The 57,461-nt window shown below is 64.3% G+C and carries 56 protein-coding genes (1 of these 56 only partly in view); 23 read left to right on the top strand and 33 right to left on the bottom strand.

The genetic code is table 11. The annotated features are described in order from the left end of the window. Positions 1-250 precede the first annotated feature (250 nt). Positions 251-1,444: an acyl-CoA dehydrogenase family protein gene (locus tag CHB96_RS16300; RefSeq protein ID WP_176444325.1), complete on the top strand. Its 1,194-nt coding sequence runs from the start codon at positions 251-253 to the stop codon at positions 1,442-1,444. A 13-nt stretch (positions 1,445-1,457) separates the two neighbouring features. Here the strand turns inward: CHB96_RS16300 and CHB96_RS16295 are convergent, their stop codons facing one another. Beyond that, complete coding sequence (locus tag CHB96_RS16295) at positions 1,458-2,006, bottom strand: OsmC family protein (RefSeq protein ID WP_089248035.1); 549 nt, start codon at positions 2,004-2,006, stop codon at positions 1,458-1,460. Between the two features lie 66 nt (positions 2,007-2,072). Here CHB96_RS16295 and CHB96_RS16290 point away from each other — a divergent pair, with 66 nt between their 5' ends. Next, the gene (locus tag CHB96_RS16290) at positions 2,073-3,071 is read left to right on the top strand and encodes a helix-turn-helix domain-containing protein (protein ID WP_141136497.1); all 999 of its coding nucleotides are present in this window, start codon (positions 2,073-2,075) and stop codon (positions 3,069-3,071) included. Position 3,072: 1 nt separating this feature from the next. Here the strand turns inward: CHB96_RS16290 and CHB96_RS16285 are convergent, their stop codons facing one another. Beyond that, a complete protein-coding gene (locus tag CHB96_RS16285) occupies positions 3,073-3,942 on the bottom strand; it encodes a sugar phosphate isomerase/epimerase family protein (RefSeq protein WP_089248031.1) in 870 nt (289 codons plus the stop codon). A 241-nt stretch (positions 3,943-4,183) separates the two neighbouring features. Here CHB96_RS16285 and CHB96_RS16280 point away from each other — a divergent pair, with 241 nt between their 5' ends. Beyond that, entirely contained in the window at positions 4,184-5,365 is a 1,182-nt protein-coding gene (locus CHB96_RS16280) for a phytanoyl-CoA dioxygenase family protein (protein ID WP_089248327.1), read from the top strand. 42 nt (positions 5,366-5,407) lie between these two features. Here CHB96_RS16280 and CHB96_RS16275 read toward each other — a convergent pair whose 3' ends face one another. Continuing rightward, positions 5,408-6,049, bottom strand: a complete 642-nt coding sequence (locus CHB96_RS16275) for a DedA family protein (RefSeq protein ID WP_089248029.1) — start codon at positions 6,047-6,049, stop codon at positions 5,408-5,410. A gap of 84 nt (positions 6,050-6,133) precedes the next feature. Here CHB96_RS16275 and CHB96_RS16270 point away from each other — a divergent pair, with 84 nt between their 5' ends. Beyond that, the gene (locus CHB96_RS16270) at positions 6,134-6,742 is read left to right on the top strand and encodes a GyrI-like domain-containing protein (RefSeq protein ID WP_089248027.1); all 609 of its coding nucleotides are present in this window, start codon (positions 6,134-6,136) and stop codon (positions 6,740-6,742) included. Between the two features lie 122 nt (positions 6,743-6,864). After that, positions 6,865-7,938 (top strand): LLM class flavin-dependent oxidoreductase, encoded by a 1,074-nt coding sequence (locus CHB96_RS16265; protein ID WP_089248025.1) that lies wholly within the window; start codon positions 6,865-6,867, stop codon positions 7,936-7,938. A 3-nt stretch (positions 7,939-7,941) separates the two neighbouring features. Here CHB96_RS16265 and CHB96_RS16260 read toward each other — a convergent pair whose 3' ends face one another. Then, complete coding sequence (locus CHB96_RS16260; protein WP_089248023.1) at positions 7,942-8,838, bottom strand: SDR family oxidoreductase; 897 nt, start codon at positions 8,836-8,838, stop codon at positions 7,942-7,944. Positions 8,839-8,875: 37 nt separating this feature from the next. Next, positions 8,876-10,243, bottom strand: coding sequence for a mycothione reductase (locus tag CHB96_RS16255; RefSeq protein ID WP_245865770.1), 1,368 nt, complete (start codon positions 10,241-10,243; stop codon positions 8,876-8,878). 197 nt (positions 10,244-10,440) lie between these two features. Between CHB96_RS16255 and CHB96_RS16250 the strand changes: the two genes are divergently transcribed. The 3 genes from CHB96_RS16250 to CHB96_RS16240 all read left to right on the top strand — a co-directional run bounded on the left by CHB96_RS16250 (position 10,441) and on the right by CHB96_RS16240 (position 14,024). Then, positions 10,441-11,334, top strand: coding sequence for a 1-phosphofructokinase family hexose kinase (locus tag CHB96_RS16250; protein ID WP_342746272.1), 894 nt, complete (start codon positions 10,441-10,443; stop codon positions 11,332-11,334). Further along, on the top strand, positions 11,331-12,089 hold the full coding sequence (surE, locus tag CHB96_RS16245; protein ID WP_089248021.1) for a 5'/3'-nucleotidase SurE: 759 nt from the start codon (positions 11,331-11,333) through the stop codon (positions 12,087-12,089). Before CHB96_RS16250 ends, surE begins: the two co-directional genes overlap by 4 nt. Before the next feature lie 90 nt (positions 12,090-12,179). Next, positions 12,180-14,024 (top strand): alkyl/aryl-sulfatase, encoded by a 1,845-nt coding sequence (locus CHB96_RS16240; RefSeq protein ID WP_089248019.1) that lies wholly within the window; start codon positions 12,180-12,182, stop codon positions 14,022-14,024. Positions 14,025-14,036: 12 nt separating this feature from the next. On the opposite strand, the gene CHB96_RS16235 is transcribed toward CHB96_RS16240, so the two are convergent. The 8 genes from CHB96_RS16235 to CHB96_RS16200 all read right to left on the bottom strand — a co-directional run bounded on the left by CHB96_RS16235 (position 14,037) and on the right by CHB96_RS16200 (position 21,731). Next, positions 14,037-14,708, bottom strand: a complete 672-nt coding sequence (locus CHB96_RS16235; protein WP_089248017.1) for a 4-carboxy-4-hydroxy-2-oxoadipate aldolase/oxaloacetate decarboxylase — start codon at positions 14,706-14,708, stop codon at positions 14,037-14,039. Positions 14,709-14,732: 24 nt separating this feature from the next. After that, complete coding sequence (locus tag CHB96_RS16230) at positions 14,733-15,944, bottom strand: aspartate transaminase (RefSeq protein WP_089248015.1); 1,212 nt, start codon at positions 15,942-15,944, stop codon at positions 14,733-14,735. 123 nt (positions 15,945-16,067) lie between these two features. Further along, positions 16,068-17,099, bottom strand: coding sequence for an L-idonate 5-dehydrogenase (locus CHB96_RS16225; protein ID WP_089248013.1), 1,032 nt, complete (start codon positions 17,097-17,099; stop codon positions 16,068-16,070). Beyond that, on the bottom strand, positions 17,092-17,847 hold the full coding sequence (locus CHB96_RS16220) for an SDR family oxidoreductase (protein ID WP_089248011.1): 756 nt from the start codon (positions 17,845-17,847) through the stop codon (positions 17,092-17,094). The genes CHB96_RS16225 and CHB96_RS16220 overlap by 8 nt, the downstream gene beginning before the upstream one ends. A gap of 12 nt (positions 17,848-17,859) precedes the next feature. Next, on the bottom strand, positions 17,860-19,206 hold the full coding sequence (locus CHB96_RS16215; protein WP_089248009.1) for an MFS transporter: 1,347 nt from the start codon (positions 19,204-19,206) through the stop codon (positions 17,860-17,862). Beyond that, positions 19,203-20,258, bottom strand: coding sequence for a 5-oxoprolinase subunit C family protein (locus tag CHB96_RS16210; RefSeq protein ID WP_089248007.1), 1,056 nt, complete (start codon positions 20,256-20,258; stop codon positions 19,203-19,205). The genes CHB96_RS16215 and CHB96_RS16210 overlap by 4 nt, the downstream gene beginning before the upstream one ends. Further along, complete coding sequence (locus CHB96_RS16205; protein ID WP_089248005.1) at positions 20,251-20,943, bottom strand: 5-oxoprolinase subunit B family protein; 693 nt, start codon at positions 20,941-20,943, stop codon at positions 20,251-20,253. The genes CHB96_RS16210 and CHB96_RS16205 overlap by 8 nt, the downstream gene beginning before the upstream one ends. Beyond that, the gene (locus tag CHB96_RS16200) at positions 20,940-21,731 is read right to left on the bottom strand and encodes a LamB/YcsF family protein (RefSeq protein ID WP_089248003.1); all 792 of its coding nucleotides are present in this window, start codon (positions 21,729-21,731) and stop codon (positions 20,940-20,942) included. The genes CHB96_RS16205 and CHB96_RS16200 overlap by 4 nt, the downstream gene beginning before the upstream one ends. Before the next feature lie 265 nt (positions 21,732-21,996). Here CHB96_RS16200 and nac point away from each other — a divergent pair, with 265 nt between their 5' ends. Continuing rightward, on the top strand, positions 21,997-22,929 hold the full coding sequence (nac, locus tag CHB96_RS16195; protein ID WP_176444324.1) for a nitrogen assimilation transcriptional regulator NAC: 933 nt from the start codon (positions 21,997-21,999) through the stop codon (positions 22,927-22,929). Here the strand turns inward: nac and CHB96_RS16190 are convergent. The 7 genes from CHB96_RS16190 to CHB96_RS16160 form a co-directional block, all read right to left on the bottom strand. Continuing rightward, a complete protein-coding gene (locus CHB96_RS16190; RefSeq protein ID WP_371829024.1) occupies positions 22,923-23,852 on the bottom strand; it encodes a D-isomer specific 2-hydroxyacid dehydrogenase family protein in 930 nt (309 codons plus the stop codon). The genes nac and CHB96_RS16190 overlap by 7 nt on opposite strands. A 21-nt stretch (positions 23,853-23,873) precedes the next feature. Beyond that, the gene (locus CHB96_RS16185; RefSeq protein WP_089247999.1) at positions 23,874-24,647 is read right to left on the bottom strand and encodes a glucose 1-dehydrogenase; all 774 of its coding nucleotides are present in this window, start codon (positions 24,645-24,647) and stop codon (positions 23,874-23,876) included. A 356-nt stretch (positions 24,648-25,003) separates the two neighbouring features. Next, on the bottom strand, positions 25,004-25,672 hold the full coding sequence (locus CHB96_RS16180; protein ID WP_089247997.1) for a TetR/AcrR family transcriptional regulator: 669 nt from the start codon (positions 25,670-25,672) through the stop codon (positions 25,004-25,006). A gap of 32 nt (positions 25,673-25,704) precedes the next feature. Next, positions 25,705-26,820: an acyl-CoA dehydrogenase family protein gene (locus CHB96_RS16175; RefSeq protein ID WP_089247995.1), complete on the bottom strand. Its 1,116-nt coding sequence runs from the start codon at positions 26,818-26,820 to the stop codon at positions 25,705-25,707. Continuing rightward, positions 26,817-27,809, bottom strand: coding sequence for an acyl-CoA dehydrogenase family protein (locus CHB96_RS16170; RefSeq protein ID WP_089247993.1), 993 nt, complete (start codon positions 27,807-27,809; stop codon positions 26,817-26,819). Before CHB96_RS16170 ends, CHB96_RS16175 begins: the two co-directional genes overlap by 4 nt. After that, positions 27,806-28,945, bottom strand: a complete 1,140-nt coding sequence (locus CHB96_RS16165; RefSeq protein WP_089248319.1) for an acyl-CoA dehydrogenase family protein — start codon at positions 28,943-28,945, stop codon at positions 27,806-27,808. Before CHB96_RS16165 ends, CHB96_RS16170 begins: the two co-directional genes overlap by 4 nt. A 9-nt stretch (positions 28,946-28,954) precedes the next feature. Further along, positions 28,955-29,827 carry an enoyl-CoA hydratase gene (locus tag CHB96_RS16160; RefSeq protein WP_089247991.1) on the bottom strand — a complete coding sequence of 291 codons (873 nt, stop codon included), beginning with the start codon at positions 29,825-29,827 and terminating at the stop codon, positions 28,955-28,957. 45 nt (positions 29,828-29,872) lie between these two features. Between CHB96_RS16160 and CHB96_RS16155 the strand changes: the two genes are divergently transcribed. After that, entirely contained in the window at positions 29,873-31,060 is a 1,188-nt protein-coding gene (locus CHB96_RS16155; protein ID WP_089247989.1) for an acyl-CoA dehydrogenase family protein, read from the top strand. Beyond that, positions 31,057-31,863 carry an SDR family oxidoreductase gene (locus tag CHB96_RS16150; RefSeq protein WP_371829023.1) on the top strand — a complete coding sequence of 269 codons (807 nt, stop codon included), beginning with the start codon at positions 31,057-31,059 and terminating at the stop codon, positions 31,861-31,863. Before CHB96_RS16155 ends, CHB96_RS16150 begins: the two co-directional genes overlap by 4 nt. A gap of 4 nt (positions 31,864-31,867) precedes the next feature. On the opposite strand, the gene CHB96_RS16145 is transcribed toward CHB96_RS16150, so the two are convergent. Together CHB96_RS16145 and CHB96_RS16140 are read right to left on the bottom strand one after the other, a co-directional pair. Then, positions 31,868-32,776: an SDR family oxidoreductase gene (locus CHB96_RS16145; RefSeq protein ID WP_089247987.1), complete on the bottom strand. Its 909-nt coding sequence runs from the start codon at positions 32,774-32,776 to the stop codon at positions 31,868-31,870. After that, the gene (locus tag CHB96_RS16140) at positions 32,773-33,570 is read right to left on the bottom strand and encodes an SDR family oxidoreductase (RefSeq protein WP_089248315.1); all 798 of its coding nucleotides are present in this window, start codon (positions 33,568-33,570) and stop codon (positions 32,773-32,775) included. The genes CHB96_RS16145 and CHB96_RS16140 overlap by 4 nt, the downstream gene beginning before the upstream one ends. A gap of 101 nt (positions 33,571-33,671) precedes the next feature. Here CHB96_RS16140 and CHB96_RS16135 point away from each other — a divergent pair, with 101 nt between their 5' ends. From CHB96_RS16135 to CHB96_RS16120, 4 genes are read left to right on the top strand one after another with little or no spacing between them, the layout of a single operon-like run. Continuing rightward, complete coding sequence (locus tag CHB96_RS16135) at positions 33,672-34,442, top strand: enoyl-CoA hydratase family protein (RefSeq protein WP_176444323.1); 771 nt, start codon at positions 33,672-33,674, stop codon at positions 34,440-34,442. Further along, positions 34,439-35,308, top strand: coding sequence for a CoA transferase subunit A (locus tag CHB96_RS16130; RefSeq protein WP_281254424.1), 870 nt, complete (start codon positions 34,439-34,441; stop codon positions 35,306-35,308). Before CHB96_RS16135 ends, CHB96_RS16130 begins: the two co-directional genes overlap by 4 nt. Further along, positions 35,305-36,063 (top strand): CoA-transferase subunit beta, encoded by a 759-nt coding sequence (locus tag CHB96_RS16125; RefSeq protein ID WP_089247985.1) that lies wholly within the window; start codon positions 35,305-35,307, stop codon positions 36,061-36,063. Before CHB96_RS16130 ends, CHB96_RS16125 begins: the two co-directional genes overlap by 4 nt. Next, a complete protein-coding gene (locus CHB96_RS16120; RefSeq protein ID WP_089247983.1) occupies positions 36,060-37,157 on the top strand; it encodes an NAD(P)H-dependent flavin oxidoreductase in 1,098 nt (365 codons plus the stop codon). Before CHB96_RS16125 ends, CHB96_RS16120 begins: the two co-directional genes overlap by 4 nt. Here CHB96_RS16120 and CHB96_RS16115 read toward each other — a convergent pair. Next, a complete protein-coding gene (locus tag CHB96_RS16115) occupies positions 37,132-38,283 on the bottom strand; it encodes an acetyl-CoA C-acetyltransferase (RefSeq protein WP_089247981.1) in 1,152 nt (383 codons plus the stop codon). The two genes, CHB96_RS16120 and CHB96_RS16115, sit on opposite strands and share 26 nt — an antisense overlap. Before the next feature lie 151 nt (positions 38,284-38,434). Between CHB96_RS16115 and CHB96_RS16110 the strand changes: the two genes are divergently transcribed. Next, positions 38,435-39,202, top strand: coding sequence for an acyl-[acyl-carrier-protein] thioesterase (locus CHB96_RS16110; RefSeq protein ID WP_245865767.1), 768 nt, complete (start codon positions 38,435-38,437; stop codon positions 39,200-39,202). Positions 39,203-39,227: 25 nt separating this feature from the next. On the opposite strand, the gene CHB96_RS16105 is transcribed toward CHB96_RS16110, so the two are convergent. Continuing rightward, positions 39,228-40,211 carry a LacI family DNA-binding transcriptional regulator gene (locus CHB96_RS16105; RefSeq protein ID WP_089248307.1) on the bottom strand — a complete coding sequence of 328 codons (984 nt, stop codon included), beginning with the start codon at positions 40,209-40,211 and terminating at the stop codon, positions 39,228-39,230. Positions 40,212-40,425: 214 nt separating this feature from the next. On the opposite strand from CHB96_RS16105, the gene CHB96_RS16100 reads away from it, so the two are divergent. Together CHB96_RS16100 and CHB96_RS16095 are read left to right on the top strand one after the other, a co-directional pair. Then, positions 40,426-41,349, top strand: coding sequence for a sugar phosphate isomerase/epimerase family protein (locus CHB96_RS16100; RefSeq protein ID WP_089247979.1), 924 nt, complete (start codon positions 40,426-40,428; stop codon positions 41,347-41,349). Positions 41,350-41,382: 33 nt separating this feature from the next. Then, positions 41,383-42,408 carry a Gfo/Idh/MocA family protein gene (locus tag CHB96_RS16095; protein ID WP_089247977.1) on the top strand — a complete coding sequence of 342 codons (1,026 nt, stop codon included), beginning with the start codon at positions 41,383-41,385 and terminating at the stop codon, positions 42,406-42,408. A gap of 72 nt (positions 42,409-42,480) precedes the next feature. Here the strand turns inward: CHB96_RS16095 and CHB96_RS16090 are convergent, their stop codons facing one another. The 5 genes from CHB96_RS16090 to CHB96_RS16070 form a co-directional block, all read right to left on the bottom strand. After that, positions 42,481-42,777, bottom strand: a complete 297-nt coding sequence (locus CHB96_RS16090) for a DUF503 domain-containing protein (RefSeq protein WP_089247976.1) — start codon at positions 42,775-42,777, stop codon at positions 42,481-42,483. Positions 42,778-42,841: 64 nt separating this feature from the next. Beyond that, positions 42,842-43,666 (bottom strand): SDR family oxidoreductase, encoded by an 825-nt coding sequence (locus CHB96_RS16085; RefSeq protein WP_089248305.1) that lies wholly within the window; start codon positions 43,664-43,666, stop codon positions 42,842-42,844. A 99-nt stretch (positions 43,667-43,765) separates the two neighbouring features. Continuing rightward, a complete protein-coding gene (locus tag CHB96_RS16080) occupies positions 43,766-44,956 on the bottom strand; it encodes an acetyl-CoA C-acetyltransferase (protein ID WP_089247974.1) in 1,191 nt (396 codons plus the stop codon). Between the two features lie 158 nt (positions 44,957-45,114). Beyond that, a complete protein-coding gene (locus CHB96_RS16075) occupies positions 45,115-47,415 on the bottom strand; it encodes a thiamine pyrophosphate-binding protein (protein ID WP_089247972.1) in 2,301 nt (766 codons plus the stop codon). A gap of 77 nt (positions 47,416-47,492) precedes the next feature. Further along, a complete protein-coding gene (locus tag CHB96_RS16070) occupies positions 47,493-48,335 on the bottom strand; it encodes a DUF8686 domain-containing protein (protein WP_089247970.1) in 843 nt (280 codons plus the stop codon). A gap of 240 nt (positions 48,336-48,575) precedes the next feature. Here CHB96_RS16070 and CHB96_RS16065 point away from each other — a divergent pair, with 240 nt between their 5' ends. Then, entirely contained in the window at positions 48,576-49,301 is a 726-nt protein-coding gene (locus tag CHB96_RS16065; RefSeq protein ID WP_176444322.1) for a hypothetical protein, read from the top strand. On the opposite strand, the gene CHB96_RS16060 is transcribed toward CHB96_RS16065, so the two are convergent. The 3 genes from CHB96_RS16060 to CHB96_RS16050 form a co-directional block, all read right to left on the bottom strand. Continuing rightward, entirely contained in the window at positions 49,285-50,400 is a 1,116-nt protein-coding gene (locus CHB96_RS16060) for a GGDEF domain-containing protein (RefSeq protein ID WP_245865763.1), read from the bottom strand. The genes CHB96_RS16065 and CHB96_RS16060 overlap by 17 nt on opposite strands. A 213-nt stretch (positions 50,401-50,613) precedes the next feature. Further along, positions 50,614-51,633, bottom strand: coding sequence for an Rv1355c family protein (locus CHB96_RS16055; RefSeq protein WP_089247966.1), 1,020 nt, complete (start codon positions 51,631-51,633; stop codon positions 50,614-50,616). Between the two features lie 111 nt (positions 51,634-51,744). Then, positions 51,745-52,077, bottom strand: a complete 333-nt coding sequence (locus CHB96_RS16050; protein WP_089248300.1) for a winged helix-turn-helix transcriptional regulator — start codon at positions 52,075-52,077, stop codon at positions 51,745-51,747. Between the two features lie 160 nt (positions 52,078-52,237). On the opposite strand from CHB96_RS16050, the gene CHB96_RS16045 reads away from it, so the two are divergent. The 4 genes from CHB96_RS16045 (at position 52,238) to CHB96_RS16030 (ending at position 57,002) form a co-directional block, all read left to right on the top strand. Next, positions 52,238-53,071 (top strand): class I SAM-dependent methyltransferase, encoded by an 834-nt coding sequence (locus CHB96_RS16045; protein WP_089247964.1) that lies wholly within the window; start codon positions 52,238-52,240, stop codon positions 53,069-53,071. Positions 53,072-53,230: 159 nt separating this feature from the next. After that, on the top strand, positions 53,231-54,559 hold the full coding sequence (locus tag CHB96_RS16040; RefSeq protein WP_089247962.1) for an MCE family protein: 1,329 nt from the start codon (positions 53,231-53,233) through the stop codon (positions 54,557-54,559). A 65-nt stretch (positions 54,560-54,624) separates the two neighbouring features. Beyond that, positions 54,625-55,986, top strand: a complete 1,362-nt coding sequence (locus tag CHB96_RS16035; RefSeq protein WP_089247960.1) for a DUF3533 domain-containing protein — start codon at positions 54,625-54,627, stop codon at positions 55,984-55,986. An 86-nt stretch (positions 55,987-56,072) separates the two neighbouring features. Continuing rightward, the gene (locus tag CHB96_RS16030) at positions 56,073-57,002 is read left to right on the top strand and encodes an aldo/keto reductase (RefSeq protein WP_089247958.1); all 930 of its coding nucleotides are present in this window, start codon (positions 56,073-56,075) and stop codon (positions 57,000-57,002) included. A 50-nt stretch (positions 57,003-57,052) separates the two neighbouring features. Here the strand turns inward: CHB96_RS16030 and CHB96_RS16025 are convergent, their stop codons facing one another. Further along, on the bottom strand, positions 57,053-57,461 hold the final stretch of the coding sequence (locus CHB96_RS16025; RefSeq protein WP_089247956.1) for a LacI family DNA-binding transcriptional regulator. 614 nt of this gene lie beyond the right edge of the window; 409 of the gene's 1,023 nt are visible here — the last part of the coding sequence; its start codon lies beyond the right edge, outside the window; the stop codon is at positions 57,053-57,055.

The raw sequence follows: 57,461 nt of genomic DNA, 5'->3' as shown, positions 1-57,461 counted from the left end.
GAATTGAAGTCAAACTTTCGACGGTCCCGAGATTCGTTGTCGAAATAACAGCTGTGGGTTAAATTCACGCTGGTTTTAATGTCGGCCAGATCATCGGCCACCCGCGTGTCGAAAACGTATTTCGATGCGTGATGCACTTCACAGGCAGCGGATGACAGCAGGTTGACAGCTTTCCGCGCACGGTGATTAAGTCTGATCGCGCGCGGCCGACGTGCGAGCACTTCATTTCCCCTTCATGTCAGGAGAATTCATGACCGTGGACACCTCCCTGCCGATCGGACAGGTAGCTGTACTGCGCGACGCCGAGGGGGCTCTCGCGGTTGCCGAGGAACTCGCCGGCACGTTCCGTGCGGCTGCCGACCGGCTCGATCGCTCGCGCGAGGTGCCGGTCGAGGAATTGACTGCCCTTGCAGAAAGCGGGCTGCTCGGTATCCGGGTACCCCGAGAATTCGGCGGCGCGGGAGTCAGTTACGAGACGGTCGTGCGCGTGTTCGTGATTCTTTCTCGCGCGAGTGGATCGCTGGGGCAGGTACCGCAGAATCACTTCCATCTGATCGAGCCGGTGTTCACCGATGGAACGGACGAACAGAAACGTCATTTCGCTGCAGAGATTCTCGCCGGACATCGGTTCGGAAATGCGCAAGCCGAACGCGGATCCCGACCTGTTCTGTCTCTTCCGGCGACGACGCTGAGGGAGACCGGCAACGGCACCGTCGTGCTCGACGGCGACAAGTACTACTCGAGCGGCGCGTTGACCGCGCACTGGATACCGGTGCAGGCGGCTACCGAATCCGGCGAGTTCTCGTTGACTTACGTACCTCGCGACGCACCAGGTCTTTCCGTCGTCGACGACTGGGATGCGATGGGGCAGCGAAGCACTCACAGTGGCACCGTGCGACTACGCGGCGTGGAAGTGCCGGAACTGTTCTCCCTCCGGCCGTTCGACGGACACCATCGCAAGAACACGTTTCCCCCGTACGCCACGGTCATCCACGCGGCGATCGATGTCGGAATCGGACTCGGTGTACTCGAGCGCGGAGTGGACTTGCTGCACGACATCGCACGTCCCTGGCGTACGTCGCAGGTGGAGCGTGCCGTGGACGATCCCTTGACCGCCTACCGTCTCGGCAAGCTCGGCACGCACGTGCATGCCTCGGAGCAACTGCTGTACGAGGCGGCCAGGCGTCTCGATCACGCCGACGACGTGCGCACCGAAGCCGAATACGAACGTGCTGCGGTCACGGTCGCGGAGGCGAGTGCCTTTGCGAGCGAGAGCGCAGAGCGTCTCGCGAGCGAGTTGTTCGAGTTCGTCGGCGCGAGGTCCACCTCCGATTCACTCAACTTTCATCGCTACTGGCGCGACGTCCGCACGCACAGTACGCACGATCCAGCTCGCTGGAAATATCACCGTGCCGGGCAGTACTTTCTCGGCAGCTCGTCCTAGCGGAGTGACATCATCACTCGGCGCGTGTGCCGACGACGTCCACCGAGCTGACCAGTGGCGTCGGGCGGCTGATGGTACTCGCGACGGGGGAGCCCGCCAGTGTCCGGTCCCACAGAGCCCGCAGCGTGACGTCGTCTGCGTCGCCGGCGATGACAACATGAACTTCCATGGATCTGTAACCGGCATACCCGTTTTCGTCGATCCCTGCCCACCTCAGGATGTTGTCGAACGTTCCGGACAGGGTGATCTCGAGGCGATCGATTCGGATTGCTTGCACCGTCGCATGCATGATCGCGCCTGCGATGAGGCACCCACCGAGCGCGGACAGCAAGTACTCGTGGGGCGTCGGGGCACTGTCTCGGCCGGCCAGATCTGCGGGCTCGTCGAACGAAATGGTATGTCCGCGAACGGTGCTGGTGCTTTCGAAGCCCTTCGACCATGTGGAGCGAGCCGTCCACGGTCCGCTGAACGCCTCCACGCGCCGCGCGTCGAACAGCAGTTCTCGCAAGGCCTCGGCGTGGTGCGGGTCGATTCCGTTGAGTGGCTCCGATCCAGAGTTCATAGCCAGACTGTACGGTTAGGCGCTGCTCGTGCAAAACGCCTGTGAGGTCAAAGGGCTGGTGGAGGGGTGACCGGGAGGATTCGAATAGGGGTCGGTCCACTCGACGCGCGGGTGCCTCGGTACGGCCTCGACAGCCTCGATGCCGCCCTCGACGGACTATGGTGGGGTGACAACGTCGTCTGGATCGTCGATGACGACTCCTCCGCAGTGGACGTGCTCTTGGCTCACGTCGCCGAGTCCGCCGACTGCACCGACGTCACCGCTACGGAATTCTCGAGTGCCGTTTTCGACCTGCGTGCGCCGGTGTCGCGTGATGCCGTCGACGAGGCAGCCCGATCGGTACTGCGCGACGGCAGGATCGCGGTGTGGATCTGTCCTCGTACCGCGTCGATCGACGGCCTGGTGCAACTCGCACAGGTGATCGTCGACGTCACCGAGTCTCGCATGCGAATCCAGCGCGCCGATGGACGTCGTAACCGTATTACCGGAATGGAAATGCACTACACCGTGCGCGACGGTGTCGCCGACGTCGGCCCGCCGTCCACGGTGTCTCGTCTCGGAGAAGCGCTGCGCGCGATACGAAAACAGCGAGGGTGGAGCCAAGCCGATCTGGCCTCGATGATCGGAGTGTCCGGAAGCGCGATCTCGCAGACCGAGCGCGGACAGCACTCGATGTCCCTCGACACGGTGATCGACCTCGCGGAACGACTCGGTGTAACCGTGGATCGGTTGGTCCGCGGTGCGGATCGACCCTACGAACTCGTGCGAACCCCGATGTCGGGATTTGGGGCGCGGAGCACGACAACTGCAGGCAGAGCTCAGCCGATCCGCGTTCGGCCGGGGTCGACGATGTCCATGGCGTCGGATTCGGCTGGAGCGCTGACGATTCTGGTCGGATCCGGAATCGTGCTGTTGAGCTTCGCGGACGACTCGATCGTGCTCAGACCGGGAGACATCGTCGAGACGACGGCATCGAAGGTACGAACCTGCCGAAATCTGCAGCCGGAGCACGCACTGCTCTTCGTACTCGGGGCTCCGGCGGCTGAGACGCCTGCCTTCGACTAGCTCACGGCGTGGTATCGACCAACGCTCGCGCCGACGCGATCGCCTTCGGAAGCGACTGATCGAGCGGAGACGTGCGGAACTCGGTCGAGAGGATCTCGATGCCCCACGTCCCGGTGTAACCGATGTCGCGGACAACCCCGACGAGTCCTGCGAGGTCGAACGATCCGTCACCGCACAGTCTCCTGTTGTTCATGGTGTCCTCGAACAGGGTCCCGACGATCGCGTCATCGGCGTCGTCGAGTTCGATTCCGAACACGACGTCGGGTGTCAGGGCCGACCGGAGTTCGTCGAGGGACGTGCCCGCGCGGAACACATGCCACGCGTCGACGATGACACCACAGCCCGAATGGCCCGTCGCGCGTGCGAGTTCCGCGCCGATGGGAACAGTCGAGACGATGGAGAACGGCATCGGTTCGATGGCGATACGCGTGCCGTGGGAGACGGCGTCCCGTGTGAGTTCGAGAAGCGCTTCGGTATAGGGCTCGAGGTCACGAGGCGCGCCGTTCTCGGAACCGATCTTGATGTGTGTGGGTCCCAGGGCATCTGCAGCGCGGAACAGCAGATCCCGCGTGTCGTAGGTGTGGCCCTCGTGTCCGCGGGGGATCCACCACTTCTCGAGTAGTTCGATTTCGACGTACTTCAATCCAGAACGGTCGAGCATCGCGGCTAGCGCAGGCAGTCCGATTTCGTCGTCGACAGCCGCGAGATCCGCTGCCACGATGCCCATTCCGGCAAACCCCGCCGCTGCCACCGCGTCGATGCGTTCGGAGATGGGAACAGGGCTCACGGCAGGGTTCGCGTCGGGTCGGACGTCCCCGGCCGAAGTCCAGCAAGCAGCAATCATCTCGGCGCTCGGGCGCTCGGTACTCATGTGCACAGTGTTACGAAGATCGCATCGGCCCAGCAAGGCTCGAAACCCTCAAATATCCATCAGGAACGGGTTGCCAGGACCGGTGACGACGATGGTCGACGCAGGTCGTCCGTCGGAAAGCCCTGAGGGAAAGTTGATGGGTTTGCGGGTTGTGTCCCTCGGATCGCGTTGGCAAGCTGAACATCACTTCGCCGGAACCGCATGTGCGGTTCCACGCTCTTCACACTTCGAGGACGGTGTCATGACCAGCAACATCCAGCAGACCCCACGCGCCGATCGGCTTCGCGAATCGGATTGCGACATAGACGAGTTCCGCGCATTGGTGTCGCAGGAGACCGTATTGGCGGACTACCCGCACGCCTCGAACGTGACGAAGAACGTCTTGATCTACGACGCGGCGCGGGTGGTCCAGGACGCCGTCGACGCCGCAGTGCGTTCGGACATCCAGGACGAGCTCGCCGAGGCCCTCCTGAACGGCCCCGGCATCGTGGTCTTCAAGAAGGCATTCACCTCGGACCACGCGATCGAGGAGACGACCGCGACATTCGAGAACATCATCCGTCGGCAACACGACAGTGGAGTCAAGGGCGGTGACCACTTCGCCAAGCCAGGTGCCAACGATCGAATCTGGTCCGCGCTGCAGAAGCTGGCCATCGCCGAGCCCGAGCTGTTCGCCCGCTACTACTCCAATGACATTTTGGCTCTGGTATCGGAGGCGTGGCTCGGCCCGATGTATCAGGTCACCTCTGCCATCAACGTCGTCAATCCTGGTGGGGCTGCACAGAACCCGCACCGCGACTACCACCTCGGCTTCATGTCGACAGACACTGCTGCGCGGTTCCGTGCGCACGTCCACCGTGTGTCGCCAGTGTTGACGCTTCAAGGTGCAGTTGCTCACTGCGACATGCCGATCGAGAGCGGCCCGACGATGTACCTGCCACACTCTCAGAAATTCGAGGCCGGCTACATCGCGTTCAACCTGCCGCAGTTCCGAGAGTACTTCGCCGACAACTACATTCAGCTTCCGCTCGAAGAGGGTGACGCGGTCTTCTTCAATCCAGCGCTGTTCCACGCCGCCGGTCACAACACGTCCAGCGACATCTACCGTATGGCGAACCTTCTCCAGGTCTCGTCGGCGTTCGGTCGCGCACTGGACAGCGTCGATCGTGAGGCAATCGGTTCGGCGCTCTACCCGACGCTTCTCGCATGGGCCGACCAGAACCGCGATCACGAGATCGACAACGTGATCGCCGCATCCGCCGAGGGCTACGCGTTCCCGTCGAATCTGGACCTCGACCAGCCCATCACGGGGCTCGCGGGGGAGACCCATGCGGAACTCGTCAAGCGCGCCGTCGGCAGCCGGATGAGCGCCGCCGAGTTCGACGACGCTGCCCGAGCACTCTACGTGCGCCACGAAGCCTAGAAACAGCATCCACCGACAGGCCGGCCCCACTCCGGGGCCGGCCTATCGGCGTGCGCGAACCTTCTTCCTGACGACGTACGCAACGAGAGCGATCACCACGCCGATCACGACGTACTGGAACACCGACGCGTAGTTCTCCACGTAATGCCAGTTCTCGCCCAGGAAGTAACCGGCGAGAACGAAGATCGCGTTCCAGATCAGGCTGCCGAGAGTGGTGTAGAGCGTGAACTGGAGGATCGGCATACGCGATACTCCGGCTGGGACGGAGATGCCCGACCGGACCACAGGAATCATTCGGCCGAAGAACACCGCAGAGCGTCCGTGACGGCTGAACCAGTCCTCGGCTTTGGCCAAGTCGTCGGTCCCCACGAACGGCATCCGATCGACGATGGCGTACATGCGGTCGCGCCCGAGCTTGATGCCGAGCCAGTACAGCACGAGAGCACCGACGACCGATCCCGCAGTGGTCCAGAACAGAGCGCTGAACAACGACATGCCGCCCTGCGAGGCGGTGAAGCCCGCCAAAGGCAGGATGATCTCGCTCGGTAGCGGAGGGAAGAAATTCTCGGCGGCCACCGCGATCCCTGCGCCCGGCCCGCCGATCGCCTCCATCAACCCGACGGCCCAACCGGCCACCCCGCCCAGCTCGTTCTCGGATGCAGCGATGTTCACAACGTCGTTCATTGCATCAACTGTACGAAAAGGATGAATCGGGCGCCGTGACGAACCGTCGACCGATGCCCGACCGGCAGGTCTACTCTCGTCGACATGAAGGTCGACTTCAAGAAGACGCTCGACGCATACACCGCGCAGCGCAACCGATTTCGCGTCGTCGACGTGCCGCCGATGCAGTACTCGATGGTCGACGGGCACGGTGATCCGAATACGTCGAAGGACTACGCCGATGCGCTTGCTGCCCTGTACCCGGTCGCGTACACAGTCAAGTTCGCCAGCAAGCGTGATCTCGGACGCGACTACGTCGTGACGCCACTCGAAGCGCTGTGGTGGGCCGACGACATGGAGTCCTTCACCACGAACCGGGACAAATCGCAGTGGCATTGGACAGCCATGATCATGGTGCCCGATTGGATCGAGAAGGCCATGTTCGACGATGCTGTGACTTCCGTAACCAAGAAGCGCAATCCGATCGGTATTTCGAGAATTCGACTCGAGACCATGCACGAGGGGCGATGCGTGCAGACCCTGCACGTCGGGTCGTACGACGACGAGGCGCTCGTTCTCGACGAGCTGCACAGTCGATACCTACCCGACGCGGGACTGGAGATGACGGGCAAGCACCACGAGATCTATCTCAGTGACCCGCGCCGAGTCGAGCCGTCGAGACTACGAACGATTCTGCGCCAGCCGGTCCGATGACCGAGCCCGCCTTCGATTCACGGTGAGCCGAACGCTTCACCTGCTACCCGGTGCCATGCGAACGTGTAGGTGAGTGCGCCCCGCTCCGGGTCCGCAGGTCCGCCATCGAATGGAGAACAAGCATGAGCCGAGAGTTTCTGTGGTACATCCCGAACACGATCGAGCCGGGACACCGCGGAGACGACACGGTCGACGGGTGGGGGACTCTCGACTTCACGGTGGAACAGGCGAGACTCGCCGAACAGCATGGGTGGGGCGGCGCTCTGATCGGGGCGGGGTGGGGACGGCCCGACACATTCACTGTCGCGACGGCCGTCGCCGCGCGCACGGAAACGTTCACGCCTCTGATCGCAGTTCGACCCGGATACTGGGAGCCGGCGCAATTCGCCAGTGCCGCAGCGACTCTCTACCAATTGTCCCGCGGCCGAGTTCTCGTGAACATCGTGACGGGATTGGACGACATCGAGGCGTACGGCGATCACGAACACGACATGCCACGTCGATATGCCCGGACGCGCGAATTCCTGAACACCGTCCGCCGTCTGTGGACCGAGGAGAACGTCAGCGTCGACGGTGATTTCTGGCAGCTGAAGAATGCGACGGTCGTGCCCCGGCTGCCCGATGCGGCTCACGGCGGTCGCCCGCGGCTGTATTTCGGCGGAGCGTCCGCAGCGGCCGAGGAAGTTGCAGCGGCAGAAGCCGACGTTCAACTGTTCTGGGGTGAACCGCTCGACGGCATCGCCGAACGGATCGACCGTCTTCGCGCACTGAGCAAGACCGTGGAGCGCGTCCACAGTCCACTCGAGTTCGGATTGCGCATCACGACCCTGATTCGGGACACGAGCGAGGAAGCGTGGCGCGACGCCGAAGCGCGAGTGGAACAGATGGCTCGCACGGCGGACCCCTCACGTTTCAGAGGGCACGGTGGCGCGACGGGCCAACGACGTCTGGAAGCGTTGGCGGAACGGGGCGACGTGTTGGACTCGAACTTGTACACGGCACCGGGGCGAGTCGGCGGTGGAGGCGCGGGCACGACCTGGCTCGTCGGAACCGCCACCGAGGTCGCCGCGTCTCTGCAGCGATATGCCGATCTCGGCATCAGCCACTTCGTGTTGTCGGACACCCCGTACACCAGGGAAATCGTCCGGGTCGGAGACCAGCTGCTTCCACTTCTTCGGGAACAGGCGGTCGTCTGACGGTCAGGAGAACGGCGTCCCGCCGGTAACCGCGATCGTCTCGCCGGTGATGTAACTGGAGTCGTCGGACGCAAGGAACACGTACGCGGGGGCAAGCTCGGCGGGTTGCCCCGGCCTACCGAGCGGCACCTGCTCGCCGAAGTCCTCGTACTTGGATGCCGGCATCGTCGCAGGTATCAACGGAGTCCAAATCGGTCCTGGTGCGACCGCGTTCACCCGAATTCCGCGCTGCGCGAGATCTCCGGCCAGTCCCTTGGTGAAGGCGACGATGCCGGCCTTGGTAGTCGCGTAATCGAGAAGTTCCGGCGACGGATTCGACGCCTGGATGGACGTCGTGTTGATTATCGCCGAGCCTGCTTTCATCGTGGCCGCCGCCTCTTTCGAGATCCAGAACAGTGCATAGAGATTCGTCTTGAGAACGCGGTCGAACTGTTCGCTGGTGATGTCGGCGATGCCGCCCATCTGCGCCATCTGATATGCCGCATTGTTGACGACGATATCCAACCCGCCCAGAACGTCGACCGCGGTCGACACGAGGCGCACGCACTGTGATTCGTCGGTGACGTCGCATACGACAGCGCGTCCGATTCTGCCGGCGGACTCGATCGACTCGACGGTGGTCCGGGCGTCGTCGACCTCGGTTTCGAGATGTGCGATGACGACGTCGGCGCCCTCTCTCGCGAAAGCAAGAGCAACCGCGCGTCCGATACCGGAATCCCCACCGGTGACCAGCGCCTTGCGCCCGGCCAGCTTGCCCGATCCCCGATACGAATCCTCGCCGTGATCGGGAGCCGTCAGCATGTTCTGCGTCAGGCCAGGATGTTCGAGCTCGGGTTGACCGGCGCGGTCGGGTAAGGCAAATCGTTTCGTCGGATCGGAGGCTTTGTTCTGGTCGACCACAGGGTGCCCTTTCGTCGGTGTCGTGAACGTGTGAAGGTCAGTCGAGTTCGAGCAGGGTGTTCTCGATCAATTCGGGAAGCGTCGGGTGAGTCCAGAACGGGCGCGCTGCGAGCTGGGTCGCCGGAATGTCGAACTGCATTGCGACGGACAGGATATGGATCAACGTCGCCGCCTGCGGACCGAGAATGTGGGCTCCGAGGATCCGGTCGGTGTCACGGTCGACGAGGATCTTGCACACTCCGGTCTCGTCCTGCAGTGCCCATCCGAACGCGACATCCGAATACTTCTTCACGCCGATCTTGTACGCAGTGCCTGCGTCTTTCAGCTGCTGCTCGGTCTTGCCGATACTCGCTATCTGCGGATCGGTGAACACCGCGGACGGCACCAGGTCGTCGTCCATGATGCTGGGCTGATCCGGATCGAGCAGATTGTCCGCGACGACCTTCGCCTCGCGGTTCGCGACGTGCTTGAGCGGCACGGATGCACAGATGTCCCCGAGCGCGAAGATGCCGTCGATGTTCGTCCTCTGCTGTGCGTCGATCACGACGTGGCCTGTGTCGTCCAGATCGATCCCTGCTGCCGCACATGCGAGACGATCGCTGTTCGGCGTCCTCCCTGTCGCAGCCAACACCATGTCCACCGTCACGGTGCTTCCGTCGTCCAACGACAACACGATCCCGTCGTCCGCTCTGTGTGCATCGGTCACGGAATTCCGAAGCCGCAGATCGTAGTGCGACGCAACGGTGTTCGTGAACGTCGTCGTGATGGTGTGGTCGTGACCGGACAACAGAGTGTCCGACGGTTCGATGACGGTGACCGAGCTACCGAAGCTACGGAAGACGTGTGCGAACTCGACCCCGATGTATCCGCCGCCCAGAACTGCGAGCCTTCGGGGAGCTGCATCGACACGCATGATGGAGTCCGATGTGTGACAATCGATCCCGGCCTGGGACAACGCGTCGGGAACCACGGGGCGGCTTCCTGCGGCGACCACGATTCGATCGCCGCTGATGTCGGTAGTGGACCCGTCTCCGCTCGTGACGGTCAACGACTTCGGCGCGACGAAGGCCGCCGTCCCGGTGAGCACCGTGATGTTCGGTGTGTCCTCCCGCCCACGACGGGCGTCGCGAGCATCGCGGTCCAGCTGGTCGAAAATTCGGTCGCGGACCTGTACCCAGTTCGCGGACACCGCGCCATCCGCGGGAATGCCGAAACGGGGCGCGTCGGAGACCGCATCGACGAGATCGGCCGTGTGGGCGTACATCTTCGACGGTATGCACCCGACATTCAGGCATGTCCCCCCGAACGATGCTTCTTCGACGATGGCAACCGACTTGTCGGCAAAACGACTGTCGGCGATCATGTTTCCCGAACCTGCGCCGATGACGACGATGTCGAAGTGCACGCGCGGAAGCCTTTCGCCGAAGATGCGTCGAGGAAGTGACGCTGACGAAGTGTTGCCGATGGGCCGCGACACCAAACATCGACAGTGCGTTTCATGTCCGAAGAGTCCGTTTGGTTGTCCGGACGAGCGGGCATTCCGCCGCCGTGTCAGACACTCGAAGAAAGCCGACCGCGTTCGTGTTCGCACCGTCACCACTGTTGACCGTCACACTCGATACCGCGCCGAGCGGTGCGACGGAACTGCACGTGCATGCCGGGGGCCAAGGCCACTGGATTGCGCGGATGGCGTCGATTCTCGGCTTGGACGTGACCTTGTGCGGTGTGTTCGGCGGTGAAGTAGGGGGCGTGCTCCGCGATCTCATTCGACGAGAGGGTGTCACGGTCGAGTCGGTCGACATCGGACAGGAGAGCGGATCCTACGTTCACGATCGACGCGACGGCGAACGCACGGAGATCGCGACCGTGGATCCACCCCCTCTCGCGCGGCACGCTCTCGACGATCTGTTCGGGAAGTCCTTGGCCGTCGGCAGCAACAGCGACATCGCAATTCTCGGCGGCCCCCATTCCGGGAACGTCGTTCCTCCCGATGTCTACAGGCGCCTGACCGCCGATCTGAGGGCCCTCGGAGTTCCCGTCGTCGCCGATCTGTCCGGCCCCACGATGACGGCTGCGCTCGAAGGTGGGCTGACGGTGTTGAAGGTAAGCCACGAGGATCTGATCGAGGACGGGAAAGCCGCGTCGGACGATCCGAAGGACCTCATCGAGGCGATGCGTGCGTTGCGTGACGACGGCGCCGAGGTGGTAGTGATCTCCCGCGCTGCAGAACCTGCGTTGGCCCTGGTCGACGACGAAGTGCTGGAGATCGTCACTCCCGACCTGAGTCAGGTCGACCACCACGGGGCGGGCGACTCGATGAGCGCAGGCATCGCGACCGGATTGGCCACAGGGAAATCGATGACCGATGCTCTGCAACTCGGAGGGGGTGCAGGCAGCGCCAACGTGACACGACGTGGGCTCGGGAGCGGCCAGCACGATCTGGTGATGCGCCTGACCGACGCAGTCGAGGTACGAGCGTTCGGATCGGCATCGTGAGAGCACTCGTCACCAACGACGACGGCGTCTTCAGTGACGGGATCGCGCTGCTCACACGCATCGCCGTCGACGCGGGTCTCGACGTCGTCGTCGCTGCGCCGCACGAGGAGCGCAGCGGTGCAGGCGCGTCGCTGACGGGGATGGGCGCGGACTCCCGTCTGGTAGTCACGAGCCGTTCCATCGACGGTCTCACCGATGTGCCCGTCTATGCGGTGGAAGCGTCGCCTGCACTGATCGCGTTCGTCTCCACCCGGGGAGCGTTCGGAGAGCCACCGGACATTCTGCTGTCGGGGATCAACCATGGACCGAACACCGGTGCGGCAGTACTGCATTCGGGGACCGTCGGTGCCGCGCTGACCGCGTCGACGCACGGGTTGGTGTCGATGGCGGTATCACTGGCCACGACAGATCCCCAGAACTGGGATACCGCGGGGGCTGTGACGCGCGAAGCCCTGCAGTGGTTGATCGCGCACGGCACGAGCGAATCGGTGCTCAATGTCAACGTTCCCGATGTCCCGCTCGCGTCGCTCCACGGGATCGCCACGGCTCCGCTGGCCCAATTCGGTGCCGTACAGGCCGAGGTGGGAGATCGAGGGGACGACTTCGTCACCGTGCGGTTCGACGAGATCGTCGCAGAGAGCGACGACGACAGCGATGCCGGACTGATCGCGCGGAACTGGGCGACCGTGACATCACTGCGCGCACCGTGCAGCGTGGAGGATTCCGCTCTCTCGAGCCTGGCCAGAGACTTCTAGCTCGTGGGCCCCGAATCACCCCCGTCGGGTGAAGCCGCGGCGCTCCTTCTCTGAGAAGGTCTAGCAGCGAGAGGTCGCGGAAGGGGCTCCATGACTCGGGAACAGCAGCGCGAGAAAGCCGATCAAGATTTCGAGGATGCGGATCGTGGATTCATCGCAGCCCTCGAACCGGGCGTGGTGCGAGATGCGTCGGGAGAGTTGGTGTGGGACAGCGACTTCTCGTTCCTGGACAGTGACTGTCCGGATACGGTCGATCCCAGCCTGTGGCGACAGTCGCGGCTGTGCGCACGGCAGGGCCTCTACGAGGTCACGGATGGGATCTATCAGATCCGCGGTCTGGATCTGTCCAACATGACGCTGATCGAGGGCGATACCGGGATTGTGGTCGTCGACCCCTTGATTTCGGCGGAGACCGCCGCCGCAGGTCTTGCCCTGTATCGCGAACACCGTGGTGACCGCCCGGTGACAGGGCTGATCTACTCGCACAGCCATGTCGATCACTTCGGTGGCGCGAAAGGCGTCACCACTTCGGAGGACGTCGACGCAGGTCGCTGCCCGGTGATCGCACCGGCAGGATTCGTCGAGCACGCCGTGTCCGAGAACGTGTACGCGGGAACGGCGATGGGTCGTCGCGCTGCGTACATGTACGGCGCAGCATTGCCGAGAGGACCCAGGGGAGCTGTGGGCGCGGGCCTCGGCCAGACGACGTCGACCGGAACGCTCACCTTGATTCCCCCGACGACATACGTCGACCACACCGGCCAGACCGAGGTCGTCGACGGCATTCGCATCGAGTTCCAGATGACACCCGGGACCGAGGCGCCGTCGGAGATGAATTTCTTCTTTCCGGATCGGCGCGCACTCTGTATGGCCGAAAACGCCACGCACACATTGCACAATCTGCTCACACTGCGCGGCGCGTTGGTGCGTGATCCACACGTGTGGGCGAAATATCTGACCGAATCGATTCGGCGGTACGCAGACCGGTCCGATGTCCTGTTCGCCTCTCACCACTGGCCCACGTGGGGGACCGACACGTTGACCACTTTCCTGTCACAACAGCGCGACCTCTACGGATACTTGCACGATCAGACGCTGCGGGGAATGAACAAGGGACTCACCGGGATCGAGATCGCCGAGGCACTCCAATTGCCGCCGAACCTCGCGGCTGCCTGGCATGCGCACGGCTACTACGGATCGGTCAGTCACAACGTCAAGGCGATCTATCAGCGCTACATGGGATGGTATGACGGCAATCCCGCAACTCTGTGGGAGCACACTCCTGTCGAATCGGCCAAGAGGCACGTCGAGTTCATGGGCGGATCCGAGGCCGTCGTCGAGAAGGCTCGAAAGTCGTACGAGGAAAGTGACTTTCGCTGGGCCGCGCAGGTCCTGAACTACGTGATCTTCGCCGAACCGAACAACGAGGCAGCGATCGCGCTTCAGGCCGATACCCTCGAACAGTTGGGGTTCGGTGCCGAGAACGGCACGTGGAGAAACGCATTCCTGATGGGAGCCTACGAACTTCGCAACGGGGCCATCGGCACCCCGGTAGGCACCGCATCACAGGACATCGCGGCCGCATTGACCGTCGAGCAACTGTTCGACGCCATCGCATTGCGCATCGACGGGCCGCGCGCCTGGTCGACCGACATCACGATCGACTGGCGACTGGGCGCTGCGACGACCTACCGCACACAACTCGGAAACGGAGTGCTCGTGCACTACGAGGTCGACGGGGCCGCGCCCGCGCAGGCCGATGCGACGCTCGAGTTGAGCGACAGCGACCTCCGCAAGATCTTGCTGGCCGGCGCGGATCTCGAACAGATGGTGCGCGACGGCGATGTGACCGTTGCCGGGGACATAGGCAAGCTACGGGAACTCGTCGGATTCGTCGATGCTCCCGACCCCGACTTCGCGATCGTGACCCCATAGCCCCACCACCCGCTAGACGTCGACCGTCAGCCCTTTGGCCTCGAGCACGGCGGCGAGGTTGCTGACCTGGATCGGTGTCTCACCGCGCTTGTAGCGTTCGATGTACTCCGCCTCCGCGGCATCGCGCTCGCGGCACGCGTCGATCGCTGCACGGACTTCCTCACGCCGCGTCAACACGACGCCGTCGCAATCGCCCTTGATGACATCTCCCGGGTAGATCAACTGACCACCGAACACGAGCGGCTGGTTGATCGGTCCGAGAGATTCCTTGACGGTTCCCTGAATGCACACGTGCTTGCTGAACACCGGGAAACCGAGATCGCGAATCTCTCGCGAGTCGCGCACTCCACCGTCGGTCACGAGTGCCGTGATGCCCCGCGCCACACAGGCATTGGCGAGAACGTCGCCGAACTGACCCGCAGGTTGGTCACCGGACGACACGATCAGCACGTCACCGGGTTGTGCGTAACTGATTGCAACCTGCAGCATGATGTTGTCGCGAGGATGACACACAACGGTGAACGCGGTGCCGCAGAACGACATGTCGCGATCGATGGGCTTGATCCCGGAATCGAGTGCGCCCGAACGACCTTGCGCTTCATGGATGGTCGCGGCGGAAAAAGTACCGAGTTCCTCGACGAGTTCCTTCGCCGGACGCTCGATCTTGGTGGTGACGTGAACCATGAGACTTCCTTATCGGGGGAGTGCTTATCGGGTGAGTGAGGCGACGGCTGCGGAGATGCTGGCTGCTGCGGCCCGCAGAACGTCTTCGGACGTGGCGAACGAGACGCGGAAGTATCCGTCGGCCCCGTAGGCGGAACCTTGAATCGTGGCGACCGAGGCGTGATCGAGGAGGTAGAGCACGACGTCCTGATCGCTACCGAGCACTGCGCCGTCGGGCGTGCGGGCGCCGATCAGTGCGGAGCAGCCGACGAACAGGTAGAACGCGCCCTGGGGGAGCACCGGGTCCAGACCGTCGATGGCGTCGAGCAATGCGAAGGTCACGTCTCGCCGGTGGCGGTAGCTGGCGACCGATTCGGTGACGAAGCTCTGGTCACCCGTCAGCGCCTCGGCTGCGGCGGCCTGACTGATCGACGACGGGCACGACGACGATTGTGACTGCAGCTTGTTGACGGCGCCGACGATCTCGGGGCTGCCGACGCCGTAGCCCAGTCGCCACCCGGTCATCGCGTACGCCTTCGAGACGCCATTGGTGAGAAAAACCCTGTCCTGCAGGTGAGGTGCGATCGCCAACAGATTCGGAGTCGGCGCGTCGAGATAGGAGATCTCGTCGTAGATCTCGTCCGACAGCACGTGCACATGCGGGTGGCGATCGAGCACTTCGGCCAGCGCTGCCAGCTGCTCGGCACTGTAGATCGCCCCGGTGGGGTTCGACGGCGTGTTCAGGATGACCCACCGTGTTGCAGGCGTGATGGCAGCCTCGAGGCGGTCCGGGGTGAGCAGGAAGTTCTCCGACTCCGGGCAGTCGACGACGACCGGAGTGCCGTCGTGCGCCTCGACCATGTCGGGGTACGACACCCAGTACGGCGACGGGACGATGACCTCGACGCCTGCCTCCACGGTCGCCATCAACGCGAGGAAGATGACTTGCTTGGCGCCACCACCGATGGTGATGCGACTCGCGTCGTAATCGAGGCCCGTCTTCTGCTTCAACCGCTTGCCGATGGCCTCACGCAGTGCCGGAATGCCGTTGACCGGAGTGTATTTAGTGAGACCCGACTCCATCGCATCGACGGCGGCCGCCTTGATGTGCTTCGGTGTGTCGAAGTCCGGTTCACCGACCGTGAGGTCGAGAATCGACCGACCCTCGGCCTTCAGTTCCCGAACTCGCTGTGCCGCTGCAACACTCGGTGATTCACGCATGCGGGTGACGCGAGAAGCGAGAACGGACGAAGGCATGTGATCTCCTCGGAAGGATCGGTGGTGGTGACGACTACAACGGTAGTGACGAATGTTCCTGCTGCCCAAGACTGTTTCGTTCTCGGGTGATCGCGATCCACGATGACAGATCCGATCTGGCGCTCAGAACTCGAGAAGGACCTTGCCCGAATGTGCCGAATCCTTGGCCACTGCAAAGGCTTCCAGGGCATCGGCAACGGGGAACGTATGAGTGACGATCGCACTTGCGTCGAGCGAACCGTCGGCGAGCGCGGTGAGGACGTCGTCGATCTCGCTGTTGAACCGGAACGAACCGACGAGTTCGAGCTCGCGAGTGATGACGAGAGACAGTGGAGCCGGCTGCATTCCTGTCGACAACAGCCCCAGCATGACGATGCGCCCGCCGCGTGTGGCGCCTCGAATCGCCGATTCCAGTCCGAATCGATTGCCGGAACATTCGATGACGACGTCGGCATCGGCCGCGGCAATCGATTCGGAGTCGGTGGCGTCGAGGGTGCTGGTGGCGCCCGCCGATCGCGCGATCGACCGTGGAGTCTCGTGGACGTCCACGGCCACGATGTCCGCGGCGCCCGCTCGCGCGAGAACTGCGACGACGAGGGCACCGATGGGGCCGCATCCGACGACGAGCGCTCGCTTCCCTGCGACGTCCCCTGCCCGCGCAACGGCGTGCCACGCGACGGCCGCCGGTTCGGCGACCGCTGCCGTTCGGAAATCCAGGCCGTCGGGAAGTGTGCGCAGCATGCGGCTCGGCAGAACCGAGTACTTCGCGAACGCGCCTTCGGTGTGCGGAAATCGAGCGGCGCTGCCCAGGTAGGTACAGCCGGGAGACAGGTTCGGCCGATCCTCGGGGTAGCGGGCCTCGCCTGCTGCGGGCGTCGCCGGATGAACCGCGACGCGCGTGCCGGCTACCGGCCCGCTACCGTCCGCCGCAGCCGAAGTGACGGTGCCGACCACTTCGTGTCCCAGAAGCATCGGTGCCTTCAGGATCGATTCCCCTGCAGCACCGTGCGTCCAGTAGTGCAGGTCCGATCCGCAGATTCCGCCGAAGGCGATCTCGACGACAGCCTCGTCGGCCGAGGGCAGGCGGACGGGCACTTGCTCGACGCGCAGGTCGTCGGCGGCGTGTGCGATGACGCCCAGCGTCGTGTCAGTCATTGCGCCGCACGAAGTCGAGGCCGCCGGGGACCTGGAACGTAGGCAGAATTTCCATCAAACCCATGTTGACGTGCCGAGGCGCGTCGATGGCGAACTCGATGGCGTCGGAGATGTCCTTCGTGGTGATGGACTCGAAGCCCTCGTAGAACGTGTCCCAGGCTTCCTTCATCGCTTCCGGTGTTCCGCCGAGGTTGCGGCCGAAGATCTCCGTCTCGACACGCCCGGGGCAGATCTCGGTCACTCGGATCCGCTTGCCCTTCGTGTCGTTGCGGAGCTGCCGCGAAATCTGGTGCACGGCAGCCTTCGTCGCGTGATAGGCGGTATGACCGTAGAAGTTGTACAGCCCGGCGATGGAACTGATGTTGACCACGTGGCCGAGGTCGCGTTCGACCATTCCCGGCAGCAGCAGACGGCACAGATGCAGGACGGCACGGAGATTGACGTCGACCATGGCGTCGACCGATTCCTCGGTGGCATCGAGTATGTTGCCCGTCGCGGAGACGCCTGCGTTGTTGATCAGGATGTCGATCTCGAGCCCGGCGACGGCGTCGGTGAGTGCGTCGGTGTCGGTGATGTCGACGGCGAGGGGGATCATTCCGGTGCGTTCGGCCACGTCGTCGAGTTTGGACTTGTTGCGGGCGAGTCCGTAGACGGTCAGTCCACGTTTGGTCAGAAGCTCGGTGGCGCTGGCTCCCATACCGGTGTTCGCACCGGTGACGAGGGCAGTGCGGTAATCACTGAATGGCATGTGTGTGAATCCTCAGAGAGTGTCGCGGAGCGGTTCGTGGGCACGGTCGGTGATGGTGCTGACGGCGATGAGCGTGCCGATCGCGGTGATCACTGCGTAGAACGCAGGCACGTAGATGCCGAACTGGGGGATGAGCCAGGTCATCAGCAGTGGCGCTGTGCCACCGAACAATGCGGAGGAGATGTTGTACCCGAGGCCGTACGCGGAGTATCGAACGCGCGTGGGGAACAACTCCACGATCAGGATGTGGATGACGGCGGTGTGGCCGGCGAAGATGACTGCCATGATGCAGGCGCCGAGGACGGCGAGTGCGATGTTGCCGGTGGCGATCAACGCGTAACACGGGATACCGGCGACAGCCATGGCAGCTGCAGCTCCGGCGATGACCTTCTTGCGTCCGATGCGGTCGGAGAGAGCCCCCATGAACGGGATGGCGATGCAGATCGCCACGAGAGACGCTGCGGTGACGAGCAGAGCCGTGCCGGTGGAGAAGCCGATGTTCTCGCCTTTGAGGAACGTGGGCATGTAGGAAAACAGAACGTAGTAGCCGGAGCCGTTCATCAGCGGGATGAACAGTGCCAGAACCATCGCCTTGCGGTGTTCGGGAGTCGCGAATGCTTCCTTGAGCGGGTTGCGGGACAGGCCACCCTCGGCCTTGAGCTTCTCGAAGTTCGGGGTGTCGCTGATCGCGCGGCGGATGTACCAGCCGGCGACGCCCATCGGGATCGCAACGAGGAACGGAACACGCCACGCCCAGCTCGCTACTCCGCCTCCGTCGATGGCGGCTTCGTTGAGCCACGGCGACATGGCGAATGCGACGAGCGTGCCGGTCAGCAGCGCGAGGAACGACGCGATCTGTGCGTAGCTGGTGATCAGACCGCGCTTGCCTGCGGGTGCGTGCTCGGCAAGGAAGGTCATGGCGCCTGCTGCCTCACCTCCGACCGAGAATCCCTGAAGAATGCGCAACAGGATCAACAGCGCCGGAGCAGCGATGCCGATCGCCTGGTAGGTGGGCAGCATTCCGATCCCCGCGGTGGCGACCGAAATGAGCATGATGACGAACACCAGCATCTTCTGCCTACCGATGCGGTCGCCGAGGATGCCGCAGACGACCGCGCCGAGCGGCCTGATGAAGAACGAGATCGCGTAGCCGGCGAAGACGAGCATCAACGCGTCCGACGACTTGGAGACGTCGAAGAACACGATGGCCAACGCCGTGGCCATGAAGGCGAAGATGCCGTTGTCGTACAGCTCGACGAAGATGCCGACGCAACCTGCAAGGACGACCTTGCGAATCTTGGTCGTCTCTGGCACGGCAGGCGTGACGCCTGCCGTGTTCGGGGTGAGTGCGTTTGTCATGCTGACTCCAGTGTGAGTGCAGAGCAGGGGGGTAGTACAGGGCTGGGTGTGTATTCCGGTCCGACGTGGATCGGGATGTCCAGAGCGGTGTAGACGGTCTGGACGCGTGATCTCAATGCTTCGATGTCGAGTTGCCGTCGTCGATGTGCGGTGACGGCGCTGCTGATGTCGGTCCGGCTGAAGCGAACCTTCTGGCCGGGGCGAGCTTGGCCGAGCAGTGACAGGCCGATCGTGGTGACGACGGCGAGCACCGGATAGCCGGCGGTCACTCCACGTCCTCGGTGGAGGACGAGCAGTTCGTTTCCGGCGGGGACTTCCACTGCCCCGATGGGCACACCGCGGGACAGCATCTCCGAGGTCGCGGTGCGTCGGGGAAGATCCTGGTCCTCAGGTGGAGCCAGGCGAAGCCCGATGTGGTTGCTGGCATCGCCCACCCGAAACTCCGTGTCGAACAGACGGTGTGCGGTCTCGCCGAAATCGGCGATGTCCGGCCCGTCGGTGACCGGCACGACCCAGTCGTCGCCGAAGCGAGGACGTGGGGCACCGAGGCGGAACACGGGAATGTCGAAGTGGGGATGGCGGATCGGTGGGGAATCGACGTCGATCTCGATCGTGTCGCCGGCGGCGAGGACCCGCCCGAATCCGAGTACGGAGTCGGCCGCGCAACTGCCCAGCAGAGTGTCGGCGCGTACGACGCCGTGCACGGCCACGTACACACGAAGACCGTGATGAATACCGGTGATCGAGAGCGTTGCACCCGCGTTCACGACGACGGGTTCCCACTGCGGGGCGGGGACACCGCCGACGCGGACCTCGGCGGGAGCGCCGGTGACGGCAACGACGACGTCGGTACTCGGTGTCACCGCGAAGTCCAGTGCGGTGATCTCCAACAACGGGGCATTCGGTTCGCTCGCGACGAGAGCGTTGGCGATTTCGGCGCTGTACTGGTCGGACGCACCGCCGGTCATCTGGCCGACGCGGCTCGCCCGTCGACGACCGAGGTCGGTCACGGTGGAGATACCGGGCTTGTCGACAATGAGGGTCTCAGCCATGGAGGGCTCCGGCATAGCTGTCCCATTCCGACTCGTCGATGGATACGAACCGGAAGGTGTCGCCGGGGGCGAACGGCGACAACGGGTTCGCGGTGATGTCGACCAGCTCGACGGGTGTCGTCCCGAGTACCTGCCATCCGCCGGGCGCCGGGCGCGCTGATACGACGGCTTGGCGACCGGCGACCGCAACCGCACCGGCAGGAACGCTCGGGCGTGGACTGGTCCGACGCGGGATGGGTAATTCGAAGGCGGGCCCGTCGAGCATCGGTGCACCGCCCGGTGATCCGAAGCAACGCATGGTCAACGGCGCGGAAGTATGAATTCGAACGACCTCGTCGGAACTCACGCCGAGCACAGAGGCGACGAGGTCGAGATCGGGACCGTGCACGCCGCCGTAGACGACCGGTACCTCGAACGAACGTGGTGCGCGGGTCTCGGCGCTGGCGCCGATGCGAGAGGCGGTGTCGACGAACCGTCGTACGGCGTCGTGTGTTGTTGTCGTGCAGTCGAATTCGACGAGAACGGCATCGTAAGTGACGATGGCGCCGTGAACGCCCGCAGGCCTGTCGGCGTCGAGCGCATTTGCCAGAGCGTGCACCTGAGACCATCGCTCGTCCGGCATCGGGGCCGAGGACATGACACGAATCGCGGAGTCGCCACACTCGGTGACGATCAGGCCCGTCATGCCGGACAGCTCTCGCGTCGGACGGTGTCCGGATGCAGACGGAGAATTTCGACGCCTGCCGCTTCGAGGGCGACACGAACAGCCGCTGCCGTGGCCACCGCGCCTGCGTTGTCGCCATGCAGCAGAACGGTGTCGGCCTGGATGGGGATCGGTGTGCCGTCGACCGCATCGAGAACTCCGTCGACGACCATGCGAACCGTGCGCGCGACCAGCTCGTCGAGCTCGGTGATGACGGCCCCGGGCTCGCTGCGTGGCACCAGAGTGCCGTCCGGTCGGTATGCGCGGTCGGCGATTCCGACGATGCCGACGGCGAGCCCTCGTGCCCGGGCCTCGTCTGCAAGCAGGCCGTCCTGGGCCATCACGATCATGCTCGGATCGAGCGCAGAGACGGCGTCGACCACGGCGGTGGCGTAATCGGCCCGCGTCGCAACGAGATTGCCGAGACGTCCATGCGGAGCGACATGCGTGACCGACGTGCCGTATGCCGTCGCGAACGCCTGCAGCGCGCCGATTTGGTACAGGATGTCGGTGCGGACCTCGTCGGCGGTCAGATCCATTGCGCGACGACCGAATCCGGCGAGATCGGGAAAGCTCGGATGTGCGCCGACGCCGATGCCGCGTTCGACGCAGCGTCGAACGGTCAGGTCCATCGTGCGCGGATCGCCCGCATGGAAGCCGCAGGCGACGTTGGCCGACGTGAGCAGGTCGAGCAGAGCCTCGTCTTCGCCCATGGTCCAGGCGCCGAAACTCTCGCCCAGATCGGCGACGAGGTCGATTCTGGAAACCATCGCTGCCTGCCTTTCGAAGTAGAACGTCAGGTGACGGCGGGCTGTACGCCCGGTGCCGCATCTCGTAGGAACGGACGCTACGCAGGATCGACGAAGCAGCGTTAATACCCGTTCGCAGTGATGTAATAGCGAAGTCCTATGCTGGTTCACCTGCGGAAGTACGGCGCCGGCGTGTCGGAAGCCTGCAATTCGCTACAGCGCTGTTTCTCATCTGAAACGGTGAGGAAACATTCGTGTTGAACCGACGAGGAGGAAGATTCAAGCAGTGGACACCAGACGGCTGTACTCGTTCGTTCGGATCGTCGATGCAGGCAGCATCACGCGGGCCGCCGATATCCTCCACATCGCACAGCCGGCACTGAGTCAGCAGATGACCGCACTGGAATCTCACTTCGGCCAGCAGTTGTTGATCCGCAGCAAGCAAGGCGTCGAACCGACCGACGCCGGCAGGGCGCTCTATCGTCATGCTCAGGTCATTCTGCGGCAGGTCGAGAGCGCGCAAGCCGAAGTCAGCGTCGTCGGAAGGGAATTGGCGGGCGGTGTATCGGTCGGTCTTGCGCCCTACAGCACCGTCGCAGCTATCGCGCTTCCGTTGTTGAATGCCGTGCGCGAGCGGTATCCGTCCATCCTGCTGCACATCAACGAGAATTTCGGTGGCGTGCTGAGCGAGGCGATGATGACCGGCCGCATGGACATGGCACTGCTGTACGACGCAGGCCCTATCAAGGGCGTGACGTTCGAGAGGCTGTTGACCGAAGAATTGATGGTGGTCGCGCCGTCGGGCACCGGTCTTCCCGGGGACAACGGCAGTGCCGTGTCGCTGCTCGATTTGTTCGAAGTGCCCCTGCTGCTACCGGGGCGCATGCATACCATTCGGAAAGTAGTCGGAGCGGCGTTCGAATCCGCGATGGCGCAACCGAAAGTGGTCGCCGAGGTCGAGTCGGTGACGTTGATGGCGCAGGCCGTCCGAAGTGGTTTGGGCGCCACGGTGTTACCGCTGTCCGTCGCCCGCAGGATGATGAACGTGCAAGGCCTGGAGCTGCGCAGGATCGAACCGGTGATCGAGGTGCAGGTATCCCTCGGTACGCCGGCGAACCAGCCGTTGTCGAAACCCGCGGAAGCGGTGCGGGAAGTGCTGCGGACGGTGTTGGCGGACTATGTGGCTGCCAACACTCGTCCACCCGAACGGGGTCAGTAACCCCGCGTCGTGTCGATTCGAGCCGCGAGAGCCTCTCCTGCGCAGAACAATTCGACGTTGCGCGCGATGTGCGCTGCCAGCGCCTTGGACAGTCCCGACGCCGGGTTCGCGACATGTGGCGTGACGATGGCATTCGGTAGCGACCACAGGGGGTGATGGTCGGGGAGCGGCTCCGGATCGGTGACGTCGAGAGCGACGCCGCCGATCACGCCGTTCTTCACGGCATCGACGGCTGCGTCGGTGTCGATCAAACTGCCACGGGCAACGTTGACCACCCAGGACGACGGCTTCATGGCGGCGAACACCGACTCGTCGACCAGGTGCGCCGTTTCGGTGGTTGCGGGCGCGGAGATGACGAAATGGTCTGCACGTGACCAGACTTCGCCGACGCGATCGGACGGGAGAGTCAGTTCCGCACCGTCGACGGGCACGCCGGACCGAGTCACCGCGAGAACTTTGGCTCCTGCTGCGTGCAGGAACGGGATCAGAGCGCGACCGATGCCGCCGCAGCCGACGATGGCGACCGTGGCGCCGTCCAGAGTTCCCACCCGTGGGTCGAACTCGTCCTTGCGCCAGCTGTCTGCTTCCAACTGCTCGGGCAGATGCCGTACGCCCGCGAGCAGCAGCATGATGGTGTGCTGTGCGACGGTGCGGGCGTACGCACCCGCCGCCGACGTCCAGGTTCGCTTCTCGTCGACAACACCTGCCGCCAGCCAGGATTCGACGCCTGCCGACGACAGCTGAACCCACCGAACCGAATCGGGGAGATCGGCAGGAAACGAGTCGGGCCCAGCGGTCCACACCACTGCCTCGGCGTCGTCGAGCGGGACGAGGACGCCTCCCGCGCGGGTGATCGCGTCGGAGAGTTCGGCTTCGGCCGTCGGGCCGAGGTGTATGCGTGCGGTTGCCACGGTAGCTCTCACTTCTGTTGGTGTGGAACGAATTCAGACGACGGCGGTCATGCCGCCGTCGACGTACAGGATCTGCCCGTTGACGAAATCGGATGCGGAGGACGCCAGGAACAACAGCGATCCGACCAGTTCCTCGGTCCGGCCCCACCGGCCCGCAGGTGTGCGGGCGGCGAGCCACGCGGTGAACTCGGCGTCGTCGACCAACGCGCGCGTCAGTTCGGTGTCGAAATATCCGGGCGCCAAGGCGTTGACCTGGATGCCGTGCGGTGCGAGATCCGCACACATGCCACGGGTGAGCATCTTCAGTCCGCCCTTGCTCGCCGCGTACGGGGCGATTCCCGCGCGTCCCAGTTCGCTCTGGACCGAGCAGATGTTGACGATCTTGCCGTGACCGCGCTCGACCATCGCACACGCGAACTCTCGTCCGACGAAGAATGCGCTCGTGAGATTCGTGTCGAGGACCCTGCGGAAATCGTCGTCGGCGAAGTCGAGGAGCGGTGCGCGGTGCTGGACACCGGTGTTGTTGACGACGATCTCGACCGGACCGACCTCGGTCTCGATGCGCGACGCGGCGTCGGCGACTTGTGCGGAATCCGTGACGTCGAAGGCGTACGCGTGAACGTCGGCGCCTGTCGCGGCGACGAGTTCGGCCCGAGCCGTCGTCAGTGCGTCGGCGTCGCGGCCGTTGAGGACGACACGCGCGCCCGCCTCGGCCAACCCCGTCGCCAGCGCGCGCCCGATACCCCTGCTCGATCCGGTGACCAGAACGACCTTGTCGCGCAGATCGAAAACTTCGTGGCCGTGCACGTATCACGCCTTTCGTGGAAATTCTGCAGCGTCGCCGACGGCGAGGCGCCTTTCCGTACATCCTGCCAAGGCGTCGGCGGTTGGCAAGATCGCCGACCATATGCATCGGGTCTGACGTCATACCTCTTCGGGCGGCGACGCCACGTCGAGGTTGAACACCGGCCTGTTGGGGTACAGGGCCTTCAGGCACGTCGACGTGGAGGAATCGGTGGAGAACAGCAGGTCCATGCAGGAGTCGAATTCGGTGCAGTCGTGGTGGGAGCAGACGATGGCAGTGTGCCGACGCCCCAGCCGCCGGACGATCGTGGTGCATCCGAGGCAAGAACAGTTCGACTTGGCGTCGTCCGACCGGTAGTTCAGCGCTGTCGGCCTGCCTGCAGTCCTTCCAGCACCAATCGAAGATACTGATCGGCAAGCTGTTCGGCGGACAGCTTGCCCGACGGCGTGAACCATCGGACGGCCACCCATACCGAATCTCGCAAGAACCGGTACGCGATGATGGGATCCAGATCGTCCCGGAAAACCCCGTCGGCGATTCCGTCCTGAATCACCTTGACCCAGATTCGTCGGACATCGGTCTCCGCCTTCGTGAGGTACGCGAACCGCGGGAACTGGGACAGATAGTTTCGCTCGTTCTGAATGACCGTGATGGCAGCTCGATGCGGACCGAGGGAGACGAATGCAGCGACGATCAACTGCCGGAGCGTCGACGTCGGATCTTCCTCGCGCGCAACGATGTCGCGATACGTCTCCATGAGGTTGTCGAGGTAGCTCGTCAGGATCTCGTCGATGATCGTCTCTTTGGAGTCGAAATGGTGGTACAGGCTGCCGGACAGAACACCTGCGGCGTCACCGATTTCGCGCACCGTCGTGGACCTGAAGCCGCGCTCGGCGAACAGTTCGGCGGCGATCTCGACGAGTGCTTGGCGCCGCTGAGAGCCCTGAGCAGCCTGATCGCTCGACCGACCACTTCTCCGGCTTCCCGTTGCCGACGTGGTTCGAGATGTTCTGGGTGACGCAGCCATGAGACGAATTATCCACTTTCCCTGCCCGAGCGTTAGCTTGGGGGCAGACCTCCGACGAGTCCGGCGGACTCCGCGAGGCTCGCTACGTGTTCGCGGGGAGAACCGAACAGATACGCGCTCGAATGTGCACGCTTGAAATACAACTGCATGTCGTGCTCCCACGTGATGGCCATCCCGCCGTGCAGCTGCACGCACTCTGCGGCGACCGCGGTGAACGCGTCGGAGCACCATACTTTCGCGATCGACGCTTCAGCGACGCCGTCGCCGGACCTCGCGACAGCCTCGGCGGCGGAAAACGCTGCCGCTCTGGCCGATCGAACCAACACGTGCAGGTCTGCCATGCGATGTGCGAGCGCCTGAAAGCTCGCCAATGGCCGGCCGAATTGTGAGCGCGACAGGGTGTAGTCGACGGTGAGGTCGAGACATCGCGCCGCTGCACCGACCTGTTCGGCAGCGAGCAGGACCGTCGCCCACGTCGTCGCTCGCTGCAGCGCTGTACTCGGATCGTCACACGCGACGTGCCTGGCGGATGCCGCCTCGAACGTGACGACGTAGAGCGGACGCGTCGGATCCATGGTTCCGCCGTCGGTCACCGCGACACCGGGCGCGTGCGCACCAAGCTCGAACAGTGCGACGCCGGCATCCGTGGTCGCCGCCACGACGAACGTGTCCGCCGCCGCAGCGTCGAGAACGTAATGAGAGGACCCGGTCAGCGACCAACCGTCGCCCTCCTGGGCACGCACGCCGACGGAACCTCCGACCCAACTGCCACGGTCGTCGGCGATACAGACCGACACGATGGTCGTGCCGTCGGCGATCGCGGGCAGCAGACGCGCCTGCGCATCGGCATCGGTGGTCGCTGCGACGAGAGTGGCTGCGAGACCGGATGATCCGAGCAGGGGAGACGGAACGAGCATCCTCCCCATCTCTTCGGCGACGACCGCCGCGTCCGTCAGTGAGCCGGCCGAACCCCCGTGATCCTCGGTGATCGTCAGCCCGCCCACCCCGATCTGCTCACACAGGTACGTCCACAGGCTGCGGTCGTATCGGTCCGGCGACTCCATCGCGGCACGAACGTCCGACTTCTTGGTCAACACTGCGCGCATCGACTCCGCGAGCATCACCTGATCCTCCGTCAGCACGTTCACAGTGCCTCCAGGACGATCCTGCGATGCTGCGCTCCGGTTCCCCACGCGGACCGCAGAGCCTGCACCTTCGCGATCCACAGCGACACATCGTATTCACGCGTGTACCCGATGGCGCCGTGGATCTGCAGCGCCGTTCGGCTCGCCCGATATGCGGCGTCCCCGCATGCGACCTTGGCGGCGGACACATCGCGTCGGGCATCAGGAGAGTCGGCAGCAAGCGACAGCGCGGCACCCCAGAGCAGTGGCCGAGCCATCTCCAGCCCGATCGACACGTCGGCCAATGCGTGCTTGACAGCCTGGAACGTGCCGATCGATCGACCGAATTGGCGTCGGGATCGGGCGTACTCGGCCGTGGTGTCGAGTAGAGCGCGACCGGCGCCGAGCAGTTGGGCGGCGCACGCCAGCGACGCGTATGTGGACACCACGTCGACGACAGGGCGCGTGTCGCCCGCGGACACCGGATCGACGGCGACGAGGTCTCCCAATCGGCGCGACGGATCCACCGAATCATGCACGAAGACAACCGATCCGGTCGACACGGAGTAGTCGTCGACCAGCAGAAGGAGATCGGCGACCTCGGGATCGGGAGCGCGAGGGACGACCGACCCGACCGTCGCCGACGCGACCGCGTCACCCGTTGCGAGGCCGGTGAGCCAGGTGTCCCGTCGCGCTCGGTCCGTCGGATCGAGATTCGACAACAGCACAGGCACTGCGACGAGCGATTCGACGACAGGCCCCGGCACCGCCCAGCGACCGAGTCGCTCCAATGCGACCACCACGTCGAGAGGCTCGGCGCCGATCCCGTCGTGCTCTGCATCGATCGTCAGCCCGGTGACACCGAGGTCGGCCAAGGACCGAAACAGCGCGCGAACCGGGCCGATGTCTCCTGCAGCAAGGGAACGGCTGATACGTGGAACGTCGGCGGCGCCCAGCATCGCATCGATACTCGCAGCGAAATCGAGACGGTGAGTGTCCAGAGCGAATCTCATCGGTCCGCCTTCGGCAGGCCCAACAGTCGTTCGGCGATGACTCCTCGCTGAATCTCGTTGGTACCCGCGTAGATCGGACCCGCGAGTGCGAAGAGGTAGCCGTCGGACCAGGGGCTACGGCGTGCTGCGTCGGCGCCGAGGATGTCGAGTGCGGTCTCGTGCAACGAAATGTCGAGCTCGGACCAGAACACCTTGGTGAGCGACGATTCCGCGCCGAGGCTCCCGCCTTCGGTCAGTCTGGTGACCGTCCCGAACGTGTGCAGTCGGTAGGCCTGAGCTCCGATCCAGGCATCGACGACGCGATCGGCCAGTGCGGTGTCGGAGTGGTCTGCCGTGTCCCCGAACAAGCGCACGAGCCTGTCGGCGGCCGCGACGAAACGACCGGGGCTACGTAGGGACATGCCTCGTTCGTTGCTCGACGTGCTCAGCGCAACTCTCCAGCCGTCGCCGATTCCGCCGATGACGTCGTTGTCGGGGACGAAGACGTCGTCGAGAAAGATCTCCGCGAAACCCGGCTCGCCGTCGAGTTGCGGGATCGGCCGCACGGTGACACCGTCGGCAGACAGCGAGAACATGAAGTACGTCAGCCCGCGGTGCCGCTCGGCAGACGGATCCGAACGAAACAGTCCGAATGCGCGATCAGCAAAAGCGGCCCGCGAGCTCCACGTCTTCTGGCCTCGCAATAGCCAGCCCCCGTCGACTTGTCGTGCTGTAGAACGGATCCCGGCCAGATCGCTGCCCGCCTCCGGCTCCGACCACGCCTGCGCCCAGATGTCGTCGGCGACGGCCATACGCGGCAGGATGCGCTGGAGCTGCTCGTCGGTTCCGTGTTCGAACAACGTCGGCGCAAGCAGGAAGATGCCGTTCTGGCTCACCCGTCCCGGAGCTCCCGCGGCGTAGTACTCCTCCTCGAACACCACCCAGTCGAGTAACGACGCGTCACGACCGCCGAACTCCCGAGGCCAGCTGACGGCCGAATACCGCTGCCGGGCAAGGACTTTCTCCCACTCCCGATGAGCGCCGAATCCCTCTGCGGTATCCATCGATGGCAACGGCTTGTCGGGTACGGCGTCGCGGAGAAACTCACGCGCTTCGGTGCGGAAAGCGACCGTGGCGGAATCGAAATCGAGATCCATGGGCAGCACTCACGTCCTTTCGCCGGCCGATGCCGACGTCTTCATCGAGCGAGCATCCATGCCCGAAAGCGAGTCGGTGCTCACCTCGGCGTTGTGAGAATGGGCGAAATGGTGCAGGCCGAACACCGAATCCATGCCGGATCTCATTCCCATGAGGTCCTCGCACTGATTGACGGCCTTCTTCGTCAGGGCGAGGCCGAAACCGGGCATCGTCGCGATCTGTTCGGCGAGGTCGAGTGCAGTGCCGTGGAGGTCGGCCCGCGGTACGACCCGGTTGACCATGCCCCAGTCGAGTGCCTGCTGGGCTGTGAATCGCTCGCCGGTGAACAGAACTTCCTTGGCGCGGCGTGGACCGAGAACCCACGGATGCGCGAAGTACTCGACCCCCGGGATGCCCATTCTCACGACGGGATCGGAGAAGAACGCGTCGTCGCTCGCGACGATGATGTCGCATACCCACGACAACATGAGCCCGCCCGCGATGCATGCACCCTGAACCGCGGCGATGGTGGGCTTCGGAATCTCGCGCCACCGACGGCACATTCCGAGATAGACCTCCATCTCGCGTGCGAAACGCTGATCTCCGCCGGTCTTGCGCACGTGATCCCACCACAGGACGGCTCTGTTCTCGTACTGGGCGTCCACATCACGTCCGGGTGTGCCGATGTCGTGACCGGCCGAGAAGTGGGTTCCGTTGCCGGCCAGAACGATCACCTTCACATCGTCGTCCTCGACGGCTGTCGTGAACGCGCGGTCCAAGGCGTACGTCATCGCCGAGTTCTGCGCGTTGCGGTACTCGGGTCGATTCATCGACACGACGGCCACGTGGCCGCGCGTCTCGTAGGTGACTACCTGGCTTTCGCTATCGCTGTTCGCGGTCATGTCGACTCCTAGCTGAGCAAGGGCTTGGTTTGTTAACGTACCCGAATGGGCAACGTCGAGGGAAGAGTCGGAGCATTCGATGCCGACACCGAGGACGAGTTCCGCATGCGAGTCCGGGACTGGCTGCAGGAGAATCTGTCCGGAGACTTCGCTGCGGTGAAGGGTCTCGGCGGGCCCGGACGCGAGCACGAAGCGTTCGAGGACAGGCTCGTGTGGGAGCGCCATCTGGCGCGGGCCGGATGGACATGCCTCGGTTGGCCCGTCGAATTCGGTGGACAGGACGCGACCCTCGAGCAGCAAGTGATCTTCCACGAGGAATACGCCCGAGCCGACGCGCCCGCACGTGTCGCGCACATCGGCGAACAACTGCTCGGGCCCACCCTCATCGCATTCGGGACCGATGCGCAGCGAGCTCGATTCCTACCCGCCATCACGGCGGTCGACGAACTGTGGTGCCAGGGATATTCGGAGCCGGGGGCGGGATCCGATCTGGCGGCTGTGTCGACATCGGCGACGCTGGTCGACGACGCGTGGGTCGTCCACGGCCAGAAGATCTGGACTTCACTCGCCCATGTCGCGGACTGGGCGTTCGTGCTCGCCAGAACGGAGAAAGGATCTCGGCGTCATGCCGGACTGTCCTACCTCCTCGTGCCGATGAACCAGGACGGCATCACCGTTCGCCCGATCAGACAACTCACCGGGACGTCGGAGTTCAACGAGGTCTTCTTCGACGGCGCGAGAACCGATGCGAGTCTCGTCGTCGGGGGACCCGGCCGTGGCTGGTCGGTCGCGATGGCCACCCTGGGCTTCGAGCGCGGCGTGTCCACCCTCGGACAGCAGGTCGGCTTCGCTCGCGAACTGAGCAGCATCGTCGAGATCGCCCGACACAACGGCACTGCCGACGATCCCGTGGTACGGGAGAAATTGATCCGCGCGTGGATCGGGCTGAAGGTCATGCGTGCGTACGCGCTCGCGACGCTGGGTGGGTCCGGATCCGAAGGAGAGGACTCGGTGTCGAAATTGTTGTGGGCCACGTGGCACAGGGGCCTGGGGGAGCTGGCGATGGACGTCGTCGGCGCTCCCGCGCTCATGGCACCGAGAGGCGAACTCGATCGGTTGCAACGGCTCTACCTTTTCACTCGAGCGGACACCATCTACGGCGGATCCAACGAGATTCAGCGAAACATCATCGCCGAGCGAGTGCTCGGACTCCCACGAGAGGCGCGACGTTGACCACACGATCGACAGGCCCGTTGTCCGTGCCACCCCACGAAACGCCGGGTCACGGACTGCTGGACGGCCGCGGCGTCGTCGTGACAGCGGCGGCGGGCACCGGAATCGGAAGCGCGACAGCGCGTCGCGCATTGCTCGAAGGAGCCGACGTCGTGATCTCCGATGTCCACGAGCGTCGGCTGGAAGCCACACGTGAAGAACTGGCTGCACTGGGCCTGGGAGCCGTACACGCGATCGTCTGCGACGTGACCGACACCGGTCAGGTCGACGCCTTGATCACCGAGGCAGCCCGGCAACTGGGCAGGATCGACGTCGTCGTCAACAACGCTGGCCTCGGCGGGGAGACGCCGGTGGTGGAGATGACCGACGAGCAGTGGGCGGTGGTCCTCGACGTGACGTTGAACGGCACATTTCGGTGCACCCGGGCCGCGTTGAACTACTTCCGCGATGCGCCGCACGGAGGCGTCGTCGTCAACAACGCAAGTGTGCTCGGCTGGCGAGCCCAGTACGGTCAGGCTCACTACGCGGCAGCGAAAGCCGGAGTGATGGCGCTGACGCGGTGCAGTGCGCTCGAAGCGGCCGAGTACGGCGTGCGCATCAATGCCGTCGCGCCGAGCATCGCCGCACATGCATTTCTCGCCAAGGTCACCTCGGAGGAATTGCTCGACCGGCTGGCATCGGACGAAGCCTACGGACGGGCCGCGGAACCGTGGGAGGTCGCGAGCACGATCGCTTTTCTTGCCAGCGACTACTCGACGTACCTGACGGGTGAGGTCGTGTCCGTCTCCAGTCAGAGGGCGTGAGAGGTCAGCGCGCGCCGTATACGGGCACCGGTGGTTCGGCAGCCGTGAGGATGTCCCGGACCGCCGCCCCGACCGCTGTGGGGTCCCACCGCATGCCGTTGTCGATCGAGGGACCGTGCCGCCAGCCTTCCGCGACTCGAATCAGCCCGCCTTCGACCTCGAACACGCGTCCGGTCACCGCCTTCGACTCCGTACTGCCGAGCCAGACGACGAGAGGCGACACGTTCTCCGGCGCCATCGCGTCGAAACCCTCTGCTGGAGAAGCCATGTCGTCGGCAAACGCATTCTCGGTCATGCGAGTGCGCGCCGCAGGCGCGATGGCGTTGACCGTCACGCCGTACCGTGCGAATTCGCTGGCGGCCACGAGCGTCAACCCGGCGATTCCTGCCTTGGCCGCCGCATAGTTGCCTTGGCCGACGCTACCCTGCAGCCCCGCTCCTGAGCTGGTGTTCACGATGCGCGCATCGACCGCTCGACCCGCCTTGAACTCCGATCGCCAGTACGCAGCAGCATGCCGCAGCGGTGCGAAGTGGCCCTTCAGGTGCACGCGAATCACCGCATCCCATTCCGCTTCGTCGAGATTGGCGAGCATCCGATCGCGAAGAAAACCTGCATTGTTGACGAGGACGTCGAGGGATCCGAACGAATCGACGGCAGTGGCGATCAGTGTTTGCGCCCCCGTCCAGTCGGCGACGTCGGACGTGTCCGCCACGGCTTCACCTCCGAGACAGCGGATTTCGTCGACCACGTCCTGGGCCGGCCCCTCCGTCGCCGAAGACCCGTCGATGGCGACTCCGAAGTCGTTGACGACGACACGTGCGCCTTCTGCTGCGAACGCGAGTGCATGGGCGCGTCCGATGCCGCGCCCAGCCCCGGTGACGACGACAACCCGTCCCTCGCACAACCCCGTCATGAAGGCCCTCCTTCGAGTCCCTGATCCGTGCCCGCGAGCGCCGCCGTCAGGAACGCCGGCCGCTCACCGCCCCCGTGTACTGCGAGCATCGCGCCGGTGACGTACGAGGCGGCCGGGGACGCGAGGAAGACTGCGCACTCGCCGACGTCGTCGGGCGTCGCGAGCCTGCCCAGCGGGACGGTCCGCGCGACCGCGTCCATGCCGTCGGCGTCACCGTAGTGCACCGCGCTTCGTTCGGTGGCCACCATGCCGACCGTCACCCCGTTGACTCTCACCTTCGGCGCCCACTCGACCGCCAAGGATCCGGTGAGGCTGTCGAGGCCTGCCTTCGCTGCACCGTACGACGCGGTACCCGGTGACGGCCTGCGGGCACTGACGCTGCTGATCATGACGATGGACCCTCCCGAATCCTGTTTCTGCATCACCTGATTCGCGGCCCGTGCGACCGACAGCGGAGCGAGCAGGTTGAGTTCGATGATGGCTCGGTGAAAATTGTCGCTCGCGTCCGCAGCCAAGGCGTACGGCGCGCCACCGGCATTGTTGACGACCGTGTCGAGGCTGCCGTGTCGCTCGACAACCGTGGTCACGAGCTGCAGCACCTCGTCCTCCCGTCGGACGTCGCAGCGATGGAATTCCGCGTGTGCGACGCCGTCCACGACCGGAACGTCGGGCTCTCGACGCGCACACACGACGACGACGTGGCCTGCGCGTAGGAATGCGCGTGCAATTCCGGCCCCTATCCCGCGTACTCCACCCGTGACCAGCACGACCTTGCGGTTCACTCTGCCTCCCATCGGAGCGACGAGGAAATCGACGAACTTCACGAGTCCGGCGGCTTGTCTGTGTTAACTTACCAAGCACATGCTTGCTTTGTTGCGAAAGTCGAGGATCGATCGTGGCAATCGTTTCCACCGAGCCCGAACCAGGGATAGTCACCGTCACCATCGACTGTCCACCGGTCAACGCCCTGCCCGTGAAGGGCTGGTTCGACCTTGCCGCACACCTACGCGCGGCAGGCGAGAACCCCGCGACTCGAGTGGTCGTCCTACGTGCGGAGAACCGCGGCTTCTGCGCAGGCGTGGATATCAAGGAGATCGAAAACTATTCGGGCTACGACCATCTCATCGGGGCGAACAAAGGGTGCGCAGCTGCGTTCTCGGCTGTCTACGACTGCGAGGTCCCGGTCATCGCCGCCGTTCACGGCTTCTGTCTGGGTGGCGGAATCGGACTCGTCGGAAATGCGGACGTCGTCGTCGCCTCGGACGACGCGACGTTCGGCGTTCCCGAAGTCGACCGAGGTGCCCTGGGAGCGGCTACCCATCTCTCCCGACTGGTCCCGCAGCATCTGATGCGCACGCTGTACTACACCGCCCGGCGGATCGACGCGACGACGTTGCAGCACTTCGGATCCGTCTACGACGTCGTCCCGCGAGCCGAGCTGGACGAGGCAGCCCTCCGCGTCGCTCGCGACATCGCAGCGAAGGACACGCGCGTCATCCGGGCTGCCAAGGAAGCCCTCAACGGCATCGACATACAGCCGGTACACCGGAGCTATCGCTTCGAACAGGGATTCACGTTCGAGTTGAATCTGTCCGGTGCGGCCGACGACGCTCGTCGAACATCGCTGGAAAACAACTTTCGAACGCGAGGGAGCCAGGAATCGTGACCCAGGCAGTGAAGCGAGACAAGACGAGCACTCTCGAGAAGATCGTGGGCGAACTGAGCGACGGCATGACCATCGGGTTCGGAGGCTGGGGTTCGCGCCGCAAGCCCATGGCGGCGGTCCGGGCGATTCTTCGGTCGAACCTGCGCGACCTCACTGTCGTCTCCTACGGCGGGCCGGACGTCGGATTGCTGTGCGCCGCACAGAAAGTACGACGCGTCGTCTTCGGTTTCGTGTCGCTGGATTCGGTCCCGTACGACCCGTGGTTCGCGAAAGCCCGGACGTCGGGGGACATCGAGGTGCGTGAGATCGACGAGGGGATGCTGGGTGCCGGGCTGCGAGCTGCGGCGTCGCGGCTTCCGTTTCTTCCCATTCGAGCGGGCTTGGGGTCGGACGTCATGACCTACTATCCCGAACTGCGCACGGTGCTGTCGCCTTATCCAGCGCCGGACGGGCAGCGCGGTGAGGAGCTGGTAGCCATGCCCGCGCTGAACCTCGACGCCGCATTCGTGCACTTGAACATTGCCGACGCCCGAGGAAACGGCGCCTACCTGGGCCCGGACCCGTATTTCGACGACCTGTATCTGCTTGCGGCACAACGCCGTTACCTGACGTGTGAACGATTGGTCACCACCGAGGAGCTGGTCGACTCGGTCCCACCGCAGGCGCTGTTGACCAACCGGATGATGGTCGACGCTGTCGTCGAAGCACCAGGCGGGGCGCGTTTCACGTCGTGCGTGCCGGACTACGACCGGGACGAGAAGTTTCAGAAGGAGTACGTGAGCGCGGCACTGGACGAGAACTCGTGGCCTGATTTCTACGACAGATACCTGTCGGGCACGGAGCTCGCGCAGGACGGCGCACGATGACTGCGGTGACCGCGACGGCGACGAGAGCCGAGACATGCATCGCCGCGTGCGCCGACCTGTTTCTCGGTTCGGGGGAGATCCTCGCCAGCCCGATGGCTCCGATACCGAGCTTGGGAGCGCGACTCGCGCGGTTGACCACCGAGCCCGATCTTCTGTTGTCGGACGGCGAGGCATACCTGCTGGCCGACACGCCTGCACTCGGCGACAGCGGAGCGATCGAAGGATGGATTCCGTACCGCGCGGTGTTCGACGTCGTCGCCAGCGGCCGACGTCACGTGGTCATGGGCGCGAACCAGATCGACCGCTACGGAAACCAGAACATCTCGTGCCTCGGCGATCATGCTCGGCCGACGCGTCAGATGTTCGGTGTCCGCGGCGGGCCGGGCAACACGATCAACCACCGAACCAGCTACTGGGTGCCGCGACATTCCTCCCGGGTGTTCGTCGACGCCGTCGACATGGTGTCGGGAGTGGGGTACGACAAGTTGAGGGACGATCCGGCCGCACGCTTCGTCGACGTACACCGCGTCGTCAGCAACCTGGGTGTCTTCGACTTCGACGGACCCGGCAGGTCGATGCGACTGCGGTCGGTGCACCCAGGTGTGACGGTCGACGACGTCCGTGCTGCCACATCGTTCGATCTGCCGGTCGCAGGCCATACCGAGACTCGCGTGCCGACGGAATCCGAACTCGAGTTGATCCGGGACGTGCTCGATCCGCGCGGCATTCGTGAGAAGGAGGTTCCGTCGTCGTGACGACGTTGTCCACGCCACTGACCGAGCTCGTCGGGATTCGCCATCCGATCGTGCAGACGGGAATGGGATGGGTGGCAGGCCCCCGCCTCGTTGCGGCGACCGCGAATGCCGGTGGACTGGGGATCCTGGCATCGGCGACGATGACCTACGACGAATTGGTTGTCGCAATCGCGAAGACCAAGAGTGCAACGACGCGACCGTTCGGTGTGAACCTTCGAGCGGACGCAGGGGATGCCCGGGAGCGAGTCGATCTGTTGATCCGCGAGAAGGTTCGCGTGGCGTCGTTCGCGCTGGCACCGAGACCGGAGTTGATCGAAGCGCTCAAACTGGCTGGGACAGTGGTCATTCCGTCGGTCGGCGCGGCGAAACATGCGCGTAAGGTTGCGCAGTGGGGAGCTGATGCCGTCGTCGTGCAAGGGGGAGAAGGGGGCGGACACACCGGGCCGGTCGCGACGACGCTGTTGTTGCCGTCGGTGCTCGATGCCGTCGACATACCCGTCGTCGCTGCCGGAGGATTCTTCGACGGCAGGGGATTGGCCGCCGCATTGTCCTATGGCGCAGCAGGAGTCGCGATGGGCACACGATTTCTGTTGACGCAGGAATCCACCGTTCCCGACGCCGTGAAGCAGAAGTACCTCGCGTCCGGGCTCGACGGAACGGTCGTGTCCACACGGGTCGATGGGATGCCACACCGGGTGCTCAGGACGCCACTTGTCGAGTCACTCGAATCGAGTTCGCGTGCAGTAGGTTTCGCACACGCGGCACGGAATGCTGCGCAGTTCAAGAAGATGACCGGCATGACGTGGCGCTCGATGCTTCGAGACGGAATCCGCATGCGGCACGGTCGCGAGCTGAGTTGGGCGCAGGTGCTCATGGCCGCCAATACTCCGATGCTGCTCAAATCCGGTCTGGTGGAGGGTGATACGAACGCCGGCGTACTGGCGTCGGGACAGGTGGTCGGTGTGCTCGACGACCTGCCGAGCGTGCAGACGTTGATCGAGACCATCGTCGCCGACGCCGTGACCACGATCGAGCGGCTCGGTACCGTGCTGGATCGATCGGAGTCCGTCAGCCCAGCCGTTCGACGACGGTGACGTTCGCTGTGCCACCGCCTTCGCACACGGTCTGCAGCCCGTAGCGTCCGCCGCTGCGTTCGAGCTCGCACAGCAGAGTCGCGAACAGCTTCGCACCGGTCGCACCGAGTGGGTGGCCCAGCGCAATGGCACCGCCGTTGACGTTGACGCGCGCGGGGTCTGCGCCGATCTCCCTGATCCATGCCAGCACCACCGGCGCGAACGCCTCGTTGATCTCGACCACGTCGATGTCGTCGATCGACAGACCCGTGCGCTTCAGCGCATGCTTCGTGGCCGGAATCGGAGCGCTGAGCATCATGATCGGATCGCTACCCCGCGCGCTGATGTGATGCAGGCGCGCTCGGGGGATCAGGCTATGCTCGCGGACCGCGGCCTCGGAGGCCAGCAGCGTCGCGCTGGCGCCGTCGGAAATCTGGCTCGCCAGCGCCGCGGTCAGACGGCCGCCGTCGACGAGTGTGGGAAGTGCCGCCATCTTTTCCAGTGTTGTGGCTCTGGGGCCTTCGTCGATCGTGGTGCCGTCGACGGCCACAAGCTCTCGATCGAAACGTCCGGTGGCCATGGCGTGACGTGCACGCCCGTGGCTGGCCAGCGCGAACAGCTCCATCTCCTCGCGGGTGACGTTCCATCTGTCGGCGATCATCTCGGCGCCACGGAACTGGGAGACTTCCTGTTTGCCGTACCGGTGGACCCACCCCGCCGACCCGTCGAACGGCGTGTCGAAGCCGTAGTCGCGACCGGCTGCCATCGCTGCCGCGATCGGTATCGCGGACATGTTCTGTACACCGCCTGCGACGACAAGATCCGCAGTGCCGCTCATGATCGCCTGCGCCGCGAAATGGATTGCCTGCTGGCTCGATCCGCACTGGCGATCGACGGTGACTCCCGGGACTTCCTCGGGGTACCCCGCAGCCAACCAGGACGTTCGGGCGATGTTTCCGGCCTGCGGGCCGATGGCATCGACGCACCCGAACACGACGTCGTCTACATCGACTGGATCGATCGGAGTTCGGTCGAGCAGTGCGCGAAGTACGCGCGCCCCCAAGTCGGCCGGATGTAGCGCCGACAGAGCTCCGCCTCGCTTCCCGACGGGGGTCCGCACGGCGTCGACGACGTATGCCTCGGGCATCGTTCTCCTCGCAATCGCTGGTCGGTGCGATCGTAACAACCAAGCAATTGTTCGGCAGCGGATTCGGCGCCGATGGTTTGTTAGCCTGTCACCCACCACGACTCGAGGAGCCAAGACCATCGCCCAGTCAGCCGATTACATCGCGTCCAGGTTGCCCCTGCCGGAACGGGCGCATGGAACGCCCGCGTTCGAGAGGACATGGACCGTTCGCCTCGGCGACACCGACGTCGGCGATCGGCTGAGGCTCGACGCGGTCGCGCGGTACCTACAGGACATCGCGTTCGATCAACTCGATGCGTCCGACGACGGCCACCTCCACGGCGCCTGGATCGTGCGACGCACGGTGATCGACGTCCTTCGGCCGATCGTCTTCCGCGAGAACGTCACTCTGCAACGATGGTCGTCGGCGTTGTCGAACCGCTGGTGCAACATGCGGGTTCGGATCGAGGGTGACCGCGGCGGACTGATCGAGACCGAGGCCTTCCTCATCCACATCGATCCCACGACCGGCCGTCCCAGCCGGATGACCGATCGATTCATGGCCCCGATGCTCGAGCACACCACCGAACACCGACTCCGTTGGAAAGCTCACTTGCATCCGTTCGACGACGCAGCCGAGACCCGTTCGACAGCGTTCGCGACCCGATCGACCGACTTCGATCGACTGGGCCACGTCAACAACGCGATCTACTGGCAACCCGTCGAGGACGCGCTCGCAGAAGACCCGGCGTTCGTCGCGAAGCCGCACCGGGCCATCGTCGAACACGTCGGCGCCGTGTTGCAGGGCGACGACGTTCGAGTGCGGTCGCACCGCGACGGAGACACCCTCCACCTGCAGATCGACACTGCCACAGCATCATCGGCCCTCGTTCGCGTCGAATCCCTCGTGAGCGAGATGTCCAGCGGGCAGGGAGCGTAGCCAGGGAGCCCCAGCACAGTGTCGCTTACGACGGCCTTGCCGGGCCGGTAGTCCCTCGTACGATCAACTCCGGCTCGATGACACTGTCGCCGACCTCGGCATCCGCGTCGTCGAGGCGAGTGACGGTGAACTCCAGAGCTTTTCGAGCGAGTTCGGCGCTGTCCTGACGGACCGTCGTGAGATCGATACGCGACAGACTCGACAGCGGGGCGTCGTCGTACCCCACGATGGAGATGTCGCCGGGAATGGACACGCCTGCTTTGGTCAGAACGTCCATGATTCCGAGTGCGCTGCGGTCGTTGCCGGCCATGATGGCCGTCGGCAGCGACGAATCCTCGAGAATGTACGACGCGGCCGCGGCGCCCGCGGATTCGTCGTGCGCTCCCGCCACGACGCGTACGTGGTCGCCGAGACCGTGGGCCCGCATCGACTCGATGTATGCGTTCCGACGGTCGATCGACACCGAGTGCTCTCCGCCGTCGACGTGCACGATCTCGCGGTGACCCAGGGCAACCAGATGGTCGACGGACTGCCGGATGCCCTTCCCGTCCGCTGAGCGGACGGTGCCCACCTCGGCGTCGGATACTTTGCGACCCACGATCGTGAGAGCGGCACGAGAACCGACCGACCTGAGGTAGTCCGAGTCGGACATCGGGTTGAACAGAATCAGCCCCTCGCAACGATGGCTGAGCAACGCCTCGATTGCTTTGCGCTCGTCACGCGTCGGCCCACTGGCCGACAGAAGCACGTCGTAGCCGGCTTCCTCGGCTGCGTCGTAGACCGTGCCGATCATCTCGGCCTGAAAAGTCTGCTTGACGTCGGTCAGGACTCCGAGTGTGCGACTTCTGCCTCGCGCAAGCAGTTGAGCTGCTCGGTCCGGTTGATAGTTCAATTCGTCGGCGGCGCGCAGAACCCTCTGACGTGTTTCGTCCGAGGCTCCTGGCTTGTCGCTGAAGATCAGCGACACGAGCGTCCGCGACACCCCGGCACGCTCTGCGACCTCGGCCATCGTCGTGCGTCGGCGAGGCGAGAGCTCGGATGTATCGATGGACTTCTGCACGTGGCCTCCTGTCGTACGTGACCGCCCAAGACGTCTCGACAGATTGTCTTGACAATCACACATCGAGTCACAATAGTATGCGACTGAAGCGCGTCAGTAACGCGCGTCAGATTCTCACTTCACTCGGGCTTCACCGCAACCCGAGCTCGTCGAAAGGACAACCATGAGCGTGATCCGCGTTGGATCTGCACCGGATTCGTGGGGCGTGTGGTTCCCGGAGGATCCACAGCAGACGCCGTACACCCGATTCCTCGACGAGGTCTCGGCTTCGGGGTACGAATGGATCGAACTCGGTCCATTCGGTTACCTGCCCACCGATCCCAAGCAGCTCTCCGACGAGCTCGCGGCTCACAGCTTGAAGCTCTCCGCAGGCACGGTCTTCGAGCACCTGCATCAGGACGACTCCTGGGATGCCGTCTGGTCGCAGATCGAGGACGTCGCCAAGCTGACCGCAGCCGTGGGTGGCAAGCACGTCGTCGTCATTCCCGAGATGTGGCGCGACCCCGGCACCGGTGCAGTCCTCGAGGACCGCAACCTCACCGCAGATCAGTGGCGCAAGAAGACCGAGGGCATGAACGAGCTCGGCAAGCGGATGTTCGAGCAGTACGGCGTCAAGGCGCAGTACCACCCGCACGCCGACAGTCATGTCGATACCGAGGAGAACGTCTACCGGTTCCTCGATGGCACGTCGAGCGAATTCGTGAACCTGTGTCTCGACACCGGCCACATCAGCTACTGCGGTGGCGACAACATCGCGATCATCGAGCGTGCCCCCGAGCGCATCGGTTACCTGCACCTCAAGCAGGTCAACGTCGAGGTTCGCGCGAAGGTCGAAGCCGAGGACCTGCCGTTCGGCGAGGCGTGCAAGCTGGGCGCGATGACCGAGCCTCCGCTCGGCATCCCGGACATGCCCCCGCTGCTCGGCACCATCGAGCGCCTCGCGGACGAGGGCAAACTGACCGCGGACATCTTCGCGATCGTCGAGCAGGACATGTACCCCTGCGCCCCGGAGGTTCCACTGCCGATCGCTCAGCGTACGCAGAAGTACCTCAGCTCCTGCGGCATCCCGTCCGTCACCTTCAAGTAGCGCGCAGCCGCACTCTCCAGGAAAGAGATTTACATGTCGAACGAACTCCGCATCGCCGTCCTCGGCGTCGGAATGATGGGCGCCGACCACGTCGCCCGCATCACGAACAAGATCGCCGGTGCTCGCGTTGCCGTCGTGAACGACTTCTTCGCCGAGAAGGCCGAAGAACTCGCTGCGACGATCCCCGGGTGTCGCGCCATCGCCGACCCCTTCGACGCGATCGCCGACCCCGAGGTCGACGCGGTCCTGCTCGCTACCCCGGGGCCCACTCACGAGAAGCAGCTCCTTGCGTGCCTCGAGCACGGCAAGCCGGTTCTGTGCGAGAAGCCGCTGACCACCGAGGTCGAGACCTCGCTCGCCGTCGTGAAAGCCGAAGCGGCACTGGGTAAGACACTCATCCAGGTCGGGTTCATGCGTCGCTTCGACAACGAGTACGCCGAGCTCAAGTCGCTCATCGACTCCGGTGACATCGGTCGCCCGCTCGTCGTGCACTGCGCACACCGCAATCCGACGGTTCCGCCGAACTTCGACAGCGCGATGATCGTCAAGGACTCGCTCGTCCACGAGGTCGACGTGACTCGCTTCCTGCTCGACGAGGAAATCACGTCGGTGCAGATCATCAAGCCGTCGGCGAACGCGAGCGCGCCCGAGGGACTCCAGGATCCGCAGATCGCACTGTTCGCGACCGAGTCCGGCCGCCACGTCGACGCCGAGGTCTTCGTCACCACCGGTGTCGCCTACGAGGTGCGCACCGAGGTCGTTGCCGAACTCGGTAGCGCGATGATCGGACTCGACGTCGGTCTGGTCCGCAAGAGCAAGCCCGGCACGTGGGGCGGCACCATCACCCCGTCGTTCAAGGAACGCTTCGGCCAGGCGTACGACACGGAGATCCAGCGGTGGGTCAACGCGGTCCAGGCAGGCGCCGAGACCGGAAACTACATCGACGGACCCGGTGCATGGGACGGCTACGCCGCAGCAGCGGTGTGCGCCGCGGGTGTGAAGTCACTCGAGACCGGCGAGCGCGTCGCAGTCGAGATGGTGGCGCGTTCGTCCATCTGACATCGACGACGCTCCACCCGATGCCGGCCGTCACGCACGTGTGACGGCCGGCATCGGTGTCGGCAAGTGGTGTCAGATGTCGTCGGCCCTGATGATGCGGCGACGCGCACCGATGAGTTGCACCTCGGGTCGAGCCGATCCCTGGCGTTCGATCCGGTCCAGTACCTCGGACACGTGCGCGGAATCCGCCGCCACGACCGACGCTCCGATACCCGCGCGTCGGTGGAGGTCGAGGTGATCGACTTCGGCTACCGACACCGAGAACTTGCGTTGCAACTCGGCGACGACAGGGCGAACGAGCGAGCGTTTCTCCTTCAAGGAGTGCACATCGCCCAGCAGGAAGTCGAGTTCGATCCATCCGATCCACATCGGACGCAAGCCTAGAGTCCGGGCCCCGTGTCGCACAATGCGCCGCGGGGCCCGGACGCGTCTGTCAGCCCTGAGCTTCGATCGAAACAGGTTGCCACTCTTCCCAAGTCGCGAGCCGGCTTGCGTAATCCGCCTTGGCAATCGCGAGAGGCGCCTCACCGAAGAACACTCGTAGCGGGGGCTTCTCCGCGTCGACGACCTTCAGTAGTGCGCGGGCGGACGCCGCGGGATCGCCGGGCTTCGACGTTCGTTGCGCGCGTGCGGCATCGGCCGCCGCGTGAGCATCCGCGTATGCGGGCAGTTCCGTGGCACGCTTCGACGACGGTCCACTCCAATCCGTCGAGAATCCTCCGGGTTCGATCAGCGTCACGTGAATGCCGAACGACGCGACCTCCTGCGCGAGCGACTGCGAGAACCCCTCCAACGCCCACTTCGACGCGTGATAGAGCCCGACGTTCTGGAAGGCGCTGATACCGCCGATGGACGACACCTGGAGAATGTGTCCGCTACCCTGTTCCCGAAGGAACGGCAACGCCGCCTGGGTGACCCACAATGCGCCGAACACGTTGGTGTCCAACTGATCCCGCGCCTGCTGTTCGCTGACCTCCTCGACGAATCCGAAGAGGCCGTATCCGGCGTTGTTGACGACGACGTCGAGCCTGCCGAAGTGGTCGTGGGCCTGTTTCACTGCCGCGAAGTCGGCAGCCCGATCGGTGACGTCCAGTGCGATCGGGAGCACGGCGTCGCCGTACTTCTCGGTGAGGTCGGTGAGAGTGGAGATGTCCCTGGCCGTCGCGGCAACCTTGTCACCCCGATCGAGAGCTGCAATCGCCCACTCTCGCCCGAATCCTCGGGACGTACCTGTGATGAACCAGACCTTCTCTGCCATGAAAGGAGCCTTTCGTCGATGCACGCGTACTCCGTGTGCAACGCGAACGAGTGGCGCGACCATTCCGGTTCGCGCCACTCGTTCATTGCTGCTCGAGGCTTACTGCTTCGGCACGCGGACGATCAGTGCGTCGCCCTGTCCGCCGCCGCCGCACAGTGCGGCTGCGCCGACGCCTCCGCCGCGACGCTTCAGTTCGAGCGCGAGGTGCAGTGCGATGCGCGCTCCGGACATGCCGAGCGGGTGACCGATCGCGATCGCGCCGCCGTTGACGTTGACCTTCGACTCGTCGATTCCGAGTTCGCGGGTCGAGGCGATGCCGACCGCGGCGAAGGCTTCGTTGATCTCGATCAGGTCCAGATCCTTCGGATCGATCCCTTCCTTCGCGCACGCCTTGACGATCGCGCGGGCAGGCTGGGACTGCAACGACGAATCCGGGCCTGCGACGACGCCGTGCGCGCCGATCTCGGCGATCCACTCGAGTCCCAGCGACTCGGCCTTGGCCTTGCTCATCACGATCACGGCCGCAGCGCCGTCGTTGATGGTCGAGGCGTTGCCCGCAGTGATGGTGCCGGTCTTGCTGAACGCCGGACGCAGCTTCGCGAGCGTCTCGGTCGTCGTATCGGCGCGGATGCCCTCGTCCTGGGAGAAGACGATCGGATCGCCCTTGCGCTGCGGGATCGACACCGGCACGACCTCGTCGTCGAACACGCCGTTCTTCCACGCCGTCGCCGCGCGCTGGTGGGAGGCCGCAGCGAACGCGTCCTGCTCCTCGCGGGTGGACGCGGTCGCGCCTTCGTTGCGGGATTCGGTGAGTCCGCCCATAGCCTGATCGGTGAAGATGTCGTACAAGCCGTCGTAGGCGAGGTGGTCCTTCATCGTGACGTCGCCGTACTTGAAACCGGCGCGGCTCTTCTCGAGCATGTGCGGAGCCTGCGTCATCGACTCCTGACCGCCGGCGACGACGACCTCGAATTCACCGGCGCGGATCAGCTGGTCGGCGAGCGCGATGGCGTCGACGCCGGACAGGCATACCTTGTTGATCGTCAATGCGGGCACGTCCATCGGAATACCCGCCGCGACGGCGGCCTGGCGTGCGGGGATCTGGCCTGCACCGGCGGTGAGTACCTGGCCCATGATGACGTACTCGACCGCCTCCGGCGCGACACCTGCCTTGTCGAGCGCACCCTTGATGGCAATTCCGCCGAGATCGGATCCCGACAGGTCCTTGAGCGACCCGGACAGTCGACCGACCGGAGTGCGAGCACCGGCAACGATGACAGATGTAGTCACGAAATTCCTCCAGCGAAGATGGATGTCCAACTATGTCTACTGGGTCTCAGTGTGGCACTGGATGCCACCGACGGGTAGGGCAGTACCGACTTCGCTCCGATTCTGCTCATGCCGCGGTCGACCGATCGCGATACGTCCACTCAGTGGACGCACACGAGTCATTCGACGAGATTCAACGCCGCTCGCACGATGCCGTCGGTATCGATGCCGTGGTAGCGATAGACCTCCTCGAGCGAACCCACCTGCCCGAATCCCGTCACACCGAGTGACGCACCACCGACCCCGTCGAGCCCGGCCAGGAATGCAAGCGTGTGCGGGTGCCCGTCGAGGACGGTGACGATCGGGGCGCGTCGGGACGCCGGAAAAACCTGATCGAGTATCCACGTGGGCGCGTCGGCCAATCCGCGTCGCGCCTGCACCGCCTCGAACAGCAAGCCCGGACTCGTGACGCAGACGACCCTCGCCTTCGTACCCATGTCGGCGAGACGGTCGGCGGCGGCGAGGGTCTCGGTCATCATTGCGCCCATCCCAACCAGAACGACGTCGGGCCTGGACTCGGCTCGCAGCACGTATGCGCCCGCGACCACATGCTGTCGCCGACGTTCCCTTGCTGCCGCATCAGCGGGAACTGCCGCGAGTGTCTGATCCACCGGACGCGTCGACAATCGAAGGTACGACGACGTACCGTCCGGGCGACCCAGACGTGAGATGCTCGCGAACAGAGTCCATTCGGTGTCGATCGCGAACGCGGGTTCGTAACTGATGCACCCGGGTTGCTCGAGGCCGATGGACGGCGTCGTGATCGACTGGTGTGCACCACCTTCGGCTGCGAGCGTGACGCCCGACGGTGTCCCGACGAGAATCGACTGCCCGCCCGCGTAGATGCCGTACGACCACGGCTCCAACGCTCTCTCCACGAACGGGTCGTACAGCACACCGATGGGGAACAGCGGTTGACCCCACCGGCTCCACGTCGCGCCGAGCTCACCGATCAGGCCGACGAGATTGGTCTCGGCGATACCCAGTTCCATGTGCCGGCCCGTCGGCCTCTCTCGCCAATGCATGATGGTTTCGGCGTCGTCGTCGAACCAATCGCGACGTTCGGTGGGCGACCAGACGCCCACTTTGTTGAGCCATCCGGCCAGGTTGGTCGTCGATGTGACGTCGGGACTGACGGTCACGACTCGCTGTGCGACGTCGGGAGCCTCCCTCGTCAGATCGAGCAGCGCCCGACCCAACGCGGCCTGAGTGGTCGACGTGCCCGACGGAGTTCTGCCCATGTCGTCGGGAACGGGCGGCGGGGGAGTCCGACGTATCTCTTCCCTCGCCAGCGCACCTGCTCGCGCCGCGCACAGAGCCGCCGCCTCGCTCCCGTCGTCGAACTTTCGCCATGGTCGTGCCGGATCGGTGCCGAGATCACGTGCCAGAGCGTCGTACTGGTCGACGGTCAACAACGACGAATGGTTCTGCGGATGTCCCTCCGTCGGGAGCGCATGGCCTTTGATCGTGTACGCGATGACGACGGTCGGGCGAGTGTCGTCGATCTGCGCATACGCGTGCCGGAGCGCGTCGATGTCGTGGCCACCGAGATTGCGAATGGCGCGAAGGAGTGTGGCGTCGTCGAGATCGACGATCGCCTTCTCGATGTCGGCGGCATCGGTACCCGCCCCGGGGAGGCGTAGCCGAACCTGCTCGGCGGTGCAGCGCAACAGCCGCTGATACTCGGGGTTCGGCATGTCCAGGATTCGCCGACGCAGTGCGTCGCCTCCGGGTTGCGCGAACAGCGACTCGAGCAAAGCGCCGAACTTGACGACGACGACCTGCCAGCCGGCAGCGTCGAACATGCGGCTCAACCGGTCGGCGGCGATGTTCGGCACGACTCGATCGAGCGACTGACGGTTGAGGTCGACGATCCAGACGATCTCGCCCAGCTCGGCGACCGAAGTGTCCATGACCGCTTCCCAGATCGCGCCTTCGTCCAGTTCCGCGTCTCCGACGAGCGAGTACTGCCTCCCGCTGCCGGTATCGCCGAATGCGGTGTCGACGTAGCGTCGGGCGATGGCGCCCCAGATGGGTGCGGTGGCGCCGATTCCGACCGAACCGGTCGAATAGTCCACGGCGTCAGGATCCTTGATCCTGCTCGGGTAGGACTGGAGGCCACCGAACTGCCTCAATGTGGTGAGGTAGGCCTCGTCGAGACCGTCGAGCAGATAGTTGATCGCGTGCAGGACAGGGGACGCGTGCGGTTTGACCGACACACGGTCACCGGGCCTGAGCTGCTCGAACCAAAGCGTCGTCATGATGGTGACGATCGACGCGCACGACGCCTGATGCCCACCGACTTTCATGCCGGTGGGATTCGGACGAATGCGGTTGGCATGGTGGATCATCGATGTCGACAACCACAGGACACGCCGTTCGATCTCGGCCAGAATGTCGCCGTTCGGTGACGCAGTCATACACCCTCCCAGACGGTGGAGCAGCTTCCCGTGCTCCACAGTAGGCAACCGTGCGGCGAAACGAGTGCGTTGCTCTTTCAGGGGGCTTGACGCCACCACGTGAGCACGTACAGCGCCATCGCGGTTGCCAAGCCTGCGACCACCCACACTACGAGCGCGTAGTCCACCCACGAACCGATCGGAGGGCTCCCCGGAAACAGGTTGCGCAGAGGGAGGACCGCGAAGAGCATCACGGCGAACCAGGTGACCATCGGAGGCTGGAACTTCCTGCGGGACCGCAGGGTCTGGATGGACACGAACAAGGCGCACACCGGCAGAACGAGAAGCACGCCGCACAGAGCGAGCGCGAAGATCCACGAGGCTCCTGTCCGCTCGGCCGTGATACCAAGGGATTGTGCCGTCGCATCGACGCTCGACGAGATCGTCCACCCCGTCAGCGAATCGGTGACCGCGACGGTGGAGGGGACCGGAGAGGAACCGTCCACGACTCTCACCGTGACGTCCGTCGACTCGTGCACGTCGAACGGCCAGCGCGTGATGTCTCCGTCCGCGTAGAGCGATATCGGCTGAGCGGACGGCCTCGTTCCACGGTCGAATTCGAGACGCCCACCGGCAGCCAAGGGCGAGACATCCACGACGAGGTCGTCGCTCAGAAAGCCGCTGTCATCGACCAATTCGGTCCCCGGATAGACCGACACTCGGGCGTCGATCGAGAAATTCTCACCGTCGACTGCCACAACGTCGAGATACACGAGAGCACCCGAGTCGTCCGGCGCGCGGTCGTCGGGTGCGTCGCCCCTGTCTCCCGCGGCATAGCCGAACAGAACGACCACGTACACCGCGACGAACGCACCGACGAGAGCGGCTGCACGCCAGGGCTTTCGCCGGGAGACTGGGGTATCCGTGTCTTGCGCGCCCATGAGGTGGCCCTTTCCTGGTCGGACCTGACGAGGGTGTCGCGACACGAACACCGATGTGGCGGAAGTCTATCGCCGGGCCGCATGCGGCAGTGCCGGTGTGGCCCAGAAACTCCGCCTACGTTGTGCACCGAGCGTCCGACACAGAGAATCGAGCACGGCGCCTGTTTCTTTCGACGAGCGCCGACATCTCACACGTTTCCTATCCGGTCCGTTCGGATCGGCCCCCTCGAAAGGTCTGCCATGAGTTTCTCGACTGTCGACACAGCACCAGCCCGACCACGACGGTACGTCGGACGAGCTGAAGTGCACGACGACATCACCGGCCTCACACTCGTACGCACCACACCGTACGACGACCCCGACCTGTGGTTCGAGTACCTTCGCGGAGCACACATCTCGTATGCGAAGCACGGCGTCGAGGTGGCAGTCGACCAGGACGCGGACCGTATCGCGTCGGAAACTGCGCTGTTCTTCGTGTCGATCGATCGGACCGGCGATGTCGTCGGCGGTGTTCGTGGCCAAGGTGCTTACCGCAGCGCTCAGCAGTCGCACGCGCTGACCGAGTGGGCTGGAAACCCCGGCCGGGAACAGGTTCGCGACATGATCGACGCGAGAATCGGAGACGGCGTCGTCGAGATGAAGACAGCGTGGGTGGGCTCCGACACCGCCGACGGGGGAGCCGTGGCAGGAGCGCTCGCGCGCGTTGCAGTGCCGACGATGGATGCGATGAACGTTCGGTGGATCATGGCGACGGCTGCAGAACACGTATTGCGACGATGGGAGTCATCGGGCGGACGCGTCGCCGAACACGTACCGTTCGCTGCCTATCCCGACGCCCGATACCGCACCCGGATCATGTGGTGGGACCGGCGAACGGTCCAGCTCGACGCGCAGCCCGTCGTCCTGTCCCGCATGTACCGTGACGCACGGGCGCTGCGGAACTCCGCCGCTATGCTCGCCGCGTGATGGCGGTGGGGGGATCGGCAGACGGTGCGAGTCGCGCGCCACGCACCGAGTCCACCCCCCACGGCAGCTGGAGGACCCCGGCGTCGCGGGCGCGGTCACGTCCGGCGGATTTTGCTTCGTACAGCGCACTGTCCGCCGCACGGACCACGTGATCGAGAACAGCATCGATGTCTCGATCGGTCCTGTTCGGTCGTGGCCGAATCGGCTGCCTGCCGGGGAGAGACTGGTGTAGGTCGACGGTGACCGTACCGACGCTGACGGTGACGGTGCAGTTCGACCTGACCCAGTGGAGCACTCCGTCTGCTAGAACCGTGCCGGGCATTTTCGGTGCCAGGACGAGAAACTCTTCTCCGCCGATGCGCGACACGATCGCGTTCGGCGCACCGACGTCGTCGACAGCATGATTCAGCGCCTCGGCGACAGCGGTGAGGGCTCGGTCGCCTGCGGCATGTCCGTCGGTGTCGTTGACAGTTTTGAACAAGTCGATGTCGACCACCAAGGCAGAAATCTGAACTCGTTGTTTGGCAGCGGTGTCCAACAACTTCTCGGCAAGCGTGAGCAACCCACGACGATTTGCCAGGCCGGTCAAGGGGTCTGTACTGGCCAGCACCTGCAGCTGTTCGTTGATCGTGTGCAGGGCGCGCCGAAGACCGGAGATGAGTGCGACCGGAACCAAGACTGCAGTGGCGGCTGCACCTATTGCCACGAAGGTGACTGCCCAGCCGGACGAGCCCATGCCGACGATCGACAAGGCACTCGCCATCGAGACCGATACCCCGGTGAGAAATGTCGTCACCCTGGGCGGTGACCCCGATGCTGCGATCGCAGGCACGATGGCCAACATCCCTGTCACAGCGCGCATCCCGGCTGGGTCGGCGATCAGGTAGGCACTCACCGCGACGCCGGCCATTCCACCGAAACCCAGAACGGTGAACTGCTGCTCGGTCAGCCGTCCGACTCTCACTGCGAACAGCACGGTTACGGCGGTGAACAGCAGTACACAGATCAGAAGCGGAAAAGCGTTCGGTCGTAGAAACGTCGGAGAGATCAACGCAATGATCAGAAGTGGAACCGCCCCGGAAGCGCTCAATATCACCATCGCGGTGCGCGTGTCGAAACGCGAACGCCGCGACCCCGCCAACGAAGGCGGACGCATCCGGGCAAACACATTCATCGTCGAAAGGCCTCGTATCGGAAAGGGGATGGAACGAACACTACCTAGAGAGCACTGGCTCGGGCGCTGACATGCCATGCAGTGTCGGCGTCGTCACCCGTTCGCGGGGGTGGCACCGGCGACACCCACACCGAGATCTCAGGGTCGTGTGAGCGGATCCTCACCGAGTTTCAGAAGCTCGTCGAGATCGATGCGCCTGCGACCGGACGGGAGTGGTTCACCCCGCCCGAATGCTCGTACGGCTGCTGCCAGCGTGGCCCCACCGAGCGCCACGTCGCTGCCGAGCTGCGGCCAGGTGGACAGGGTCGAGCCGATGAGCGGTACCGACGCTGCCATTCGAGCAGTGATCTTGGTGGGATCGAGCAGCGACGCGGCCGCCGCGGTCTTCTGTTCGGCGGTCAACTGCGAGTACTGGGCGGGGTCGAGATCCGGCATGAGCCCGTGCAGCAGTGGTCGCTCCGGTTCGAGATCGAATCGTTCGACATCGAGCACGCCGCCGTCACTGGTTTCCATCATTACCGGGATACGTCGCTGCCGCGCGTGTTTGCGGACCAGCAGCTTGATTTCCAACGAGTCGCATTCTTCGATGACGAGATCCAACCCGTCGACGAACTCGGCGATCGATTCTCCTGTGATGCCTTCGCTGAATACCGATACCGGAAGGTAAGGGTCCAGTTCGGCGATGCGTCGTGCCGCGAGGACGGATTTGTTGAGTCCCAGGTCCAGGATGGAGGCTGGAACTCGGTTGAGGTTGGACAGATCCAGCTCGTCGAAGTCGGCGAGACGCAACTCCCCACACAGCCCCTCCAGCGCCAGGGTATGGGCGACCGCGTGCCCGACGCTCAACCCGACAACCCCGATCCGAAGGCCCCGAAATGCGAGTTGTTCATCGGCACTGATCTTGTTGCGGTTCCGGTCCAGGCGCAGGCGGTGAAACGCGTCTGGTCCGAGGATCCGCGCAACCGTCCGTCGCCACGGGTAGTGCACCCATCGGGTTGGCTCGTCGAGTCGCTCCGCCGGACTGGGAAGCAGTTCTGCAAGCGATGTCTGCTGTTGTTCCACGGTGTCGACAACCGCAATGGTCGGGTCGTTCAGGAGGCGGTCGAGATCCTCGTGGTCGCCATGAACAGTCACATCGAAAACCCGATGCTCGGACACCCTTACCTCCAGAAGTCATGCGCACTCTGCCGCAGAGCATTGTTACTCCTGGATCATTCCGTATCCAGGTCGCGGAATCCTCGCGACACGGTCGAGCGGGGTACCGATTTGTCAGGATCGAGCCGACGCGTCGTCGGTGCTCTCGAGCCATCTCGCACCCCACGCGCCGAGTGCTTCGACGACCGGCCGTAGATCGCGCCCGGCCTCGGTGAGTACATAGTGGACGTCGCCGTCGACCATGCTTTTCCGGACGATCCCGGTGATCGCCAATCGGTGCAAGCGCTTGGACAACACGCTCGGAGACACCTCAGGGAGTTGTCGGCGGAGTTCGTTGAACCGCTTGCTTCCCAGAACGAGTTCACGGACGACGAGTAGTGTCCACCGCTCGTCGAACAGCTCCATCGCCTTGGCTGCAGGACACAGCAGATGGTCGGTCGCCCCCATGAGCCGCATGCTACGACGGGTCAGCGGTGACCGACAGAGTCGTTCGGTCAGCGTTTCAGGGGTCGGCGGTACGGATTCAGTACTGGAGCTGGCTGGTGCGCCTCTTCTACCATCGACTCGCAGACAATTCAACTACCGATTGCATGGGAGGAGAAATGTCATGTCCGAATCTGTGGACACCGTAGCGGCCGACCGCGCACTCAAGTCAGCTCACCGATCGATGTGGGGGATGGGAGACTATCCCGCAATTGCATCCGAGGTGGTCGGCGAGCTCGGACCCGTGCTCGTTCACGCGTGTTCGATCTCTCCGGGGCAACGAGTTCTCGACATAGCTGCGGGCAGCGGAAACGCGTCGCTGGCCGCGGCTGCGTGCGGTGCTCATGTCGTCGCATCCGATCTGACGCCCGAGTTGTTCACCGAGGGTCGACGCCTGGCCGCGGAGCGTGGGCTCGACGACATCGAATGGACAGAGGCGGATGCCGAGGCGCTGCCGTTCGCCGACGGCGAATTCGATGCCGTGCTGTCGTGTATCGGGGTCATGTTCGCGCCGCACCACCGAGTCGCGGCGGACGAACTGACCCGAGTCGCGCGACCCGGAGCGTCGATCGGGCTCGTCAACTGGACGCCGACCGGCTTCATCGGGCGAATGTTCGCGACGATGAAGCCGTACGCGGCCCCGCCACCTCCGGGAGCGCAGCCACCTCCACTGTGGGGTGACGAAGCACACGTCCGCGAATTGTTCGGTGATCGTGTGGTCGATCTCGAGTTCAGCACGAACCGGTTGGCCATCGACATGTTCGAGCGGCCGGCCGACTTCCTGGAGTTCTTCAAGGCGAAGTACGGACCGACAATCGCGGTCTACAACCGCATCGGCAGTGAGCCGGACAAGGTTCATGCCCTGGACGAAGCCTTGAAGGACGAGGCCGAGGAGGTGTACCGAGGGGGAGCAATGGAGTGGGAGTACCTGCTCGTGACCGGCCGTCGGGCTGGTTGAACACCGTAGTCCTGCAGTCGATTCACAGTAGGACGACTCGGCCGGGAGGTAGGCCGTCGGATCACTCCCGTTTGTCAGTGTGACCGACGGTTACATTAATATCCACGGAATGACCGCACATCACTGGTTCGAGTCGTCCCGTCGGCAGGACGTCGTCGCGTGATCGACTCACCTTCTCCGTTGAAGCGACGTTCGCTCGGAGTGCTGCTCTTCGTGATGATTCTGGTGTTCGTGGCGTGGTCGATCACGTCGTACGAGAAGACGTTCCAGAAGGTCGTCGGCATCGACCTGATCACCGATTCGGTCGGAAATGCCTTGCCTGTCGATGCGGACGTGAAGGTGCGCGGCCTGATCGTCGGAGAGGTTCGCTCCGCGACCAGCGTCGACGGTGTCGTCACCGCACACTTGGCGATCGACCCCGAACACGCCGGGTCGATTCCGTCGAACGCGACCGCCCGCCTGCTGCCGAAGACCTTGTTCGGTGAACGTTATGTCTCGCTGATACTCCCCGACGGCCCTGCGGCAGAACCCATCGCGGAGGGCGCTGTCCTGAAACAGGACATCAGCGGCAGCGCCATCGAGGTCGGCGAATTGCTGGACAATCTGTTGCCGCTGCTCGAAGCGGTTCCACCGCAGGATCTGTCGAATACGCTGGGTGCGTTGGCGCAGGGACTGACCGGTCGCGGAGCGGAACTGGGATTGACGATCGATCGGCTAGAGCACATCTTCGGTGGTCTGAACACCGAGCTGCCGAACATCCGGGAGGATCTGCGAGGTCTGGCGGACCTGTCGCAGACGTACTCGGACGCGGCGCCACAGTTGGTCGATGCACTCGACAATCTGACAGTGACGGGCAGCACGCTGGTCGAGCAGCGTCCGGCGGTCGACACATTGATCGCGTCGCTGACATCGACCGGTTCGACGTCAGCGGACTTTCTCCAGACCAATGCAAGCAACCTGGTCGGCATCGCCGCTGATTCTCGTCAGGCACTCGAACTCCTGGCTCGGTACTCGCCGACGTTCGGATGCACCTTCTCTCAATTTGTTCCGATCGTCGAACGAGCACAAGACGTCATCGGCGTCGGCGACGAATACCGGGGCATCAACGTCACGATGCCGATCGTCAACCCGAAAGGCCGCTACCTGCCCAATCAGGACGAACCGAGATTCTTCGAGGACCGCGGGCCGCGATGCTACGAATCGGCGAACAACGAAGCGGGCGAGTTCTTCCCGCAGTATCCGGGAGGCTCGATGAACGACGGTTCGTACCAGGTGCCGTCGAGAAACCCGGGGCCGCAGGATATCCCGGAGTTACCCGCGCCCCAGTACTCGTCGGTTCCCAGCGCATACGAGGGTTCGGACTTCGAACGAGACACACTTGCCGTGATCTACGGCGAGGCAGGGGGAGTTGCACCTCAGGAAATTCCGTCGTGGACCACCACCCTGGGCGCGCCCGCCCTCAGGGGGACAGAAGTAGGCTTCCGATAGTCGGCGCTCGATTCCGCCGACCGGCACGATGCGCCGCGAACCACACTGCGTCGAAGGAGTCCTTGATGGCGGACGAGGTGCCCGAGCACGGGCGAGGTGAACGAGCCGAGAACACGACCGAGCCCGACACCGCAGACCGGCTGGCCCGCACCGCGATTCGTGGGCCGAAGTTGTGGTTGGCACCCGTCCTCGTCGTCTCGCTGCTGATGTCCGTTCTGGCAGCGGTGTACATGGGCGGAATCCTCGATCCGAAGAAGAGCTTGCACGACTTCCCGATCGCCCTGGTGGTCAGCGACGAGGGCGACGTTCTCCCGACGGGAGAGCAGGCCAACTTCGGCAATCAGATTCGTGATGGGCTCGTCGCAGGTATCGATCCGAACACGGTCGATCTGCGCCAGATGGGGATCGCGCAGGCTCACGACGAGCTCGACAGCGGCGAGGTGTTCGGTGCCATCGTCATTCCCAGCGACTTCACCAAACGTCTGTCGATCCTGGCGGAAGCGAGTGTGGTCGCCGGTGACGTCGACAAACCCGTCATCACCGTCTACACCAATCCGCGGGCAGGGACACTCGGCTCGTCGCTGTTCAGCGCGATCGGCGATCAGGCGCTCGGGGAAGCCAACACCAAGGTCGGACAGCAACTCACGGAATCCGTCCAGGCGCAGCTCGCGGCTGGCCAGTCGATGTCGGGCGCCGCGGCTCTGACCCTCGCCGATCCGATCGACATCATCGTCACCCCACACGATCCGCTCCCGGACGGAACCGGTCTCGGTCTGTCCGCGTTCTACTACGCGCTGTTGCTGTTGCTCGCAGGCTTCACGGGAGCAATGGTCGTCAGCGCGTTGGTCGACAGCGTTCTCGGTTTCACGCCGACCGAATTCGGTCCGTTCTTCCGACACACCCGTGCGGCGCCGATCAGCCGGTTGCAGACGATGTTCGTGAAGTGGGCGCTGATGGCGATTCTCGGAGTCGTCGTGTCCGCGCTGTACCTGTGGATCTCGACCGCACTGGGTATGCCGTCGTCGCACTCGCTGCTGTTGTGGATGTACGGCGCGCTGGCGATCACCGCGGTCGGTGTCACCGCGGTGTCGATCGTGTCGGTGTTCGGCACGCTGGGGCTGCTGATCAACCTCATTCTGTTCGTGGTGCTCGGGCTGCCGTCCGCCGGCGCCACGGTCCCGATCAGCGCTGCGCCCAGATTGTTCGGCTGGCTGGCCCAGTTCGAGCCGATGCATCAGGTGTATCTGGCTGTGCGAGCCATTCTGTACTTCGACGCGCGATGGGACGCGGGGCTGGGGCACGGTGTCACCGCGACGCTGATCGGTACCGCGATCGGTCTCGTGTTCGGTTTTGTCGTCGTCCGGTTCTACGACCGGAAAGGCTTCGAAAGGCGCGACGGTACGCTCGTCACCTCGAGGGAAAGTTGATGGGTCGCCGTCTTGTAGCGGCCATCACGTGCCCTGAATAATCGGCAAGGACCGTTTCTCATCTCATCGGGAGTCGACGAAAATTCATGCAGTACAACATTCTCGGTAGAACCGGGCTGAAGGTCTCCGCTGTATCGTTCGGAACCTCGCCACTCGGCGACATGTTCGGCAGCGCCGACGAAGCGACAGCGCTCGATGCGGTCCATTGCGCCGTCGATGCGGGTATCAACTTCTTCGATTCGTCGCCGTATTACGGTCAGGGCCTGGCCGAGCGTCGACTGGGCCGCGCCGTCTCAGGAATTCGCGACGAGGTGCTGATCGGTACGAAGGCCGGTCGCAACGACGCCGCCGACTTCGACTTCTCTCCTGCCGCGATCCGGGCGAGCCTGGAACGCAGCCTCGAATTACTCGGCACCGATTACGTCGACGTGTTCCAGTTGCACGACATCGAGTTCGTGTCGCTCGATGGCGTGTTCGGCGACGCTTACGCCGAGCTCGTGACACTGCGCGACGAGGGCAAGTGCCGCTTCATCGGAATGACCGGGTATCCCATGCGCACGCTCACGCGGGCAGTGACCGAGACCGATCTCGACGTCGTGTTGTCGTACGCGCACTTCACATTGCTGAACACCGAGCTCGAGACCGTGCTGGCTCCGGTCTGCCGCGAGCAGGACACCGCGGTGATCAACGCTGCAGCAGTCGGTCTCGGCTTGCTGACCAAAGCCGGACTGAAGATCGACCTGCCTGCACCTCGAGCGATTCTCGACGCGGCACGAGCCGTGTCGGAACTGTGCTCGTCGCGTGGGGTCGACGTGTCCTTCCTCGCGAATCAGTTCTCCATCCAACGATCCGGATGTGCCACCACCGTGATCGGAACGACGAAGGCGAAGAACTTGGATGCGGCCGTCGACGCCGTCACCGCGCCGATCGACGACGAACTGCTGGCCGACGTCCTCGCCATCACGGCAGACGTACGCAGCACGTCCTGGATCAGTGGCCTGCCCGAGAACAACTGAATCAACGGTGTGCTGCGAGAGGAGATCTCGCAGCACACTGTCCTGGCACGTCAGCGACCGGGCATGTTGTGCGGAGTGATCACGTCGATCTTCGAGCGCACGGTACGAACGGTGCCGGGCAGAGCTCCGTGGAACATCATGATCGACCGTGCCGCATGCCGCATGTCCTCGCGCAAGTCGTGATGCAGCACGGCCGTCAGATGGCCGGTCTGCAGAAGAGCTCTGTTCTCCTGCGCCAGATCGTGCCCGATGAAGACTTCGCATTCGCGACCTGCGGCCGCGAAAGCATCGAGGATGCCGGAATTGCCACCGCCGATCGAATACACCGCCCGGATGTCCGGACTTCGGGTGAGCTCGTCGGCGACCAGGACCCGTGAGGTGTCGTCGAGGCCGTCGGTGTCCGAGATCTCGACGACGCGTCGGCAAGCGTCCTTGGCACGTATGGCAACCCTGAAGCCC

Source organism: Rhodococcoides kyotonense (assembly GCF_900188125.1).
Lineage (GTDB): Bacteria > Actinomycetota > Actinomycetes > Mycobacteriales > Mycobacteriaceae > Rhodococcoides > Rhodococcoides kyotonense.
Note: the sequence above shows the minus strand (reverse complement) of the source record. Positions and strands in the feature narration are given on the sequence as shown.

Coding starts and splice junctions, on each gene's coding strand:
- CHB96_RS16125 (WP_089247985.1), top strand. CDS start 35,305: ATGACTGCGGTGACCGCGACGGCGACGAGAGCCGAGACATGCATCGCC.
- CHB96_RS16230 (WP_089248015.1), bottom strand. CDS start 15,944: ATGCCTTCGTCCGTTCTCGCTTCTCGCGTCACCCGCATGCGTGAATCA.
- CHB96_RS16090 (WP_089247976.1), bottom strand. CDS start 42,777: ATGTGGATCGGATGGATCGAACTCGACTTCCTGCTGGGCGATGTGCAC.
- CHB96_RS16170 (WP_089247993.1), bottom strand. CDS start 27,809: ATGAGATTCGCTCTGGACACTCACCGTCTCGATTTCGCTGCGAGTATC.
- CHB96_RS16030 (WP_089247958.1), top strand. CDS start 56,073: ATGCAGTACAACATTCTCGGTAGAACCGGGCTGAAGGTCTCCGCTGTA.
- CHB96_RS16215 (WP_089248009.1), bottom strand. CDS start 19,206: ATGACAAACGCACTCACCCCGAACACGGCAGGCGTCACGCCTGCCGTG.
- CHB96_RS16105 (WP_089248307.1), bottom strand. CDS start 40,211: ATGGCCGAGGTCGCAGAGCGTGCCGGGGTGTCGCGGACGCTCGTGTCG.
- CHB96_RS16180 (WP_089247997.1), bottom strand. CDS start 25,672: ATGGCTGCGTCACCCAGAACATCTCGAACCACGTCGGCAACGGGAAGC.
- CHB96_RS16035 (WP_089247960.1), top strand. CDS start 54,625: ATGGCGGACGAGGTGCCCGAGCACGGGCGAGGTGAACGAGCCGAGAAC.
- CHB96_RS16085 (WP_089248305.1), bottom strand. CDS start 43,666: ATGGCAGAGAAGGTCTGGTTCATCACAGGTACGTCCCGAGGATTCGGG.
- CHB96_RS16100 (WP_089247979.1), top strand. CDS start 40,426: ATGAGCGTGATCCGCGTTGGATCTGCACCGGATTCGTGGGGCGTGTGG.
- CHB96_RS16205 (WP_089248005.1), bottom strand. CDS start 20,943: ATGACGGGCCTGATCGTCACCGAGTGTGGCGACTCCGCGATTCGTGTC.
- CHB96_RS16220 (WP_089248011.1), bottom strand. CDS start 17,847: ATGCCATTCAGTGATTACCGCACTGCCCTCGTCACCGGTGCGAACACC.
- CHB96_RS16115 (WP_089247981.1), bottom strand. CDS start 38,283: ATGCCCGAGGCATACGTCGTCGACGCCGTGCGGACCCCCGTCGGGAAG.
- CHB96_RS16050 (WP_089248300.1), bottom strand. CDS start 52,077: ATGGGGGCGACCGACCATCTGCTGTGTCCTGCAGCCAAGGCGATGGAG.
- CHB96_RS16145 (WP_089247987.1), bottom strand. CDS start 32,776: ATGACGGGGTTGTGCGAGGGACGGGTTGTCGTCGTCACCGGGGCTGGG.
- CHB96_RS16065 (WP_176444322.1), top strand. CDS start 48,576: ATGAGTTTCTCGACTGTCGACACAGCACCAGCCCGACCACGACGGTAC.
- CHB96_RS16285 (WP_089248031.1), bottom strand. CDS start 3,942: ATGAGTACCGAGCGCCCGAGCGCCGAGATGATTGCTGCTTGCTGGACT.
- CHB96_RS16265 (WP_089248025.1), top strand. CDS start 6,865: ATGAGCCGAGAGTTTCTGTGGTACATCCCGAACACGATCGAGCCGGGA.
- CHB96_RS16280 (WP_089248327.1), top strand. CDS start 4,184: ATGACCAGCAACATCCAGCAGACCCCACGCGCCGATCGGCTTCGCGAA.
- CHB96_RS16295 (WP_089248035.1), bottom strand. CDS start 2,006: ATGAACTCTGGATCGGAGCCACTCAACGGAATCGACCCGCACCACGCC.
- CHB96_RS16155 (WP_089247989.1), top strand. CDS start 29,873: ATGGGCAACGTCGAGGGAAGAGTCGGAGCATTCGATGCCGACACCGAG.
- CHB96_RS16165 (WP_089248319.1), bottom strand. CDS start 28,945: ATGGATCTCGATTTCGATTCCGCCACGGTCGCTTTCCGCACCGAAGCG.
- CHB96_RS16075 (WP_089247972.1), bottom strand. CDS start 47,415: ATGACTGCGTCACCGAACGGCGACATTCTGGCCGAGATCGAACGGCGT.
- CHB96_RS16210 (WP_089248007.1), bottom strand. CDS start 20,258: ATGGCTGAGACCCTCATTGTCGACAAGCCCGGTATCTCCACCGTGACC.
- CHB96_RS16235 (WP_089248017.1), bottom strand. CDS start 14,708: ATGGTTCACGTCACCACCAAGATCGAGCGTCCGGCGAAGGAACTCGTC.
- CHB96_RS16240 (WP_089248019.1), top strand. CDS start 12,180: ATGACTCGGGAACAGCAGCGCGAGAAAGCCGATCAAGATTTCGAGGAT.
- CHB96_RS16270 (WP_089248027.1), top strand. CDS start 6,134: ATGAAGGTCGACTTCAAGAAGACGCTCGACGCATACACCGCGCAGCGC.
- CHB96_RS16200 (WP_089248003.1), bottom strand. CDS start 21,731: ATGGTTTCCAGAATCGACCTCGTCGCCGATCTGGGCGAGAGTTTCGGC.
- CHB96_RS16070 (WP_089247970.1), bottom strand. CDS start 48,335: ATGGGCGCGCAAGACACGGATACCCCAGTCTCCCGGCGAAAGCCCTGG.
- CHB96_RS16140 (WP_089248315.1), bottom strand. CDS start 33,570: ATGGGAGGCAGAGTGAACCGCAAGGTCGTGCTGGTCACGGGTGGAGTA.
- CHB96_RS16160 (WP_089247991.1), bottom strand. CDS start 29,827: ATGACCGCGAACAGCGATAGCGAAAGCCAGGTAGTCACCTACGAGACG.
- CHB96_RS16060 (WP_245865763.1), bottom strand. CDS start 50,400: ATGGTGATATTGAGCGCTTCCGGGGCGGTTCCACTTCTGATCATTGCG.
- CHB96_RS16045 (WP_089247964.1), top strand. CDS start 52,238: ATGTCCGAATCTGTGGACACCGTAGCGGCCGACCGCGCACTCAAGTCA.
- CHB96_RS16300 (WP_176444325.1), top strand. CDS start 251: ATGACCGTGGACACCTCCCTGCCGATCGGACAGGTAGCTGTACTGCGC.
- CHB96_RS16095 (WP_089247977.1), top strand. CDS start 41,383: ATGTCGAACGAACTCCGCATCGCCGTCCTCGGCGTCGGAATGATGGGC.
- CHB96_RS16275 (WP_089248029.1), bottom strand. CDS start 6,049: ATGAACGACGTTGTGAACATCGCTGCATCCGAGAACGAGCTGGGCGGG.
- CHB96_RS16225 (WP_089248013.1), bottom strand. CDS start 17,099: ATGACTGACACGACGCTGGGCGTCATCGCACACGCCGCCGACGACCTG.